This is a genomic window from Curtobacterium sp. PhB78 (genome assembly GCF_003751685.1).
In the GTDB taxonomy this organism is placed as follows: domain Bacteria; phylum Actinomycetota; class Actinomycetes; order Actinomycetales; family Microbacteriaceae; genus Curtobacterium.
Genome location: NZ_RKIA01000004.1, coordinates 455147 through 511765, shown reverse-complemented (window position 1 = coordinate 511765; position 56619 = coordinate 455147). Strand labels below are relative to the sequence as shown.

The window sequence follows — 56619 nt, the reverse complement described above, 5'->3', positions numbered from 1 at the left end:
AGCGGGTCGGATTCACCGGCGGGCGTCGTGACGGTGACGTCGACCGTGCCGACGACGTGCGCCGGCGTGGTGAACGTGAGCTCGGTGCCGTCGTCCGAGACGGAGTCCGCCTCGATCGGGTCGGACCCGTCGACCGACACCGTGGCGTCGTCCGTGAAGCCTGACCCGGTGACGGTGACGACCGTGCCACCGGCGACCGGTCCGTTGTCCGGGTCGAGCGCGGTGATCGTCGGGACCGCGAGCGGACCGGCGTTCGGGCCGACCGCAGCCGAGGCGAGGTTGACGACGGCGGTGCCGGCGGCCGGCACCAGTGCGACGCGCAGGGCACGCTGGGTGAAGACGCCGTCGGCGCTGGTCTCCTGCACGTTGGCCTGCAGCGACACGACGGTCGTCAGGGCGTTGGCGAGGGGCGTGATGACCGTCTCACCGAGGCCGGCGACGACCTGGTTGATCGGGGCGACGACCTGCGCGATGACGGGGTTCACGACGTCGAGGAGCTGACCGATCGGCAGCGGGATCCCGGCCACCGTGACGGTGAGCCCGCGGAGCGACTGGGTGAGCTGGGTCACGACGCCCTGCAGCGCGGTGGTGACCGCCGGCAGGAGCTGGGTCGTGAGTGCCTCCGTGATGTACGGCAGCAGCTCGGTGTTCGCCGGCAGGTTGTTGATGTCCAGGCCGGCGTTCGTCAGCACTGCGGCGACGTCGACCGTGATCGCACCGGTCTGCAGGTTCGCCGTGATCGAGCCGTCGGCGCTGGTGACGTCGCCGGTGGCCGAGTCGAGCACCGTGACGAGGTCGGGCAGGCCCTGGACCTGCACGAGCGGGCCGAGGGCGTTCAGGGTGTCCTCGACGCCGTCGACCGTCGGCTGGAGCGTGCCGAGGGTGGTGCGGAGACCGGAGACGGTGGTGCCGAGCGCGGGGCTCGTCAGCGACAGGTCGAGTCCGGCGATGCCGTAGTCGCCCGTCTGCGCACCGTCCGGGCCGGCTGCCTGCGCGGCGGTGGCCGAGACGGCGCCGACCTCGAGCTGGGCGTTCGCGAGGGCGCCCGCCAGGTCGGCCCCGATGAGACCCGACAGGTCGAGCGTGGCGTTGGACTGCGGGACGCCGTCCTGGCCGCCGACGCCGATCCCGCCGGTGTTCGTCACCGCGCCGGACGCGGCGACGGAGCTGCCGTCGGCGTTGGCGGCGGCGTACTGGTTGACGGCTCCGAGGGTGAGGATGCCGTTGTTCCCGAGCAGGTTGAGACCCCCGCCCAGGTTGACGTTGACCGCGTTGAGGGCGGTGACGTCGAGCGGGTGGACGTCGGTGTCCGTGGCCCCACCGGTGTTGACCGCGTCCGCCGGGGTCACGGTGAGGATGTCGTCGAGGTTCAAGCCGAGCGCGGAGCCGCTGAGGAAGCGCCCCTGCCCGGTCGACGCGACGGGCGCTGCCGTCGCGGGGGCGGCGGCGAGGATGCTGCCGCCGGCGCCGAGGAGGGCTGCGGTGACGATCGCGACGCCCTTGCTCCGGCCTGACCATCGGGTGGAAGTGGACGCCCGTGGGTCTTTCTGGGCGCGCTCGAGTACTCCAAGCCTCATGTGGCTTCGCTCCTGATCCTGGTGCTGGTCCGGCAGTTGGTGATGCTGCCTGCAGCTGTGGTGTGGTTCCGATGAGCGTAACCCTGAACGGGTGCACAAGACCATCACCCCCGAACGGGGGCCTGCGCTCTGCGGATGCGGATGCCGATGCGGGACGCCGGTGCACGACGCGGTCAGATCTCGACGTCGCGGTCAGATCTGGACGTCGCTGCCCATCGTCACGGTGCGCTGCGCGGGGAGCCCGAAGCGTGCCGCGGGGTCGGCGGCGTTGTGCGCGAGGCCGACGAAGAGCTTCTTCCGCCAGGCCACCATCCCCCGGTTGCCGGGCATCGGACGGAGGGCTCCGCGGGAGATGAAGTAGGACGCCCGGAGCACTTCCTCCGGGTCGATGTCCAGGACCTCGGCCAGGCAGGCGGCGTGCAGGGCCTTCGGCAGGTCCTGGTCGTCCGAGAACCCGAACTTCACCGTGATGTGGTCGATGCCGTCGTCCTCGTAGCCGAGGTCGTCGCGGAAGAACGCCTTCGCGTGCGGGACGTGCGGCACGTTGGCGGTGAGCACCGAGACGATCAGGACGGTCCGGTGCACCACGTGGTTGTGCTCGACGTTGGCCCGGAGCGCCAGCGGCGTCGTCTCCTTGTTCGGGTGCGGGAAGACCGCCACCCCGGGCACCCGCGGGATGTGCTCGTGGTTGATGCGGTCGATGAAGTCGGCGAGCGACCCTTCGCGCTCCTTGCGTTCCTCCTGCACGAGCGCCCGGCCACGGCGCCACGTCGTCATCACCGTGATCACCGCCAGGGCGATGAGGAGCGGCACCCAACCACCGTGGATGATCTTCGACAGGTTGCCGGCGAGGAAGGTCAGCTCGAGGCCGCCGAACGCCACCGCCGCGACCACGAGCTTCCAGGTCGCCCACTTCCACAGCGGGCGGACGACGAGCAGGAGCAGGAGCGTGTCGACGACCAGGGCTCCGGTGACGGACACCCCGTACGCGGTGGCCAGGTTCGCTGACGACCGGAACGCCAGCATGATCGCGAGCACGCCGATGAACAGCAGCAGGTTGACCGCGGGCAGGTAGATCTGCCCGCTCTCCCGCCGCGACGTCTGCCGGATCGTGAGCGGCGGCAGCAGCCCGAGCTGGACCGCCTGCCGGGTGAGCGAGAACGCCCCGGAGATGACGGCCTGGCTCGCGATCACCGTCGCGAGCGTCGCCAGCACCACCACGGGCAGTCGCAACGCGTCCGGGAACAGCAGGAAGAACGGGTCCTTCGCCGCCGACGGGTCACGCAGCACCAGCGACGCCTGCCCGAGGTAGTTGAGGACGAGCGCCGGGAACACCACGAAGAACCACGCCTTGAGGATCGGCGACCGTCCGAAGTGCCCCATGTCGGCGTAGAGCGCCTCGGCACCGGTGATGACGAGCACCACCGCCCCCATCGCCACGAACGTGATGTACGGGTGCGCGAAGGCGAACGAGATCGCCCACGTCGGCGAGAGCCCCTGCAGGACGCCGGGGTGCTCGAGGATGTGCGGGACGCCGGCGGCGGCGATCACGACGAACCAGAGCAGCATCACCGGGCCGAACAGGTTGCCGACCTTGCCGGTGCCGAAGCGCTGCACCGCGAACAGCACGACCAGGATGACCGCGGCGATCGGCACGATCAGGTGCTCGACGGACGGCGCCGCGGTGCCGAGCCCCTCGACCGCCGACAGCACCGACACGGCCGGGGTGATCACGGAGTCGCCGTAGAAGAGCGAGACCCCGACGATGCCGATCACCAGGAAGATCACCGCACCACCGCGACGCTTCGCGTAGAGCCGGCGGGCCAGGGCGGCGAGCGCCATCACCCCGCCCTCGCCGTCGTTGTCGGCGCGCATCAGGATCAGCACGTACTTGATCGAGACGATGATCGTGATGCTCCAGAACATCATCGAGATGACGCCGTAGACGTCTTCCTGGTTCGCCTTCACCAGGCCGTCGTCGATCGTGAACACGGTGCGCAGAGCGTAGAGCGGACTCGTCCCGATGTCGCCGAACACGACACCGAGTGCGGCGAGCGCCAGGACGGCGACGCCCTTGCGCGGGCCGTGGCCACCGTCGTCGGTGGCCTCGGTCGTGGGGGTGGTGTGGTCCGTCGGCTTCGACGGTTCCGTCGGGGTCTCGGAGCGGGTCTCGGTCACGCTCGGCACTTCCGTCTCCGGCCGTCCGGGCGACGGCCGCCGCTCATCATCGCACCGTGCGCGGGATGCGCTCGCAGGTGGCGCACATGCGTGCGCACCGTGGCTCTCGACGTGCGCCGGGGGCGGACGGGAGGCCCGTGGCGGGCCCGCACCGCGCCTCCCGTCCGGCGGTGGGCCGGGCCCACATCCGCGAAAGCGACAGCGTGCCGCGAACTGTTCGCGGAGATCTGTCGCGATGCCGGACCGAACGGTGCCCCGTGCCGCAGGATTGTCGCTTTCGCGGGCCGGGCCTCAGGGACGCAGGCCGCGCACCAGGTCGTGGACCACGCGGGCGGCGCGCGCCGCGGCACCGTCCAGGTGCTCGCGGAACTCGGCACCGTCGGGCGCGCAGAGGTCGCTGATGCAGCGGACCGACACGAACGGCATGTCGTGCACGTGGGCGAACTGGGCGACGGCGGCCGACTCCATGTCGACCGCGGCCACGTCGGGGAAGGCGTCGCGGAGGGTCCGGGCGCGCCCCTCGGTGACGAAGACCTCGCTCGAGCCGATCGTCGCTGAGCGCAGCGGCCAGGCGATGTCGGCGGCCATCGCCAGCTCGACCAGTCGGGCGTCCGGGGCGTACCCGGTCGGCATGCCGGGCACCTGGCCGAGGGCGTAGCCGAACGCCGTGGCGTCCGCGTTGAGGTTGACGTACCGGTCGCCGACGACGACGTCACCGATCGCGATGCCGTGCATGAGGCCGCCGGCGGTCCCGACGCTGATCACGGGGATGCCGGGTCCGAAATCGTGGAAGCCGTGTGCCACGGCGGCTGTCGCGTTCGTGAAGCCGATGCCGCTGCGGCGGACGGCGACGGTGGCGCCGCCGATGTCGAGCAGCTGGTGCGGGTCGTGGCCTCCGACGGGGCCGTCGAGGATCGGGACCCCGCCGAACAGGTCGGCGAAGGCGGAGACCTCTTCGCTCATGGCCGCGATGATGATCGCGACGGGCGTCTGTTCCTGCACTGATCGATCCTCGCACGGCGAGGACGCGACGGCTGCCAGCGACGGCTGCCGGCTACCGCTGCCGGTTACCGCTGCCGGCTACCGCTGCCGGGCGAGCTCCTCGGCGACGAACGCGGCCATGGCGTCGGCGCCGAAGTGGTCGTCGGCGGTGATCGTGACCACGGTGTCGCCGTCGGGGTGGTCGTCGAACAGCAGCATCTGCCCGTACGCGCCGTGCAGCCGCCACAGCTGCCCCGGACCGCCCCATCCGGCCATCGCGTAGCGGTGGTACCCGGGCCCGGTCCCCTCGCGCTCGACCCAGTCGGAGTGCATCGCGTCGCACCAGCGGGCGCTGACAATGCGTTCCCCGTCGACCACGCCACCGTCGCGGATGAGCCGACCGAGGCGCGCGAGCTCCTCGGTCCGGAGCGCCAGTCCTTCACCGGCGGCGACGTACCCGTTCGGGCAGCGCAGCCACTCCACGTCCTCGATGCCGAGCGCGTCGAACAGGCGTCGGGACACGAACGCGCCGACGTCGCCGACGCGGGTCTCGAGCACGCGCATGGCGGTGTAGGTGCTGACGTTGGCGTACTGGAACACGCGACCCCGCGAGGGCCGCCGCAGGAACTCGGCCGCCAGGTCCGGCCAGTCGGTCAGCTCCGTCGCCGACCAAGGCATGTCGATCCCGCTCGTCATCGTGAGCAGGTGCCGGAGGGTGACCTGGTCCGCGCCGTCCCCGAACTCGAACCCGGGCAGCGAAGCGGCGATCGGTTCGTCGACGTCCACCAGGCCCTCGTCGGCGGCGATGCCGGTGGCGAGCACGCAGACGCCCTTGGCCGCGGAGTGGATCTCCTCGCGCACGTCGGGCTTCCAGCGGTGCTCGGCGACGTCGTCGTCGGCAGTCCGGACGTGCAGGCCGTGGGCGCCGAAGCCGGTGTCGTCGACGTGCCGGACGATCGCGTCGAGGATGCTGGTCGCGGTGGTCACACCGCCATCCTCTCGCGGGTCGCGGCACGACCGGCAGCCGGACGCGTGTCCCACGGGATCCCTAGGGTCGAGGGATGACCTCCGCGACCCCTGCCGTCATCGCGCTGCTCGTCGGGTCCGCGATCGCGATCGCCGGACTGGTGCCGTGGGCAGCGCTGCAGTACCGACGCCGGGGCACCCTCGGCGTCGGCAACGCGGTGCTGGCGTTCGCCACGGTCGTCTACGGGCTCGCCCTCGTCACGTACACGCTCCTGCCCCTGCCCGACACCAGCGAGGTCGCGGCGATCTGCCGCGCCGCCTCCGGACCGCAGCTGACGCCGTTCGCGTTCGTCGGGGACATCGCGAAGGAGGGCGGGCTCTCCGGCCCCCGGTCGCTGCTCGCGAACCCGGCCGCGGCACAGGTGGTCTTCAACGTCATCCTGTTCGTGCCCCTCGGAATGCTCGTCCGGCACGTGTTCCTGCACGGACGGTTCCTGGCCGGGGTGGTCGTCGGGACCGTCGCTGGGTTCCTGGTGTCGCTGCTCATCGAGTGCACGCAGCTGACGGGCGACTGGTTCCTGTACCCGTGCTCGTACCGACTGTTCGACGTCGACGACCTGCTGGCGAACACCACCGGCGCACTCGTCGGCACGCTGGTCTCCCCCGTGCTCTGGGTGCTCGTCCGGCACCGGGGCGAGCCGTCGTCGGACCTGCCCCGCCGCGTGACGATCTGGCGCCGCGGGTTCGGGATGTTCTGCGACCTGCTGGCGATGGTGCTGACCACCGGCGCGCTGGTGTCGATCACGAGCCTGTCGTTCGCCCTCGCCGGGCAGGACCTCAACTCCACGCTCGCACGGGTCCTGCTCGCCACGCTGCCCTTCGTCGCACCGGCGGTCCAGCTGGTGGTGGTGCTCGCGTCCGGGCGCACGCTCGGCGAGGCAGTCGTCCGGCTCCGACCGGAGCCGCGGCCGACGGCCTGGCAGCGCCTGGTGCGGTGGGCCGCGGGCTCCGGCGGGTGGGCGACGGCCACCGCCGCCGCGTTGCCGTTCACCGGCCTGCTGGCGTTCGCTCTCGCCGTCGCAGCCGTCATCGGGCTGTTCGCCACCCGAGGGCGGCGCGGGTTCGCGAACGTGCTGGCGCGGGTGGATGTGGTGGACGAGCGCATCGAGCCGCCAGGAGCAAGTGAGGAGCGGTAGAAGGTCCGTGGCCTTGGTTCTGTTTCGGTCGTAACTGTTATCAACGAGAGCAGGGCTGAACGCATGCGCCCCTTCTGGTGGCCCCGAGGGCCATTGATGGCGGCCACGATCCGTCGACCAGAGCGGACGGGAGGCACATGGCGGGCCCGCCACGTTCCTCCCGTCCGATGACCCGGCACTACTGCGATCGCAGTACGTGCGCAGGTCGCCGTCTTGGTCAGATGGTTCCGTCCCGAGCCGCCCGTGCTCGTGACGTGAGGAGCACCATGCGCACCGTCGTCGTCACCGGCCCCGGATCCGTCGAGATCCGCGACGAGCCCGTCCCCGAGGTCGGCCCCGCCGACGTCCTGATCGCCGTCAAGGCGTGCGGGGTCTGCGGCTCCGACGCCTTCTACGCCGCGCGCGGCGGCATCCCGCCGCGTGAGGGGCACACGCCCCTCGGGCACGAGGTCGCCGGAGAGGTGGCCGCCGTCGGCGACGCGGTCGAGGGCATCGCCGTCGGCGACCACGTGGTGGTGAACCCGATGGGCGACCCACGCGGGATCATCGGCAACGGCGGCCCCACCGGCGGGCTCTCCGAGTTCCTGCTCGTCGAGCAGGCCGTGCTCGGCACCAGCATCGCCCTGGTCCCGAAGGAACTGCCCTGGCAGGTGGCCGCGCTCAACGAGCCGATGGCGGTCGCCCTGCACGCCGTGAACCGGACCGCGCCGCAGCCGGGCGACACGGTCGTCGTGTTCGGTGCCGGCCCGATCGGGCTGGGCGCCGTGATCAGCTACAAGGCGCTCGGCGTCGGGCACGTGGTCGTCGTCGACGTGATCGCCTCGCGGCTCGAGAAGGCTCTGCTCGTCGGGGCCGATGCGGTCGTGAACTCGGCGGAGGAGCCACTCGACGAGCGCCTGATCGCCCTGCACGGCGAAGCACGAGACGGCGTCGGGCACGGTGGCAAGGCCGGCACCGACGTCTGGCTCGACGCCGCCGGGGTCCCCGCCACCGTGCAGACGGCGCTGCGACTGGCGAAGCACCGCGCGACGATCGGCGTCGTGGCCGTGCACAAGCGGCCCGTGGAGGTCGACTTCGGCGACCTGCTGGCCGTCGAGCCGACGATCGTGACCGCGATGGGGTACCCGACCGAGATCTTCGACGTCACCGAGCACATCATCGCGAACCCTGAGGCGTACGCGCAGATCGTCAGCGACGTCTTCCCGGCGAGCGAGGTGCTCGAGGCCCTCCGAATGGCTGCGACCCCCGGGGCGGCCGACAAGGTCGTCGTCACGTTCGACTGATGCCGGTGACCAGGAAGGTCGCCGTGCAGTACGCCGTCACGGTGTGGCGGGATCGGCCGCGCCGCGGGCTCGTGCTCGCCGTGCTGTCGGTGCCGAGCAGCCTCGTGATGGCGGGGTGGAAGGTCGTCCTGTTCTGCGCGGCCCCCTCGTTGTTCCTCGCCGCGACAGTGGTCTTCACGCTCGGGGTCGCGGCCGCGAAGGTCTGGGCCGTCCGTCGGCACCGGCTGTCGTTCGCGTTCGATGCGGCGAGCGGCGACCGGATGCGGTTCCGGCAGGCCGGACACCGGTGGATCGGGGGTGCGGTGACCGCGATGTCGGTCGTGTTCGTCGGGTGCAGCGTGCCGATGCTCGTCGGGCGGACGCACCCCGTGCACTACGACCAGTGGGTGGCGATCGTCATCGCGGCGGCGACGTTCGCGGAGCTGGGCATCGGGGTCTGGGGTGCGGTAACCGCGCGCAAGGACGGGGAACCACTCGTCGAGGCGACGAAGCTGGTGAACGTCGCCGCCGCGGTGGTCCTGCTCGTGCTGACCCAGTCGGCACTGCTCTCGTTCGCGGGAAGCGCCGAGGACGCTGCTGCGTCCACGGGTGCGAGCGGGGTGTTCCTCGGCGGTGTGGCTGCGGTGATCGGGCTCGCGATGGCGCTGCGACGGTTCCCGGAAGCGCCGGCGCCTGGGCCGGCACCGACCTCAGTCGACCAGGCCGGCCTGGAACGCGAACGCCACGAGTTGAGCCCGGTCGCGGGCGTCGACCTTCGCCATGGCCCGGTTCACGTGGGTCTTGACCGTGAGTGGTGAGAGGAAGAGCTCGGCGCTGATGGCGTCGATGCCCTGACCTCGGCTGACCATCACCACGACGTCGCGCTCGCGAGCGGTGAGGGCCTCGAAGCGCCGGGTCATCTCCGGGTCGACGGAGGACGCGGGGGTGCGGGCGACCTGTCCGATGAGCGCCGCTGCGGCCGCCGCGGACAGCGCCCCTCCGCCCGCTGCCACCTCCTCGATCGCGGCGACGAGTTCTGCGGGTCCCGCGGCCTTGCTGAGGAACCCGTTCGCCCCGGCACGCAGCGCCGCGAAGACGAGTTCGTCCTGGTCGAAGGTCGTCAGCATGACGATGCGCACCTGCTCGGCGGTGCGCTCGGCGCGGATCCGTCGGGTCGCCTCGACCCCGTCGATGCCCGGCATCCGGATGTCCATCATGATGACGTCCGCCGGGACCGACAGCGCCGTCTGCACCGCGACGAGCCCGTCCCCGGCCTCGCCGACGACCTCGATGCCGTCCTGGCGGTCGAGGATCGCACGGAGCCCCAGTCGGATCATGTCCTGGTCGTCGACCAGGATCACTCGTGTGGTCATCGTGCTCCGTTCGCGGTGGGCAGGCGGACGCGGACGACGAACAGGACGCCGTCCGCCGCGGCCTGGACGGACCCTCCGACGGCGGCGACGCGCTCGCGCATGCCGACCAGACCGAGCCCGCTGCTCCGGCCTGCGACGGGGTCGCTCGCCGGGGTCCGCCGGCGGGGGTTGCGGACCTCGAGGACCAGGTCGTCACCGGCGCGGGCGAGTGTGACGGTCGTCCGGCCCTCGCCGTGCCGGTGGGCGTTGGTGAGCGACTCCTGCACCACCCGGTAGACCGTCACACCGATCGGCACGGAGACCGGGCCGACGTCGTCCAGTCGGGCATCGACGTCGAGGCCGATCCGTTCGTACGACGCGATGAGTCCGGGGAGCTGCTCGATGCCGGGGGCCGGAGCCGTCGGGTCGTCGAGGTCGGCGCCGCTGCCTGACGCCGAACGGAGCACCGTCAGGACGTGCTGGGTCTCCGTCAGGACGTTCCGCACGCCGTCCCGGGCGGCATCCAGCGCACGCCGGGCCTCGTCGGCCCCGGCGGGCAGGGTGACCTCGGCGACCCCGAGCTGCATGCTGACCACCGCGATCTCGTGCCCGATGACGTCGTGCAGGTCCCGCGCGATCCGGACGCGTTCCTCGGCCACGCGGCGCTCGGCCTCGAGTTCCCGCGTGGCGACGGCATCGGCGGCGCGCTGTTCCAACGACGCCCGGTACTGGTGCTGTACCCGCAGCCCCGAGCCGATGGCCGCCGCGGCGACGACGGAGATGAGGGCGCCGAGGGCGGTCGGTACCGCACCGCCCTCCCCCGGCGCGAGGAGCGTGCCGATGACCACGCCGGGAGCGACGATCGCCGCGGCGCGGACCGGGTGCCCCTGCCGCGAGGACACCGCGAACAGCAGCAGCACCGCGCAGCTCCAGGTCACGATCGGCGACCACCCGGACAGGCCACCGAGCACCGGCGCGACCGTGGCGAGGCCGAGTGCCGTCCACGGTGTCCACGGCGCCGCGACGACGGCGAGCACGGTCGCGGCGACCGCGATGCCGGGCCCCGGGCCGGCATCGGCGGCGATCACCCGGCCCGACTCGATCGCGCACGCGAGCAGGACGACGGCGGCGGTGCCGCGGAACACCCAGCGGTCGTCCGGACGCCACGAACCCCAGATCGCTCGCAGTCGCCGCATGCACTCATCCTGTCGTGCGGGTCAGCGGTCCGGCTACTGCGAACGCAGTAGTCGGGGGTACCACCGATCGGGGACCTGCCCGCGGCCCGTCCCCGGGACGATCGACACCAGGCCGGAACGATCCGGCACCGACCGGAGGACCCACCATGACGCTGACGAACACCGCCGCTCCCGCTGCCACCACGTACGACTACTGCACGGTCGACGTCCCGCGCGGCAAGGACGCCCTGTACGCGGACACCTACCGCAACTTCGGCTGGACGTCCGACGGCTCGGACCGGACGGGCGCACTGAACCGCCGGCACACCCTCGGCCTCCGCCGCGACCGTGCCGTCCGCTCCGTCGAACTGACCGAGCTCCAGCAGAACGCCGAGACCGCCCTGGCCACGATCGACGCCCTCGAACGCTCCCGCACGACCGCGGCGTCGGTGGTCGCGTACGCGCTCGGCGCGATCGGCAGCGTCCTGCTGGCCGCCTCGGTGTTCGCCATGCAGGACACCGTGGCGGTCCCCGACCTGCTCGGCGGGCTCGACCCGGTCACGGTGTTCCTCGTCGGGGCCGGTGGGCTGGTCAACTGGGCGATCGCTCCCGTGGCCTTCCAGCTCGTCCGCGCGGCGCGCACCAAGCGGATCCGTCCGGCCGTCGACCGCCAGTTCGACGTCGTCTACGGCGCGTGCGAGGCGGCCAGTCGCCGCCGGACCGCCTGAGCGCGGGCCGAGCCCGATGACGAACACCATCGCCCGGGAAGACGCTGTCCTGCACGCGCCGGTCCCCCGCCACCTGGAGACCCGGGTGCTGTACGCACCGACCGCGTTCGTGCCGCTTCACCGGCACACCCTGGAGCAGTTCGGCTGGACGGTGACCGTGCAGGGCGGACGGCTCGGCACGACGTCCCTGCTGCTCCAGCGTCTGCGCACCCGGCCCGACCCGGCACGACCGCTCCTCGAGCGTCGTGCCGAGCGAGCGCTGGCCCGGATCGCCGCCCTCGAGCAGCAGCCCGCACGGCTCGCCGGTGTCGTCGCCATCGCCGGTTCCGCGGTCGCCGTGCTGGCGGTCGCGCTCGGCGGTCTGCTCGCCCTCGGCGGGGACCCGACGCTCGTGCCGGTCCTCGTCGGTGCCGGCGTGTGGATCGCCGCCGTGGCCGCTGCGCCCGGCATCCGGTCGTGGCGCACCGAGCGGAACCAGACCGCACTCAGCCGGGAGTACGCCGCGATCGACGCGTGCACGCACCCGGCCGACGGGTCGTGACGGCGGCGGAGCCCCGCGCACGACGCACACAGGAAAACGGCCCGGTGGGATCCCCACCGGGCCGTCGTGTGTACGGAACCGACGGGTCAGTCCGCCAGGCGGATCGCCAGGGCCGGGCAGACCGCTGCGGCGTGCCGCACCGCCTCGACCTGGTCGTCGGCGACCTCGTCGGTCAGCAGGACGGCGATGCCGTCCTCGTCCCGCTGGTCGAAGACGTCCATCGCGGCCATGACGCACTGGCCACTCGCGACGCACTTGTCCTGTTCGAGGATGACCTTCATGATTCGTTCCCTCCGGTGGTCGAGCTCGCGCTCGTGGTGGTGTGGTGGTCGACGGGGCACCACGTGACGGGGAGCTCGTACACCCCGTAGACGGCACCGTCGTGCTTGAACGGGACCTCGTCGAGCGGGACCGCGCGAGCGAGGGTGGGGATCCGACGGAACAGCGTCGGGTACACGACCTGCAGTTCGACCCGGGCGAGCGGCTGGCCGAGGCACTGGTGCACGCCGAACCCGAACGCCACGTGGTTCCGCGGGTTGCGGGTCAGGTCGAGCCGGTCCGGGTCCGGGTAGACGTCCGGGTCCCGGTTCGCCAGGTCCGTCGCGACGATCACTCCGTCACCGGCGCGGATCGTGGTATCGGCGACGTCGAGGTCCTCGGTCGCCACGCGCTTGCGTCCGTCGTGCGTGATGGTCAGGTAGCGCAGGAGCTCCTCCACCGCCGAGGCGACCAGCGCCGGTTCGGGGTCGTCGAGCAGGCGGTCGCGCTCGTCCGGGTGCTCGAGCAGGGCGAGCGTGCCGAGGGCGATCATGTTCGCGGTCGTCTCGTGCCCGGCGATGAGCAGCAGGATCCCCATCTGCACGGCCTCGCCCTCGGTCATGTCGCCGGCGGTGACCCGGGCGGCGATGTCCGTGAGCAGGTCGTCGCCGGGTTCCGCCGTCTTGCGGCGGAGCAGCGACGTCAGGTACGCACCGAGCTCGCGGAACGCCTGCTGCCGTTCGTCGTCGGTCGTGGTGCGGCGGATGATGGTCTTCGAGTGCGCCTGGAACCGGTCGTGGTCCTCGTACGGCACGCCGAGCAGGGCGCAGATCACCAGGGACGGCAGCGGGAGCGCGAACGCCTCGACCAGGTCGACCGGGTTCGGGCCGGCGAGCAGCTGGTCGATCAGGTCGTCCGTGATCCGCTGCACCACGGGGCGGAGCGCCTCGATGCGTTTGATCGCGAACGGCGCGGTCACCATCCGCCGCAGCCGGGCGTGGTCGGGGTCGTCCATCAGGATGAAGGACAGCCCGCCGCCACCGCCCGAGGCGCTGGCGGAGGGGTACCCCGGGTTGGCCGCGTCGGCGCTGACCGACAGGCTCGACAGCACCTGCTTGCCCTCGTCGTAGCGGGTGACGAGCCACGGCTCGCGGCCATCGGCCAGCGTCACGCGGTGGACGGGGCCGTCCTCCTGCAGCACGCGGGCCGCCGGCGGCGGGTCGAAGGGACACCCGGCGGTCCGGCGGTCCATCGGGAACGTGTCCGGTCGGTCGGCGGTGATCGGTGGGTCGGTCATGGTCTGCTCCTCTGTGTTCGGGTGACGGCCCCGGTCAGGCGACCGGAGCGGACGGCACCGATCAGCCGACCGGTGCCGGGCTCTCGGCGGCAGAAACCGCAGGCGCGGCAGGCGCGGCAGACAAGGCAGACAAGGCAGGCGCCGCAGACGCCGCCACCGGCACGTACCGGGGACGCAGGCGCATGCTGGTGATCCGCGCCTGCTTCGGCATCCCCCACCCGAGTGCCCCGACCGCCTCACCGGCGTGTTCGGCCACGGCGACGAACCGGCCGTCCTCGGGGTGCCCGTCGACGACGGTGACCCGGTCGGCCGAGGTCATCTGCCCGAAGACCTGCACGCGGGTGCCGTGCTGGTCCGTCCAGAAGTACGGCACCGGCGTGTACGGCACGCGGCGCCCGAGGACGTTTCCGGCGACGACCTGCGCCATCTCGGTCGCGTTCGTGCGGTTCTCGAGCCGCATCGAGCGCCCCATTCCGACGTGGTGGAAACGGGCGACGTCGCCCACGGCCCAGACGCCGGGTGCAGCGGCTCCGAACGCGTCGCAGTCGACGCCGTCCGTGACCTCCAGGCCGGACGCCTCGAGCCACCCGGTCGTCGGGCGGGACCCCACGGCGACGACGACGACGTCGGCCGCACGGCTCGGGCCGTCGACGAACTCCACCGTGTCCGCGCGACCGTTCCGGCCGCGCACCCGCGCGGCGCGGACCCCGCCGAGCAACCGGATGCCGGCCGCCTCGTGCTGTGCCGCGAGGAACTGCGAGCCGAACCCGCCGAGCTGCCCGGACATCGGCGCACGGATGCTGCCCGCGAGCGTGACGTCCACGCCGAGGGACGCAGCGGTCTGTGCCACCTCGCTGCCGAGCACGCCGTTCCCGAGGACCAGCAGCGGCCCCTGCAGCGTCTGCAGTCCCGCTCGGAGCCGGTCCGCGTCGGCCCGGGTGCGGAGGACGTGCACGCCGTCGAGCCCGACCCCCGGGATCGCACGCGGCGTGACACCGGTGGCGATGACGACGTGGTCGGCGGCACGGGTGGTGCCGCTCGTCGTGGTCACGGTTCGGGTCGCGACGTCGAGGGCGACCGCGCGGTCCCCGAGCACGAACTCGGCGTCGAGGCCCGCGAGCTGCTCGGTCGAGCGGAGCACCAGGGCGTCAGCGCCGATCTGCCCGGCCAGGTACTGCTTCGACAGCGGTGGCCGGTCGTACGGGTCCTCGGTCTCGCCGTCGAGCAGTGTCAGCCGGCCGACGTGCCCGTGGCGGCGGAGCGCCTCGGCCGTCGCGACACCGGCAGCCGAGGCGCCGACGACGAGGACGGATGCGTGGGGATCGGTCCGAGGGACTCCGGTACTGGCCATGCTCCGAGCCTCGCCGGGCCCAGCAGTGCCGGACTACTCCGGGCGGACCGACCGGGATACCGCAGACGCAGTACGCACCACGCCCGGCGATCGAGCACCCTGGACCGGTGACCCGCACCCGCACCGAACACACCGCCCTGATCGTCGTCGACCTGCAGGCCGGGACCGCGCCGTACCAGCGCACCCACCCCGTCGAGGCCGTCGTGGCCAACGTCGAGACCCTCGCCCGCGCCACCCGTGCCGCCGGCGGCACGGTGGTGTTCATCCGCCACGACCCCGCCACGACCCCGGCAGGCGCCACCCAGTACGGCGGCGGCCCCCGCCCGGCTCCGGTCGCCTACGGCTCCCTGCTGCTCGAACGGGCCGACGCCGACGGCAACCTGACCCGCGGCGGGTGGAGCGCCTTCGCCGGCACCGGCCTCGACGAGCGGCTGCGCGCCGACGGCGTCACCGAGGTGGTCGTGGTCGGCCAGGCGACGACCTTCGGCGTCGAGTCCACGGCTCGGGCCGCGTACGACCTGGGCTACGACGTCGTCCTCGTCGAGGACGCCACCAACGACCCGGACCCGGACGCCCACGCCGCCCGGTTCCGGTCGGTGTTCCCCGCCCTCGGCGTCGTCGTGCAGACAGTCGACCTGGCGGGGCCGGGCGCGGCCTGAGCGGCGACCGGGCGGCGGACGGGAGGCCCGTGGCGGGCCCGCCACGTGCCTCCCGTCCGTCACGTGGTCCGTTCAGGGCCGACCCTGTAGGACGGACGGAGCCGAGCGCACGCTCGCCCCGACCCGAGGAGCACCCATGGCCGCGAAGACCATCGTCATCACCGGCGCCAGCGACGGCATCGGCGTCGCCGCTGCGCGGGAGCTCGTCCGCCGCGGGAACGAGGTCGTCGTGGTCGGTCGCAACCCCTGCGAAGACCGAGCGGGTCGCCCGCGACCTCGGCGTCGACCACTTCGTGGCCGACTTCTCGGACCTGTCCGCCGTCCGGGGGCTCGCCGACGACCTGCTCGAACGCTGCCCGCGGATCGACGTGCTGGCCAACAACGCCGGCGGCATCTTCAGCGCGGGCCGCCAGGTCACCGTCGACGGTCACGAGCTGACGTTCCAGGTCAACTACCTGGCACCGTTCCTGCTCACGGAGCTGCTGATGAACCGGCTCGTCGCGTCCGGCGGAACGGTCATCAACACCTCGAGCGTCGCGAACAAGCTCTTCGGCCGCGTCGACATCGACGACCTCGACGCCGAGCGGCACTTCCGGGCCACCAAGGCCTACGGCGACTCGAAGCTCGAGCAGATCCTGTTCACCAAGGAACTCGACCGCCGGTACCGCGACCGCGGTGTGACGTCGACGGCGTTCCACCCAGGCACGATCAGCACCGGGTTCTCGAACGACAAGACCTCGCCGATGTACCTCGTGTACCACACACCCCTGCGCCACGTGTTCCTGACGACCCCGGAGAAGGGTGCCGACACACTCGTGTACCTGGCCGACAACACCCCCGGTCGCGACTACCCGACCGGCGAGTACTACGTGAAGCGCAAGGTCGCGGCGCCGAACGCGCAGGCCGAGGACGCCGACCTGGCCCGAGAGCTGTGGGACCGGAGCGTGGCGATGCTGCACGCGGACTGACCGGGCGCGCTCCGCGATGGGTCGTCGGCGCGCTACGCGTCGGTCTCCGGCGCAGGGGTGACCGGCGGCTGCGCCTGCCGCAGGCCGGTGACCAGCAGCGTCACGATCGTCCGCACGTCGTAGTCCGGGTCCTGGGGGCTCCACGCGACCAGGTCGCCGACGGCGCGGAGCAGCTGGTACGGCGACACCGACGCGACCACCTCGCCCGATGCGCGAGCGGCGTCGAGCATGCGGCCGAGCACGGGGACGAGCTCGTCGACGAACAGCGTGTGCAGCGCGGTGAAGCCGTCGGCGTCGCCCTCCCACACCCGCGCCAGGCCGTGCTTCGTGCCGAGGAAGTCGACGAACTGGTGCACCCAGCGCAGGATCGCGTCGAACGACGTCGGTGCCGAGTCGAGCAGCACGGGGCCGGCCTCGGCCAGCGCCTCGATCTGGTGCCGGTAGACGGCGACGACCAGGTCCGAGCGGGTCGGGAAGTGCCGGTAGAGCGTGCCCACTCCCACGCCGGCGGCGGCGGCGACCTCGCGCACCGGCGCACCGACGCCGGACGCAGCGAAGACACCGGCCGCGGCGTCGAGGATCGTCCGCTCGTTCCGTTCGACGTCGCGGCGACGCCGGGGCGGGGCGGTGTCGTTCGAGGGCGCAGTGTCGTTCGACGGCGTGCTCATCCCCCGATCATCGCACGGCCTGCACCCGGAACGGAACGCCGATCCGTTTCGCTTGCAATCCGGAGCGCTGTTCCGTATCGTTCCGGAACGTCGCTCCGTTTCGAGCGACGACCGCTTCCGGAAGGACTCCCGATGTCAGCAACAGCACCGCTCCCCCAGGTGATCAGCGTGCGCCCCGTCACCCTGCCCGCGCCATCACGCGGCCACGACCTCGAGGTCCGGATCACCGCCCCGATCACGGGCACCGAGCTTCCCGTGATCGTCTTCGCCCACGGCTTCGGGCAGTCGATGACCGGCGGCGATCCCCTCGTCGACCACTGGACCGCCAACGGGTTCGTCGTCGTCCAGCCCACGTTCCTCGACTCGACGAAGTACGGCCTGACGCTCGACGACCCGCGCTACCCGACGATCTGGCAGACCCGGGTCGACGACCTCGAGCGGGTCATCGACGACCTCGACGTCCTCGTCGCCGCCGTCCCCGGTCTCGCGGGACGTGTCGACCAGGCGAACCTCGCGGTCGCCGGGCACTCGTGGGGCGGCCAGTCCGTCGGCATGCTCCTCGGCGCCCGGGTGATCGGGTCGGACGGACAGCCGGGCGAGGACCGCACCGACCAGCGCGTGCGGGCCGGGGTCCTGCTCTCCACCACCGGGTTCGGTGGACCCGACCTGACGCCGTTCGCGCAGGAGCACTTCCCCTTCATGAGCCCGGACTTCAGCCAGCTGCGCACACCGTCGCTCGTCGTCGCCGGGGACCACGACCAGTCCCGGCTCTCCACGCGCGGGCCGGACTGGTTCACCGACGTCTACCACCACAGCCCCGGCGCCCGGCACCTGGTGACCGTGCACGGCGGGGAGCACCTGCTCGGCGGCATCCAGGACTACGCGTCCACCGCCACGACCGACGAGAGCCCGGAGCGCGTGGACCTGGTCCGCCGCACCACGACGGCGTTCCTCCGGACGGCGCTCGGGCTCGACGCCGACGCGTGGTCCGCGACGGCCGACGCCATCGCCGCTGCCGGAGCCGGCGACGCCGTCGGCCACACCGACGCCGTCGGCCACATCGACGCAGTCGGCCACATCGACGCCGTCGGCCACATCGACTCGAAGGAGGACCACTCGTGATCACCGACCAGCACCCGCTCCCCACCCCCTTCACCGCATCGTCCACCGCCACCGACGTCCTCGACGGCGTCGACCTGACCGGCCGGGACGTCGTCGTCACGGGCGGTCACGGCCGCCTCGGACGCGAGACCAGCCGCGCCCTCGCGGCCGCCGGCGCCACGGTCACCGTCGCGTCCCGCGACACCGACCGCGCGAGCGCCGCCGTCGCCGGCATCCCCGGGGTCCGGGTCGAGCAGCTCGACCTGACCGACCCGGCGTCGATCGACGCCTTCGCCGCACACTGGACGGCCTCCGGGCGCCCGCTCCACGCCCTGGTCAACAACGCCGCGATGCTCTTCACGCCGGACCGGCGGCTCGACGCCCGCGGCAACGAGCTGTCGTTCTCGACGTCCCACCTCGGGCACTTCCGGCTCACGCGGGCGCTCCTCCCTTCCCTGCTGGAGGCCCGTGGTGCGCGGGTCCTGAACGTCACGTCCGGCGCCGCCCGCTTCGGGCAGATCCGGTGGGACGACCCGGCGTTCGCCAGCGGCTACGACGCCGCTGCGGCCTACGGGCAGGCCAAGCGGGCGAACGTGCTGTTCGCAGTCGAGCTGGACCGCCGGTACGCCGACCGGGGCATCCGATCCTTCGCCGCGCACCCCGGGGTGGTCATCGGCCCGGGCCCGCACGACGACTCCCGGATCGCCTCGTACCGCGAGCAGGGGCTGGTCGACGACGACGGTTCGACGGTGGTCGACCCCGAACACGGCAAGAAGACGATCGAGCAGGGGGCGGCGACCCTCGTGTTCGGTGCCGCGAGCCCGCTGCTCGACGGCGTCGGCGGGGTCTACCTGAAGGACAGCGACGTCGCGGTGATCGACGACGAGGTCCGGCCGCTCACCGCGGACAGCATCCCGTCGGACGCGAACTCGGCGATGCTCGACGCCGACGACGCCCGGCGGCTGTGGGAGGTCAGTGTGCAGCTGACCGCCTGAGGGGGCGCCGTGCCCGCTGGTAGCTTCGGTCCCATGACGCGACCCCAAGGGACCGCACCACTCACCGTCGGCCTCGCGGGCGCTGCCGCCGGTGCTCTCCTCGGGTACTGGGGTGGCAGCCTGATGCTCTCCGGCGGCCGCGAGGCCACGGTCGGGGACGGCCTGCCGCCGTACTCGCTCGTGGTGGTGGTCATCGCCGCGATCATCGGCATCGGGGTCCCGCTCGTGGCCATCGGCTGGTACTTCCGGCAGAAGGTCTCCCTGGCCGGTCAGCCCCACCGTGTGCAGGCGCTGTGGCTCGGCCTCGTCTGGGGGACCATCGCGATGCTGCTCGCCGGGAGCCTGAACGGCATCGCCAGCCTGCTGCCCGGCGGCCTGATCTGGCCCGGTCTCGTCGAGGAGTTCCTGAAGCTCCTGGTGCCCGTCATCCTGCTGCTGTCCTCGCGCACCTACCGTTCGCCGCGCCTGGCGGTGTGGCTCGTGTTCGTCGCCGCCGCCTGGTTGGGGTTCCTCGAGGGCATCAGCTACATCATCACCTCGCTCGACCCGATCCTCGACGGCGCGAAGGCTCCGTCCGATGCGCCGTTCATCATGATGATGGACATCATCGTCCGCATCATCGCCGAGGTCTCGCACCCGCTGATCACCGTCGGGGCCGCGGTCCTCATCTGGCTCGCCGCGAAGACGCTGCCGACGAGCAGGGCGATCGGCGTCGGCGTGCTCGCGTACCTCGGCGCCGCTGCGATCCACGGCCTCAACGACGCCGTGATCGACGGGCCGGTCCGCGACTGGAACGTGCCGGTCAGCATCGTCCTCGAAGCCCTGTACGTCGTTGCGGTCTTCGTGTTCTGGTTCCGGCCGCAGGTACGACGTCTGCAGGCCGACGGACCAGCGCACCGATGACCGACTCCGCCGGTACCTTCTCTTCTGGTGCAGACGACATGCACCACAGGGCGATGCAACGCACGAGGGGACACACCATGGCCACAGGGGCTCGACGCTACGGCAGGACGATCGAACGGCAGGACGGTCGGGACTTCCCGTTCTACGACGGAGACCCGATCCGGATCCCCGCCTGGCAGTGGGTGACCATCATCGTCGCGTGCGTGGCTGCCATCACGGTGCTGAGCTTCTACCCGGCGGCGGACAACATCCAGTCGCTCGTGCCACGGTTCCTCTTCACCGCGATCATGCTCGCCGTCCTCATCGCCTTCACGAGACGACACTGGGCGAGGATCTTCCAGCGGACCACCGCCCGCGACTACGGCGCCATGGTGCTCTTCGCGATCGGGAACATCATCGTCACGTTCACGGTCGGGATCATCGTCAAGGCGATCTTCGGCACCAACGCCAACACCGCGACCGACGGCATCCACGGCGCGGGTGAGATCGTCGCGTTCTACGTCGGGACCGCGATCCAGCTGCTGGGCGAAGAGCTCTTCACGATCCTGCCGTTCCTGGCGGTCATGGCGCTGTGCCACCGCATCGGACTCACCCGCACCCAGGGCATCCTCATCGCCTGGCTCGCGACCGCGATCTGGTTCGGTGCAGCGCACCTGCCGACCTACGGGTGGAACTTCGCGCAGGCGTTCCTGATCATCGGCATCGCACGGCTGGTCCTCACGCTCGCCTACATCCGCACGAAGAACATCGCGGTCAGCACCGGCGCACACATCATCAACGACTGGGTGCTCTTCACCGCCGCGATCATCGGGGCGACAGCGAGCGCCTGAACGGCGTCACGCGCGGGGCGCGTTGGACGCACCACAGAGCGGACGGGAGGCGCGGTGCCAGCTGACACCGTGCCTCCCGTCCGGTGTCCTGGCAGTGCACCCCGCGCCCCGGCGCGGCCTCGTAGGGTCGCCTCATGAGCACGAACCGCGACGACGTCAAGGACTTCCTCGTCAGCCGCCGTGCCCGGGTACGCCCGGACCAGGTGGGCCTGCCCGGTGGGCCCAACCGGCGCGTGGCCGGCCTCCGCCGCAGCGAGGTCGCGATGCTCGCCGACGTCAGTGTGGAGTACTACTCGCGGCTCGAGCGCGGCAGCCTCGCCGGCGTCTCCGACGGCGTCCTGCACGCCATCGCCGGTGCGCTGCTCCTCGACGACGCGGAGCGCGACCACCTGTTCGACCTCGCACGGGCGGCGAACGCCTCCCCGGTCCGCGGACAGCGCCGTGCAGCGACGCCGAAGACCCTGCGCGTCGGGCTGCAGTACACGCTCGACGCGTTCACCGGCGGGCCGGCGTTCATCCGCAACGACCGACTCGACCTGCTCGGTGCGAACGCGCTCGGCCGGGCGCTCTACGCGGACCTGTTCCGGAAGGCGGAGCGGCCGAACCTCGCTCGCGCCGCCTTCCTGGACCGGGACTGGGCCGACGCGTTCCACCCGGACTGGGACGTCGCCGCCGACCAGAGCGTCGCGATCCTCCGCACTGCGGCCGGCCACGACCCCCACGACGAGGACCTGCAGGCGCTGATCGGTGAGCTCTCGACGCGCAGCCCGGAGTTCCGGGCGAAGTGGGGTGCGCACGACGTCCGTCGGCACGCCACCGGTGAGAAGCACTTCGTCCACCCCGTCGTCGGCGTCCTCGACCTGCACTTCGAGGGGTCACGACTCATGAGCGACCCGGGCCTGAGCCTCCTGCTCTACAGCGCGGAACCCGGTTCACCGACGGCCGACGCGCTCCGCCTGCTCGGGTCCGTGGCCGCGACGGAGCAGCGGGATTCCGCCGAGCACCGTGGGGCCGACGTCCGGAGCTGACGCTGCGTCGTCGCCCGCGGTCACTCGGTCCTGATGCGGGTCGCTGCCAGAGCAGCGACGAGGAGTACCACGGCGGCGACCACGAAGCTGGTCTGCGTCCCGACCACGAACTGCGACCGGTCGGCCAGGAACGCCCCGAAGACCGCGATCGCCACCGCCCCACCGACCTGCCGGAAGGTGTTGAACACCGCACTCGCTGTCCCCGACCGTTCAGCGGGGACGCTGGCGAGGACGACCGACGTCGCGGGCGGCATCGCGACCGATCCGCCCGCACCGGTCAGGATCGTGCACACCGCGACCGCGACGACCGAGTCGAGGGGCGCGAGCACGATCATCACGACGAGACCGAGCACCATCGTGCTGAGTCCGGCGACGACGGGGACCCGTGCGCCGAACCGGTTCACGAGGGTGCCGCTCACCACGTTGCCGACGATGCTGAACGCTGCGGACGGCAGGAACACCAGCCCCGCGGCCAGGGGGGACAGTCCGAGGTGCTGTTGCAGGTAGAGACTCAGGACGAAGACGCTGCCGAAGTTGCCGACCATGAACGCGAACCCGACGCCGAGCGCGATCCGCATCCCACCGGAACGGAACAGGTCGAGCGGCATCATCGGGTTCCGGCCGTGGGCCTGCACCAGCAGGAAACCGGCGACCGCGACGGCCGCGAGCACCAGCGCGACGACCACGTACCACCGGTCGAAACCCGTCGCACCGCCTTCGATGAGGCCGAAGACGAGCCCCGCGAGCGCGAGCAGCGCGAGGACCTGCCCGGCCGGGTCGAACCGAGCCGGTCGCCGAGGCGATGGCGCCACCCGGGCGAGCATCACGAGCATCGCCGCGCACACCGGCAGGTTGATGGCGAACACGAGGCGCCAGTCGAGCGTCGTCAGCGCGCCGCCGAGGATCGGCCCGACCGCCCCGGCGACCGCACCGCCGACCGCCCAGATGCCGAGCGCGTGCGCCCGTTCACGCGCATCCGGGAAGGCTTCGCGGATGAGTGCCATCGAGGCCGGCAGCATCACCGCTGCGGCTGCCCCTTGGAACGCCCGCGCTGCGATCAACGCGCCGAGCGTCGGTGCGAGGGAACACGCCACGGACGCCACGAGGAACCCGGCGATGCCCCAGCCGATCGCCCGTTTCGCCCCGATGCGCTCGGACAGGTTGCCCGCGAACAGCAGCAGCGAGGCGAACAGCAACGTGTAGGCGTCGATCACCCACTGCAGCCCCGACGTGCTGCCGCCGAGCTCCCGCCCGATCGTCGTCAGCGCCACGTTCACGATGAGGATGTCGAGCGTGATGAGGAAGAAGCCGAGCGAGGCGAGCACGAGCGTCAGCCGCGCGGCGCGGGCCCTGCTCGGTCGGGACGTCGGCTGCGGTCGGAGCGGTCACGGTTCGATGCTCTCCTGGCTGCGCTCGTCGGGGGATGCCCTGACCGGGAACCCCTCGCGACAGATCGAACAGACATAGGATGTCTCACGCTCCCGACATCGCCGTCGTGAGCTGCCGCAACCGATCGGAGCACGTCGTGCACGAACCGCTCACCCCGCTGGACCCGACCACCCTGCCCGAGCCCGTGGACGTTTCGGACAACACCGCGGCCCTGGCCGCGGTCGATGCCGTCGTGCGCTCGGGTCCGTACGACGCGACCTGGACATCGCTGCAGCAGTACCGCGCACCGCTCTGGTACCAGGACGCCAAGTTCGGGATCTTCGTCCACTGGGGCGTCTTCTCGGTCCCCGCGTTCCGGAACGAGTGGTACTCCCGCGACATGTACCGCGCCGGCACGCCGGAGTTCGCCCACCACGTCGAGACCTACGGCCCGCACGACGCGTTCGGGTACAAGGACTTCATCCCCTCGTTCACGATGGAGCACTTCGACGCCGCCGACTGGGTGCGGGTGTTCCGCGAGGCCGGCGCGCAGTTCGTCGTCCCGGTCGCCGAGCACCACGACGGCTTCGCGATGTACGACACCGACCGCTCCCGCTGGAGTGCCGCGCAGCTCGGGCCCGGGCGTGACGTGTTCGGCGAGCTCCTCGTCGCCGCGGACGAGGCATGGATGGTCCGTGGCGCGTCGTCCCACCGTGCCGAGCACTGGTTCTTCATGAACGGCGGGACGAAGACCCCGTCGGACGTGCTCGATCCGCGGTTCAGCGATTTCTACGGGCCGGCGCAGCGCGAGGAGACCGCCCCGAACGAGCGCTTCCTGGAGGACTGGCTGCTCCGCACCGTCGAGCTCATCGACAAGTACCGCCCGCAGGTGCTCTGGTTCGACTGGTGGATCGAGCAGCCCGCGTTCCAGCCGTACGTCCGGACCCTCGCGGCCTACTACTACAACCGCGCCGCCGAGTGGGGCCGCGAGGTCGTCATCAACTACAAGTGGGAGACCTTCGCCCCGGGCAGCGCCGTGTACGACATCGAGCGCGGAGCGATGGCTGGCACACCCGAGACCGTCTGGCAGAACGACACCGCGATCGCCAAGACCGCGTGGAGCTGGATCGAGGGCCACGACTACAAGACCGTGCGCGACCTGGTCGCCGAACTCGTCGACGTGGTCGCGAAGAACGGTGTGCTGCTGCTCAACACCGGGCCGAAGGCCGACGGCACCCTGCCCGAGGCCGAGGTCCGCATCCTGCGCGGCATCGGCTCGTGGCTCGCGGTGAACGGTGAGGCGATCTACGGCACCCGGCCGTGGACGATCTCGGGCGAGGGGCCGACCACTCGTCCCGCCGGCTCGTTCGTGGACGCCGACACGGTCGAGTACACCGCCGAGGACGTCCGGTTCACCACGCGCCACGACGTCACCGGCGACGCCGTCTACGCGACCCTGCTGGCCGATCCCGACGAGGGGTCGGCCCGCATCCGGGCGTTCGGGTCGGCCTCGGGCCTGCTCGGCCGCACCATCCGGTCCGTCGCCGTGCTCGGCCACTCCGGCGAGGTCGACTGGGAGCAGCGCCCCGAAGCGCTCGTGGTCGCGCTCGACGGCATCACCAGCGTCGACTCCGGTCCGGTGGTCCGAGTGCGACTCGCGCCGGTGGTCGAGCAGGAGCGGCAGGACTTCCTGCACCAGTGACCGGGGAAGCCGGCCCGGGGACGCCGGCGCGACGATCCGTCGCGGTCAGAACGGTGCGGCGCGACTACTCTGAGGCGGACGGTCGTCCGACGAGGATTGGGATGCTGACCTGAACTGGATCATCGCGAACTTCGGTCTCGTCTGGGGCCTCACCGTCACCCACGCGGGTCTCGCGGCCGTGCCCATCGTCCTCGGGTTCGTCGTGGCGGTGCCGTTGGGGTGGGTGGCGAACCGGTGGCAGGCAGTCCGATCGGTCATCGTCGGCGGCGGCAGTCTGCTCTACACGATCCCGTCCCTGCCGCTCTTCGTGATCCTGCCCTACCTGCTCGGCACCCGCATCACGGATCCGGTGAACATCGTGGTGGGGCTGTCCGTGTACGCGGTCGCCATCATGGTGCGGTTGGCAGCTGACGCGTTCGCCGCCGTTCCGGCGGACGTCGTCGACTCGGCCACCTCGGTGGGGTACTCCGCCTGGGGACGTTTCTGGACGGTCGAGCTCCCGTTGGCGGGTCCCGTCCTCCTCGCGGGGATGCGGGTGGTCTCGGCGAGCACCGTCGCCCTGGTCTCGGTCGGCGCCCTGGTCGGTTCCGCGAACATCGGGTTCCTGTTCACGGACGGGCGACAGCGTCAGTTCCTCGAGGAGATCCTGGTCGGCGTGGCAGCGAGTCTCTTCGTCGCACTGGTCTTCGACACCGTCCTGGTGGCGCTCGGGCGCGTCCTGATGCCGTGGTCGCGACGGATCCAGGTGCGGTCGCGTCGGTCGCGCCGTCGGGCCGCGCTGGCGACGATCGAACGGGGGGCCTGACCGTGCAGTTCTTCCTCCATGCCGTCGCCTGGCTCCTCGACCCGGCGAACTACCGCCCCGGGCTCCAGACCCCGCTCCCGATCCAGGACCGGATCGGCGAACACCTGCTGTACACGTTCATCTCGGTCGCCATCGCCGCGCTGATCGCGCTGCCACTGGGCCTGTACATCGGTCACACCGGGCGCGGGCGCAGCTTCGTCATCGCCTTCAGCGGGTCCATGCGCGCGCTGCCGACGCTGGGCCTGCTCGGCACCCTCTTCGTCATCATCGGGATGACCGTGCCGTTCACGCAGACCGCCTTCATCGCGTCCATCATCGCGTTCGTCGTCCTGGCGATCCCCTCGATCCTCGCCGGGGCGTACTCCGGTGTGGAGTCCGTGGATCCGCAGACCGTGGACGCCGCGCGCTCGGTGGGCATGACCGAGTTGCAGATCCTGCTCAAGGTCGAGGTCCCCCTGTCACTGCCGCTGATCATCGGTGGGATCCGTGCCTCGGTCCTCCAGGTCATCGCGACCGTCGTGATCGCGTCGTACATCTCGCTGGGCGGACTCGGCGCGATCATCTCGACGGGCATCAGCCTGAACGACAACGACCTCATCCTCGGTGGCGCGTTGCTCGTGACGGTCCTCGCCCTCGTGATCGACGGCTTGTTCGCCCTCGCCCAACACCTCACCCGCCGCGGCCCCGAGGGGCAGACCCGCCGCCGCCGCCGCACACACTTCCGCGCGCTGCCACTCCGGCGCCGCGCGGTGACGGCACTCTCCGTCGACGAAAGGGACCACTGATGTTCACAGCAGGCACCAGGACACGTATCCTCGCGGGTGTGGTCGCGATCGGGGCGATCGTGGCGCTCTCCGGTTGTTCCACCTCGGACCCCACGAAGCCGGCATCGGGCGGGGGCGACGGATCCGGCAGCACGCCGATTGTCGTCGGCTCGTTCAACTTCCCGGAGAGCGAGATCCTGGGCAACATGTACGCCCTCGTCCTGAAGGACGCCGGGTTCGACGTGACGACCAAGTTCAACCTCGGCCCGCGGCAGACCACGATCCCCGCGCTCAAGGACGGTTCGATCAACCTCATGCCGGAGTACAACGGCAACCTGCTGTTCTTCTACGACACCAAGGCCACCGCGAAGACGACAGCGGAGGTCGACGCCGCGCTGAAGACCGAGATCCCGAAGGACTTCCAGGTGCTCGAGCCGTCTCCGGCCGAGGACAAGGACGCCTACGTCGTGACCCAGGCCGAGGCCGAGAAGAACGGCCTCACGTCGATCGGTGACCTCTCCAAGATCGAGCCGTTCTCGCTCGGTGCCAATCCGCAGTTCGGCACCCTTCCGTACGGCATCCCCGGGCTGAAGTCGACGTACGGCGTGGAGAAGGTCACGTTCAAGTCGATCGAGGACTACGGCGGGCCCGACACGGTCAAGGCACTCGTCGACGACACCGTGCAGGTGGCCGACATCTACACGACGTCACCCGACCTCGTGACGAAGAAGCTGCTCGTGCTGAAGGACCCCGAGAACCTGATCGCGTCGCAGAACATCCTGCCGTTCCTGAACAAGGACATCTACAGCGCGAAGCTCGCGTCGACGTTGAACAAGCTGTCCGAGAAGCTGACGACCGATGACCTCATCGAGCTGCGCAACCGTGTCGAGGGCAGCGAGAAGGCCCAGGCCCAGGCCGCCGCGAAGGACTGGCTGACCAAGGAGGGGCTGCTCAAGTAGCCCGGGAACGACGTCGGGTGCCGCGAGGCGGGTAGAAGCGCGTCAAGTCGGTCGGCGCGACCCCGACGCGCGCCGTGAAGGCTGTCTCGCAGCCAACGCAGCGGAGCGGGAATCGCAGGACCATTCGGTGTCTGCCTTCCGACGGCTTGGTGTGAAGCGCTCGGATGCCATGGATGTGGGGAATGCAGACGTACAGCGCGATCTTCCCCACTGGCGGTTCGCTGTTCACTCGGTAGGCGGTTGCATTCACTCGGTCGAGTTCCGGCGCAAGCAGCCTTGCCTTCGCAGCCGAGATGTGGCCATCCGTGCGCGTGGCGTCCCACACCGCAACGGCGTGAGGCGAAGGCACCTTTCGCACGGTATCGGGCAGCGGGCAGATGTCGAAGGTCATGCGCGTCAGCGAAGTCGGTCGCCGGCCCCCTTGGAGGCGAATGCGCGACGGCCGTGCAATGACCATCAGGTCCCCGATGAGGCGTCGCGCGTTCCACCGGCTTGCTGCTAGCTCCGTTGACCAGGCTGTGCGGCTGGCGCTCGGCCGGCAGCGGGGTCGGGTCGTGATCGTCGGGGCTCATGTGTCTCCACAGGGCTACGCGCGACAGGACCTCCTGCGCGAGCACATTGGTGGATGTGCACTCGGGCCGCCTCGGCGAGGCTGGGTCGTGTCGATCGGAGAAGCGGATCAGGTCGCGTCGATGGCGCGGACGACGATGCGGGCTCGAGCGATGTTGTCGACTCGCGCAAACCGGTCGTCTGCGTTGCCTCCGACCTGAGCGGTCGCGCGAACGGCGATCAGGTAGGTCCCGGGGAACTCGAAACTGCACGCCTCGGAGATCTCGACGGACCCTGCAGGGGTGACCTGCTGGGTCGTGTCGAAGTGTCCGGTGCCGTGAAGATCGGTGACGACGTCGGTGATGATGCCGGCGCGGGTGGTTGCGTGGGCGGTGATCCGCACAGTCACGATCTCTCCGACGCTGACCTCGGCGCGGTCGCTGCCGTCGACGGTGAGGGCGACGATGGGCTGCACGCCACCCCGAGCGGCGTCGTTGGCATCGACGAGCACCTGCCCCTCGTGTACGGCGTACGTCGTGGAGGGGGCCGGGGCGGTGCCCTGCTCCACCCAAGCGCTGAGCTGGCGCAACGCTGCCTGGAGAGCGCCGACGTAGCTGACGGTACGCGTCTCGTGTTCCTGGATGCCGCTCTCGTCGCCGTGCAGCGCGTTGTCGGTGTACCAAAGCCGGAACCGGTCATCGACGTTGTCGCCGATGAACTCGCCGACGCGGGAGCGGTACCAGTCCGCTTGCCAGGGGAAGGCCTCGCGGTCCAGGAGGGAGGCGACGACGATCATGTGGCCGCTGATGCGACCGGTGGGAACGGTTCCGGACGCGGCCGCGGCGAAGAGCGGCCCAAGGAGGACGGGGCGCTGGGGTGGTGCGGGGCTGCCGGCGGCGGTGCGGAACTGGTCCCAGACGATGTAGTCGCTCGAGGGGACCTGGTGGCGGTGGTAGGTCTGCGCGGCGAGGAAGTTGGAGTTGTCGACGAGTACCTCATCGCCCGGGGTCAGCTCGAACGAGCCCTCGCCGGGCTCGAACAGGACGGTGGTTCCGTCCACGCCCGTCAGGCGGAGGAGTTTGCCTGCCGACGGACCGGTGAGGATCGCCAGCTCGGCGCCGAGAGTGAACCCCTCCGGTCGATCGGCAATTCGCGCGCCGATGACCGTTCGCGGCAGCGCTGTCGCCTTGTACGACTCGTCGACTCCGCCGGTGATCGCGGCGGTCTCGGAGTCGGCGGTGAGGAGCTCGACCAGGGTCGTCTTCAGCTGGACGCGGTCGCGGTGTACGGACGAATCCAGGTCGCTTCCGAGGTATCCCTCAGCGCTCCAGAAGTCCTCGGCGTAAGCGGGGTCAGCGTGCATGATGCCGGGGTACAGCACGCTGAACGCGTGCATACCCATGGTTTGCCAGCCGAACCACGACCGAACCGGGAAGCCCATTCGGGTGACTTCGTCGAGAGCAGCCTGCTCCTCCGTGCTGAGCTTGAGGGTGGTCGGATCGCCGCCAGCGTCGAAGGCGTCGACGATTCGCGGGAACGCGTGGCGGAGGAGGCGCTGCGCGTGCATACGCACCGCGAAGACGTTCGGGATGGCCATGGGGCTGCCGATGACGTACGGCACGTAGCCGTCCCAGACGCCGTCGGTGTTCTCGGATGCGCCGATGGTGCGATATCCGCCGCCGCTGCCTCCGTAGAGGTAGCCGTAGACACGCTGCGGTCCGTAGATCCACTCCGCTATCTGACGAGACAGTCGGGCGACCGCCGCATTGGCACGGTAGGCGCCGATGGTCGGGTCGATCCCGGACATGGGGTTCGCGGCTCCGGGGCCGCCGCCGTTGGTCTCGATGTAGTAACCGCCGCTGGCGAGAGTGAACGGAACCGGATTCTCGTCAGTGAGCTGCTGCTGCGCGAGGTTCTCGCTCTGAGGCACCGGGGTCACGTGCTGGAAGAACCGGCCTTCGAACTGGTCCTGCGTGGGCAGGTACAGCGAAAAGCGGGTGTCGCTGTCGGCGAATCCGCCGTGGATGTAGCGGTGGTGAGCGGGGGTCTCTCGCCATTCGTCGACGTCGACATAGGGCTGAGCGAAGGCCTCATCCACTGGGTCGGGCGTGAGCGCGAGGTCCTCGAGGGACTCGTCGGTGGAGGAGGAGAGCGTCATCAGTGTTCCTTCGAAGGTGGTGAGCTGGGGGCGGGAGTGACGAGGTGTGCGGGGCCGGCCGCTCCGCACACGTCCTGGTTCACTTGTCGGCCGAGTGTTCATCGGTCGAGGTGCGCACGGTCCCGGGAACAGATTCGGGCTTGACCGTGTCGACCTTCGGGTCGTCAGCGGTGATGACGGCCAGGCTCTGAGTGATGGTTGGGAGCATTTGCTCGAACTTGCGGTACGGCCGCATCACGAGCACCACGCCGATCCAGAGGACGGCGGGGAACGCGCCGGCAAGGAGGACAATGCCGGTGACGGCCGAGGGAGACTGAGTCTCGGCGGTCCCGTCGTAGCCGACGACGCCGAGCACCCAACCGGTCGCGGCGCCACCGGCCCCAGCACCCAACCGCACGAAGAACGTCGTGATGGCGCCCATCGTGCTCTCGAGTCGACGGCGCCCGCTCCACTGGTTGTAGCTCGCGTTGTCGATGACGAGGAGCTGCGTGAGGAAGGTGATGGGGAGGATGCCCAGACCGCTGAGAGCGCTGGAGATGAGGATCAGGATCAGGTTGCCGTTCGCGACGATCATGAGTGCGCCGGCGAGGACGCCGGCGATCGCACCGGTTGTGATGATGGTGCTGACCTTGAACTTCTTCATCAGGCGGGGGAAGAACAGCATCGAGGGCAGGATGAGGACAGGGATCAGCCCGGTGAAGCTCATCAGCGAGATATCGCCGACGACGTACTTGAAGTAGTAGACCGCGATCCCGGTGCCGCCGGCGAGAGAGCTGACGAAGCTGATTCCGGCGATGATCCAGATGTAGTGGTTCGTGGTGAGAACCTCGCGGATGTCGCGGAAGGTGACCTTCGGGGCGTCCTCGGCTTCGGTCTGGTACCTCTCCTTGAAGAAGAGGAAGCGGCCGAGACCGATCAGCGCGAGGGGGATCGCGAGGTAGAGCGCGAGCATCGACCAGGCCGGTGCGCTCGTGCCCGCCTGGGCGAGGAAGACGGGGAGGGCGACGTTGAAGACGACGACTCCGACGGTGGTGAAGAAGCCGGTGCGGGTCGACACCTTCGCGACGAGGACGCGCGAGTTGAAGGCGCGCGCGAGGTAGAGGTAGTCGTTCGCGCCGAGGAGCGATGTGAAGACGACGTTCGCCATCACCAGCCACACGAAGAGCCAGACCGTTTTGCCGACGTCGTTGAAGTCGGGGGTCGAGAACAGCGCGTACGTCGCGACCCAGACGCCGACGATCGCCAGCTCGTAGGGGCGGGCCTTCCCCCACCGAGTCTCGGGGGTGCGGTCCACGAGCCAGCCGGAAATGACCACGACCACGGCCTCGAGCAGCTTGCTGACCAGAGCGAGGGTACCGAGAACGGCGGGGTTGAGTCCGAGGACGTCGGTGCCGTAGAAGACCCACATCCCCAAGAAGAGGTAGTTGACGGCGCCGGAGAGCCCGGTGGTCGTCCACGCGAGTCCCGCGCCGGTGGAAAGGCGGTCGGGATCGCTGCGGCGGCTGACCTTCCGAGCAGCGCGAGCGGTAGGGCGTGACGTCGTTGTCATCGGGTTCCTTCGGTGGAAGTGGGTGTCTGGGTAGACGGCCGGAGCCGGCAGCACCGGGATCCGAAACCAGAGTGAACCACACCATTCGACTCCAGGGCAACACTTTTTGATCGACGGCGAGTGTCAAACATTCGTGAACACTCTGGATTCGCTGACCTATGCTGATCGGATGACGACGACGACGCCCGGGAAACGCGGCCCCTACGCCTCCACCACAAAGCGGCGGCAGACGATCGTGCAGGCCGTGGTGGAACTCGTCGACGAGCTTGGACACGAGAACGTCACGACGGCGCTCGTGTCGCAACGATCCGGGACCAGCGAGACGACAGTGCTCTACCACTTTCCCTCGAAGGACCACCTTCTGGTTGCCGCCCTGGGGGCGATCGAGGACGACGAGGCGGACCGCGCCCATGTCACGCTCGAAGACACGCTCTTGGACGCTCGCGCGTTTCGTAGGCTTGCGGACCCCGATCCCCACGATCCCCGGTTTCGCCTACTGAACTCGATGAAGGGATCTGCGTCGTTGGCGGGCCATCCGGCAGCGGAGTACTTCGCGCAACGCAACGCGCGGATCGTCGACCTCTTCGCTCGACTGCTCGAGCACAGCCAGAAAGCCGGCCTGGCACACCCCAACGCCGACCCGTGGCTAACGGCGCGACAGGTCATCTCCGTCTGGGATGGACTGTCGCAACTCTGGGTGTCCGACCCTTCGTTCGATCTCGGAGCCGCTGTCGAGGACGCTGTTTCCAAGCTGATCGGTCAGAACCTCATGGCGATCCAGAAGCTTCTCGGCACCTCCTTCAACTCGAGCTAGGGCGTGTCTCCGAAACCTCGTGTGGATTCTTGACCCGCCCCGCCTCAGCCGTGACGGAGTTGCGCCGCGCGGTCTCCGACTGGACCCCGGTTGACGTGAACCTTCGAACGGGCTCGGAATGGCCTTGAGGGCCAGTCCAGAGGAACCCACGATCCCACCAACGGTAGTCGCGGGCGAGTGGCTTCGTCGCTGAGGGAAAGCGCCGGTAGAGGGAGCCGCTGCGACCCCCTCGCACGGGCAAGCCTGCGTGTTCGTCCGCAAGGCACCTCCGCTCATGACCCTGAACCGGGGTTCCGTCGCAACGTGTTGCTGATCACGATGAGGTCGCCCCGGTAGTACCCGACCGCGAACTCGATCGGTCGGCCGGTGGCGTCCGTGAGGAGCCGATGCTGCACCAGGAGCGGCGCGGACGGCTCGGTGGCGAGCATCTCGGCGACCGCCGGGTCGGCCGGCACGGCCCCGGTGCGCACCGCGGCTTCACCGAGTTCGATGCCCGCCGCCTCGAGGAACCCCCACGTACCCGCATCCACGCCGGGTGTCTCCGCCCCGGGCTCCCGCAAGCCGAGGTCACTCCTGAAGTAGCTGGTCCACAAGACAAGGGGATCACGCGACGCCGTGATGCGTTCCCACCGGATGACCGGAGTCCCGCCTGGAACGACCAAGTTGTCCGCGACCACTTGCGGCGCGGGGACGAGCTCCCAGGAGAGCTTCCGGTAGTGGATCGCATTGCCCTCGACGGTGCTGTGTCCTGGCTCGCCGATCGCGCGTAGCTGGTTGAGGTGGTGGACGATCACGTGCGCCGTAGGTTCCGTTCCCTGGCCGCGGACTCGTCGGATGAGTCGCTCCGACACAAGGAGATCGAGCGCCTCGCGGACCACGTTCCGGCCGACCTGGTGTCGCCGGATCAGTTCGTCCTCGGACGGCAGCGCGGCAATCCCGCCGTCTCCGCGGAGCAGTTCGTCGCGGAGCATGTCGCGCAGCAGCCGTGCGCGGTGATGGCGACGTTCGAGGTACTTCGGCATGGGACCTCAGGGTCGCACAGGCCGGGCGCCGGAGCACGAGGGGGCGGGAGTTTCGTGGCGTTGCGTCTTGGGTGGAACGCGGAAGCCCCGGTCAGGAGGCATTCGTGGACGAGTGAGTGGTGGCTTAGCAGGGGCGTAACGAGAGCGTGACGGGGTGGAAACCCCTGTGGATCACGCTCCTCTCATGCCCCTCACCACCATCGCCACCGTGTCGATGCCGGTCGTGTACGACCCTGACACGAACCTCACCGTGATGCTCGGCCGCATCCGGGATGCTGCCGAACTCGGTGCCGACCTGGTGGTGTTCCCGGAACAGGCCTTGCAGGGCTACCTCACGGACACGCTCAGTCTGGACTTCGAGAACGTCCGCTACCAGCAGCAGAACGCCGAGACAGTGCCGAACGGCCCGCGGGTGAGTGCGGTGATCGAGGCCGCGGTCGAGCAGAGCCTGCACGTCGTGTTCGGGCTGACCGAGCGCGACGACCGGTACGCGGATGTCCTCTACAACACCGTCGTCCTTGCCGGTCCGGACGGCTACATCGGCCGGTACCGCAAGGTGCACCAGCCCGGGGACGAGAAACACGTCTACCACCCGGGCGTCGGGTTCCCCGTGTTCGAGACGGGCATCGGCCGGATCGGGATGCTCATCTGCTACGACAAGTGCTTCCCCGAGACGACTCGGGCGCTCGCGCTGCAGGGCGCGGAGATCCTCGTCATGCCGACCGCGTGGGCGTACGACGACGCCGACGAAGCGGCTGAGGACGACATCCGTGTCGACCAGTACACGCTCTTCGGCCGCGTCCGGGCGCTGGAGAACCAGGCGTGGATGGTCGAGTCGAACGTCGTCGCGCAGCAGGGGAACCTCAACTACCACGGGCACTCACGGATCATCGACCCGAACGGCGTCATCCGCGCCGACACCGGGCCGACCGAGGGCATCGCGTGCGTCACCGTCGACGTCGAGGACACCATCCTCCGAGCCCGCGGCATCGACTACATCGGCTACCACTTCCTCAAGGACTACGTCCCCGTGCCCGCAACAGTCGGGCGCTACGGGGCAGGAACGGAATGACCATGTCCCATGCGATCGAGGTCCAGGGCATCGGGAAGCGCTACGGCGACGGCCCGCTCGTCCTGGACGGCATCGACTTCCACGCGAAGGCCGGCGAGTTCGTCTCCTTCGTCGGACCCTCCGGCTGTGGCAAGTCCACCCTCTTCAACATCATCACCGGGCTGCTCGCCCCCACCGAGGGTCGCGTCCTGGTCAACGGGAACGACACCACGGGCAACCCGAACCGGTCGATCGGCTACGTCCTGCAGAAGGACCTGTTGATGCCGTGGCGGACGATCATGCAGAACGTGGTCCTCGGCCTCGAGGTGCACGGGGTCCCACGGCGCGAGGCGCGCGAGCGGGCGTCGGCCCTGTTCGACACGTACCACCTGTCCGGCCGCGAGGACAGCTACCCGGGCCAGCTCTCGGGTGGCATGCGGCAGCGTGCAGCGCTCATGCGGACGATGGTCACCGACCCAGACATCATCCTGATGGACGAGGCGTACAAGGCCCTCGACTACCCGCTGAAGATCCAGCTCGAGAGCGAGCTGATGGACACCGTGAAGGCGGCGGGCAAGACGGTCGTGTTCGTCACGCACGACATCGAGGAAGCCGTCACCCTGAGTGACCGCGTCTACGTCCTCAAGGCCCATCCCGGACAGGTCGTGCAGGAGATCGAGATCGACCTCGGCACCGACAGCCACGCCATCAACGAGCGCCGCCTCGCGCCGGCGTTCAACGACTACTACGAGGCGATCTGGCGCTCCATCGGCACCGGCGCCCGGACGGAGCGCGCAGCATGACCGCCATCCAGATCGAAGAAGCAGCCACCGGGGCAGTCCGGACCGCACCCGAACGCCGCACCCGACCGCGGTCGTCGAGGCGACGCAGCGTCCTCGTGTCGATCCAGATCGCGATCGTCGTCGCCTTCCTGGCGGCCTGGCAACTCGGGGCGTCCGCGGGGTGGATCAGCACGTTCCTGTTCTCGAGCCCCGGGCAGATCGTCACGGTGCTCGCGCAGAACGTCGGGACCGGCGAGCTGTGGACCGACCTCGGCGTGACCGCGCAGGAGGTGCTCATCGGATTCGTGATCGGAGCCCTCGGCGGGTCGCTCCTCGGCCTCCTGCTCTGGTACTCGCGGTTCGTCGCCGACCTCTCCGCGCCCTTCATCACCGCGATCGGGTCGATCCCTGTCCTCGCCGTCGCGCCGATGATGATCATCTGGTTCGGCACCGGTCTGGTGTCGAAGGTCGTCATCGTCGCGTTCTCGTGCGTCATCGTCTCGCTGACGAACGCCTACCGCGGTGCGCAGAAGGTCGACACCGATCTCCTCGACCTGATGCGCTCGTTCGGCAGCTCCAAGACCCAGGCGTTCACCAAGGCCATCGTCCCCGGGGCGATGGCCTGGGTCATCGCCGGCCTCAAGCTCAACGTCGGGTTCGCGATCATCGGCGCCGTCGTGGGGGAGTTCATCTCGTCCTCTGCGGGTGTCGGTCACATGATCGTCACCGGATCGTCGAGCTTCGCCATGAACCAGGTGCTCGCCGGCGTCGTCGTCGTGATGGCGATGGTCCTGGTCTTCGGCCTCCTGATCGATCTGCTGGAGCGCGTCCTGCTCCGGTGGGATCGCCGCTGACCCACAGCGGAAACCCCTCCCACCTCACCCTCCTTCCCTGCGCTCCTCCCACCGAAAGGGCTGTGCCCCATGCGATCTCCCCTTCCTCGACGCGCCCGCGTCCTCACCCTCGTCGCGGCGACCGCCGCCACACTGGTCGCACTCACCGGGTGCGCGTCCGGCTCCAGCGCGGCCGACTCGGCCGACGGCGAGACCCAGGACGTCACCATCAACCAGGCAGTTCAGACCCTCCTCTACCTGCCGCTCTACGTCGCCCAGGAGAAGGGCTACTTCGAGGACGAGGGCGTGAACGTCAAGATCGACACCGGCGGATCCGGCAACGCCTCATTCGCCGCGGTGCTCGGCGGCTCAGCCGGGTTCTCCATCCAGGACCCGGTGTTCTCCGCCAAGTCCCACGAACAGGGCGGTGAGGGTGTCATCGTCGCCGGCGTACAGAACGCCCCCGCCGAGTTCCTCGTCGGCAAGGACGACGCGAGCGCGCAGGACGACCCCACGATCCTGAACGGCAAGAAGGTCGTCGTCTCCCCGTCACCGGACTCCACCTGGGCACTCATGACGAAGATGATCGACACGTACGACCTCAAGGACGTCGACCTCATCAACGTCTCCCTCGGCAACGAACTCGCCGCCGTCGCATCCGGCCAGGCCGACTACGCGGTCGTCCCGGAGCCCTCGGTCAGCCAGGCCGTCGACCAGCAGGACATGCACGTCGTGTACTCATGGCCGGCCGCCGGCGACGAGTGGAACCCCTTCGCGTTCTCGTCACTCACCTCCACCCAGAAGTACGTGAAGGCGAACCCCGAGGCGACGCAAGGCGTCGTCAACGCATTCCAGCGGGCCTACAACTACATCTACTCAGACGAGGCCGGCACCATCGAGGTCGCCGAGAAGTACTTCCCGAAACTCGACAAGTCCACGGTCGCCTCCGCCGTCAAGCGGGAGATCGAGGCGGACGGCTACCCGCACGGTGCGACCGTCACCGAGGAAGCCTGGGACCACAACCTCCAGCTCGCTGCCGACATCGACAACGTCAAGAAGCACCCGGCCGACGCCACCTCGTACGACACGAACGTCGACACCACCTTCTCGGGCAAGGCCGAGAAGTCCTACCCCGCGAAGAACTGATCGACCCCACCACCCAAGGCGGGGCCGCCACCCGGCGGCCCCGCCTTCCCCGCCTTCCCCGCCTTCCCCGCACCAGAGGAGCTCCCATGGACGCGACCGCCCGCCAGACTCTGACCGAGGAGTGGACCGCTCGCGGACGCTCCATCGCCGCCTTCGTCACCGCGAACATCCCACCCGAGGTCGTCCCCGTCTCGGTCTTCGACCACGCGCAGGCGGGGCCGGCCGCTGCGGACACCACCGACGCCCGCGACGGAGCCCGCCCGTGACCGACCTCCACCGACCGATCGCGGAACTCGCCGGCATGCTCCGCTCCGGAACGACCACCGCCGTCGCACTCGTCGAGCAGAGCATCGCCCGCATCGACGAGCAGGCGGACCTCGCCGCCTTCGTCCACGTCGACCGTGACGGCGCCCGGGCCGCCGCAGCACGAGCTGACGCCGAACTCGCCGCCGCCGTCGACCGCGGTCCACTGCACGGCCTGCCCGTCGCGGTGAAGGACAACATCGACGTCACCGGACAGCACACCCGCGCCGGCAGCCTGCTCCTCGGCGACGAGCCCGCCACGCACGACGCCACCGTCGTCACCAGCCTGCGCGACGCCGGTGCGGTGCTCGTCGGCCGCACGAACATGCACGAGCTCGCGTGGGGCGGCACCACGGACAACCCCCACACCGGACGCGCGCGGAACCCGTGGAACCGAGATCGGGTCCCCGCCGGGTCCTCCGGCGGGTCCGGCATCGCGGTCGCGGCCGGCATGGTCGTCGCGGCACTCGGGACGGACACGGGAGGCTCGGTGCGGCTCCCCGCGTCGGTCAACGGCGTCAGCGGGTTGCGTCCCACCATCGGTCGAGTCAGCAACGCCGGTGTCGTCCCACTCGCGTGGACCATGGACACCGTCGGGCCGCTGGCCCGGACTGCGGCGGACACCGCCGTCGTGCACGACGCGATCGCGGGGTGGGACCAGCGCGACCGGACCACGCGACGCGAGCCGGTCCACCCGACCGCGCCGAGCCTCCAGGCCGTCGACCCCGCCACCCACCTGCGCGGCCTCCGGGTCGGTGTGATCGCCGACTACGCGCTCGTCGGCAACCAACCCGATGTCACCGCCGGCGTGCGCGCCGCGCTCGACGCGCTCGTCGCCGCTGGCGCGGTGGTCACCGAGATCCACGTGCCCGGTGTGGACGAGCTCGTGGATGCGCAACTCGTGGTCGACGCTGTGGAGCCGAGCGCGATGCACCTCGACCTCCTGCGCACCAGGCCGGACGACTACGGCGACGACGTCCGGACGCATCTGGAGATCGGGCTCCGCTACTCAGGCGTCGAGTACGTGCAGGCGCAGCGTTTCCGAGCGTGGTTCCGCGACGGGCTGCTCGAGGCGATGCGCGACGTTGACGTCCTCGTGACACCGACCCTGCCGTTCACGGCGCTGCCGCACGGCGCGGAGAGCGTCGAACTCGACGGGGGGCCGGCGTCGCTCACGGCCGGGAACATGCGGTACACAGCGATCGGCAGCATGGCGGGCCTCCCCGGACTCAGCGTTCCGATCGGGCTCGACCGGGACGGACTCCCGATCGGGATGCTCCTCACCTCCCGAGCGTTCGACGAGACGCGAGCACTCGCAGCCGGGAACGGGTATCAGGCAATCACGTCGCATCACCTGCTGCGACCGCAGCTTCCTTGACCGCCCGCATGCCAGCCTGTGCTCGCGAGCAACTGCGCACCGCACGTCAGAGGTCGAGTCGCAGCCTCCGCACGCTCAGGCGGGAGCCCATCGACCGCGACGAAACAGTGTCGTGGCTGACCACTCGTCACCGTGCCGACGACCGCCGAACTCGGCCGGTTCACCGTTGGACGTCAAGTGTCTGTGCTCGGACGGCCGAGGCCACCCGATCGCGTCAGCGCAGCGAACGCAGCGTCTGTCAGCTCATCCAGCGGCGAGATGCCGTTGTCCTCGACCCAACCGTCGTAGGCCACCATCAGGCAGCCGACAGCAGCCATCACTCGCGTGCGCACCGCGATGATCGGCGTCCCGACCCGGGGCTCGCGTTTGAGCAGGAGGTCAACGAGTTCTGGGCGCCAAGTCGCCTGCTTCTCGTGAAGGCGTGCCCAGAGCGCGGGGGTGGACCAGACGAGCCGGATCCTGTCGAGGCCGTCCGCCGCATCTTGCAGCAGATCCACTGCCGGAGCAACCGCGGCGCGGAGCGCCGACCAGGCGTCCTCGGTCAACGGCTGGGTAGCGAGAACCGCGGCCATCTGGTCGCCAACGGTGTCGAAGACGTGCAAGACCACGTCCTCTTTGCTGCCGAAGTAGCGCAAGAAGGTGCTGCGTGAGACACCTGCTTCTCTCGCGAGGTCGTCGAAGGTGATGGCGTCGAAACCCGACTCGAGGAATTTCCGCAGACCGACGGCACCGAGTTCGTTGCGAACGGCGGCACGCCCGATCGCTCGCGTACTGGTCCCGTGCATCCGACCATCCTACGAGCCTTGACTTCAGTTGCAGGTACGAATTCTTGTGTCTACAGTGACACTCAGTGTCAAACAAGGCGCTGATGTTCACGCGATACGGAGAGAACACCCATGACCTACGACCTGCCCGCCCTGCACATCTCGGTAGCTGATGGGGTCGCCCATGTCACCATCGACAATCCCCCCTTGAACCTCTCTGACGGGACTCTCCTACCATCGCTGCGCCGGTTCGTCTCGCAGGTGCGTGGCGACGAAGCCGTCCGCGTGATCGTCTTCGACAGCGCTGATCCCGACATCTTCGTGGCGCACGGCGACACTCGGTTCATCACAGAACCCGAGGTGATGGCAGCCGCCGGCGCGGCAACGATGGCGGCGAATCCGGATGCGGAGTTTCCTGCGGACATGAACCTCATGCAAGTTGTCCACGAGGAAGTGCGCTCTCTCCCTCAGATCACGATCGGGAAGCTGACCGGCCTCGCCCGCGGCGGTGGCAACGAATTCCTCATGGCGTTGGACATGCGCTTTGCCGCCATCGGTAAAGCCGGTCAAGCCCAGCCCGAGGTGCTCATGGGCATCATGGCCGGTGGCGGAGGGACGCAGTACTTGACCTCGCTCGTCGGCAGGGCTCGTTCCCTCGAGATCCTCCTCGGCGCCCAGCTCGTCGATGCCGAACTCGCCGAGCGCTACGGGCTGGTGAACCGGGCTCTGCCGGCGGACGAGATCGATGAGTACGTCGGTTCACTGGCACGTCGGATCGGTGAGCTGAGGCCCGAAGTCGTCTTCGCCGTCAAGGAGGCGGTGAACACGGTTCCGAGCGGAGTGACGCGAGGAGGCCTCGCAACGGAGAATGCGCTTCTCGGTCCGTTGTTCACCGCCGACGCGGCAGAGCTTGCTCACCGGCTCCTCGACGCCGGCATGCAGACCCGTGCCGGCGAACTCCGCCTCGAGGCACTGATCAGCGAGATCTGACGGCTTGGGCGCCGGCTTCTCCATGCGAGACCGGCGCCCAGCAGTCACCGTTCACAGCTCAATGGCCGGGGATGTCGACCGAGCTGACGTTCACCTCGAGCGGGACGACGTCGGTTCGCACCCATGTCTCGTACACGTCGAAGCGTTCTTCGTTCTTCGTCCAGGACGTGGATTGCACGCAGATGACCGGCTCGCCGCGCACGACTTCCAGAGCTTCAGCGACTTCAGCAGTCGCGGCCCGCGCACGGATCGTGCGGTGCGCGCCGCGGAGTGGGTAGCCGGCACGCGTCAGCAGCTCGGAGAGGGACCCAGTTCCGTTGAGCACGGCTTCCGAATCGCCGACGAACGGGGCGACGCTTGGCGGACTGTAGTTGACGCTGTACACGGCAGGGACACCGTCCAGGTGGCGAAGGCGGACGAGTTCGAATCCCTCGACTCCGACCGCGACTTCGAGCAAGGCGGCGACGAAGTCCGGCAGCTTCGCTCTCCCCGATCGCAGGACGGTGGTGGTCACGGCGCGGTTCTGTCGTCCGACCGCGTTCTCAAGGAACCCTTCGGTGTTCTGGATCATCCATCCACGGTCGGACGACGGCCGCGACGCGAAGACACCTCGATTCGGGACACGCTGGGCTAGTCCTCGACTCTCAAGGAGCTGCAGGGCCTGCCGGACGGTCGCGCGGGCGATTCCGTACTCAGCGGAGAGGTCCAGTTCGCTCGGCAAACGGTCCCCCACAGCGATCGCCCCGGTCTCCACGCGGACCTGGAGCACATCAGCGAGCTGTTCGTAGTACGGCACAGGCGACTGCCGGTCAATGGCCTGTTGCTCGCTCATCCTGGCTCTCCTCGCATCGCACCCGGGGCGGCATGACACCACCACGTAGACGGTATGACCATCTCATACGGACAACCCGTACAGCCACCGCACGGTGCTCCGCTCCCGACCGATCTCAGCTATTGGACTGCAGGTTGCGAGGATCGCGCCGCCGTCTTCTCGAAGTACCCCATCGCCACCTTCGCAGCGTCATGCTGCTGCGAGATCTGCGTTTCGGTTCGCAGCGGGGCGAGTTCGTCGCCGTTCGTCGACCAGACCGGGAACGCCCCTTGCAGCGCAGCAAGCGCCTGCATCGCCGCCCCCTTGGCGACGTACTCCTCGGGATCGGGGACGACAACAGGTACGTCGACCATCTGCGTCAGGATGTGCTGAACCGCCTCACTTTGCGCAGCACCACCGATGAGGACGACGCGTTCCGTGACGATGCCGCACCGCTCCAACGCTTCAAGCATCTCGACCTGGCTCGCAAGGGTTCCTTCGATGATGGCCCGCGCGAAGTTCGGACGGTTGAAGTTGGTCAGGGACGCTTGATGCAGTGAGGCTCTCGCGTGGGGCAGATCCGGAGTCCGCTCTCCTTCGAAGTACGGCAACAGGGTCAGACCGTTCGCACCTGCCGGGGCAGAGAGCGCAAGGTCCGAGAGTTCGTCGAACGAGCAGCCGAGCAGTGCGGCGCCGAGTTCGAAGTTCCGGCCGGCGTTCAGGGTCGCAACGAGCGGTTGGAACTTGCCAGTGGCGTCCGCGTAGTTGCAGACGTATCCGGCGTAGTCGTGGATCGGCGTTTCGGACTGCGTGTAGACGACCCCGGAGGTTCCGAGAGAGAGCACGGTGTCGCCGGCGCTGACGTCGAGCGCGAGGGCTGCGGCTCCGTTGTCACCGCTGCCAGCGCCCACGACGATTCCTGCGGGGATGCCGGGGATACCTCCACCGGTCACACCGGCGCGGTCGAGCGGTCCGAGGATCTTCGGAAGGGTCACGGTCTTGCCGAACGCATGCTCGACGAGGTCCATGCAGTACTCACCGGTCTCCGGCGACCAGTACGCGGTTGCCGCGGCGTCCGATCGGTCGGTGACGAGAGCATCCAGGCCGCCGTGCCCGCTTCCGTACCCCAGGAGGCGCCAGGTGAGCCAGTCGGGGACGATCGCCACCGCGGCAGTTCGCTCGGCTGCCGCCGGGTCCGTGTCTCGCAGCCAGCGGAGCTTCACGACGGTGTCCGAGAGCGTGAGCGGCAGGCCCGTTCGGCGGATCCACGTGTCTCGACCGAGTTCCTCGTTCAGGCTGACCATCTGGCCGTGGGAACCGGTGTCGTTCCAGAGCGGTGAATCGCAGACGACCTCGCCGTCCTCGTCGAGGAAGACCGGAGTGTGCTGTTGACCGCTCACCGCGATCGCTTGCACGTCTTCGAGTCCGCCTGCACGCTCAACCGCTGTGAGCAGCGCCTGCCACCACCGATCCGGGTGGACGATCGTGCCGGACGGGTGTGACGCCTTCCCTTCCCGCACACGGTTGCCGGTCGCGGCGTCTCGAACAGTGACCTTGCACATCTGCGTGGATGAGTCGATTCCTGCGATCAGCATCGTCGACCTCCTTTGGGTTACGGAAGTTGTCTCAGACGGTTCGAACAGCCTCATGCGGGGAGACCCTTGAGGTAGTCCCACTGGGGCTGGATCGTTGCTCGCCATTGAGCGAGTGCCTCGCGTCGAGCCGTGTCGACGTCCACATCTTCCGGATCGCTGTCCTGCCAACTGAGCCGCTGGTCGGAGGCGAGGGCTTGCGCGCCGCGGGAGACGACCTCCGGGAATCGGGAGGCTGTGAGCGGTGTGCCGAGGAGGTCCGCCTTCAGCTGCTGCCAGAGCGGGTTCCCGCCTGCGGGCCCGATCACCTTCACGCGGCTCGCCGTGACTGGGAAGAGGTCGAGCACGTCGGAGAACTGCAGTGCCATCCCGAGGAAGCAGCCCAGGATGAGTTCGTTGGCGGTCGTGTCGGTCTGCAGCCCGGCTATCGCGCCGCGTGTTCGAGCGTTCTTCGTCGGCGGGGGGCTCCCGCGGAACTGCGGGAGGATCACGGGCAAGCGGTCGAGCGCCACGTCGCCGGCGACGTACTCCTGGTGGATGCCGGAGATGCTGTCAGCGAGTTCCGATGCGGAACGACCGAGCAGTCCCTGCAACGTCGCGAACGCCGAGCCACCAGTCGGGATCGAGGCGAACAGCGTGTAGTCGGACCCGGTGCAAGAGATTCCGTTCGCGAGCATCGCGCGTCCTGCTGCCGGACCGAGAGTCGGTGCGTCGGTCAGGAACAGCAAGCCCTCGGTCGTCCCGGTCGAATTCAGCAGCTCGTTGTGTTCAAGGTCGGCGCCGACGGCACCGACCATGTGATCGTGGCCAGCGACGTGGACCATGACAGAGGTGTCCAGTCTGAGCTCCGCGGCCCGAACGGGCGAGAGCGTCGTGCCTTCGGAAGCGGTGCGGAGGTCGGGGAACCGGCTGACGTCCAGATCGAAGAAGTCGCACATCTCGGCCGACCACGTCCTGGCCGCGAGATCGAGCGCCATCGTCCTGCTGGCGAGGGAGAACTCCGACCATCGTTCGCCGGTCAGTTCGGCCGCTACGAACTCCGCCACGTTCAACCACTGCGCATCAGCAGCCCCCGAGCCAGCGTTGTCCACGGCCCACGCCACTTTCGAGATGCCGTAGTTCGGGTTCACCGGGAGTCCAGTGATCGCGTACACGCGATCGCGGCTGAAGACATCGAAGTCCTCGAGCCAGTCCGCTCCACGGTGGTCGTGCCAGAGGATCATCGGCGATGCCAACGACCCATCGGGGCGGACCAGCCCGCCGGACTCTCCCACACCGGCGATCGCGATGCGACGCACCGAACGTCGTGCCGCATCGTCGAGGCCGCGGACGAAGTCGGCGATCTGCTGCAGCAGCGCCTCCACCTGGTAGACCTCTCCCCAAGCGTCCCGGGTCGTCGGCGTCGGGTGCTTCGTCGAGACGACGACGCCGCCCAGGTCGTCGAACAGGCACAGCTTGATGCTGGTCGTGCCGATGTCGACCGTGATGGTAGGGAGCACGGGGTGAGGTCCTTCGGTTCGGCGCTGAACGCGGTGACAGGTCAGGCGACGGATGGGTTCAGCGTGCGGATACGCTTCTCGACTACGTGGGTGATGGCGGCGACCGCGTCCGTGGAGACTCGGATGAGCGACGCCTCCTTCGGGTTGGCGTTGTAGGCCTCGCCGAACGAGCGGATCATCGCGTTCCGGAGATCGCTGGCAACGTTGACCTTCACGACGTTGTACTCGTGTAGCTGCGCGAGCTGCTCATCGGGCAGTCCGGAACCGCCGTGGATGACGAGCGGGACCGGGCTGGCGTCGCGGACGGCGGCGAGCAGCTCGAAGTCGATCGCGGCGTTCGGGACGTACCCGTGCTGGTTCCCGACCGATACCGCGAGCATGTCGCACCCGGTCGCGGCGACGAACTCGGCGGCCTGCTGGGGGTCGGTGTGTGCCGCGAACTCGGGAGCGACGTCGTCCTCCTTGCCGCCGATGCTGCCGAGCTCTGCTTCGAGAGCGAGCGACGACGGCGTCAGCTCTCGTGCGATCTTCGAGACGCGCACGTTCTCGTCGTAGTCGTACTCGGAGTAGTCGATCATGATCGAGGTGAAGTCCGCCGCAAGCGCATCCCTCACAGCATCGAGCGACTTCCCGTGGTCGAGGTGCAGCGCCACCGGGACGTCGCACTCTGCCAACCGGCGGCTGACCATGTCGTAGATGTACTCGAACCCTGACAGCGCCGCGTTGGTCGGAGCGACCTGGATGAACGTCGGAACGCCGACCTTCTCGATCGCTGCGACGATCCCCATCGTCGTTTCGATGTTCGTGGTGTTGAACGCGCCGGCGACGAGCCCGCGTGAAGTGCACTCGTTGATGACGTCGATACCGCTGACAAGAGGCAAGAGGGTTCCTTTCGGCCTGCACCGACGGCGTCGCGACGTGCAAGTCGCCGTGTTTTCGGAGCGCTTCGGTGGTCTCGGCGGCTTCCAAGGGGCGCACGCGGCGGCGCGGATGATTGCGTCATCGCGTCGCTGCGACGGAGATCCGTCTCGGCCGAACCGCCTGGGTTCCCGTCCATGGTAGGTAGGTTGGTACAGATTGTCTAGTCCATATGTACAGTCCAGCGAATTGTCCACATCGGGCTGTTGCGGTCCCGCTCATGGGACAGAATGACGCTCGTGAAGCGCGCACACCGGGGTCCGATCGTCTGCGGGGTCGACATCGGCAGTACCAACACGAAGGTCGTCGGTCTGGGTGCTGACAGTCGAGTCGTCAGCCGAGCCCAGCGACAGACCCCGCGCGACGACACCGATCTGTCCATCGACGCGCAGCAATTGCTTCGGCTCATCGAGGACATGCTCCTCGAGGTCTGCGGGACAGAGTTCGCCGTTCATGCGGTCTGCGCCGTCGGTGTCGGCGAGGACGGCATCCCCGTCGACGCACAACTGCGCCCAACGGCGTCGGCGCTCGCCTGGTTCGATCCACGACGAGCCAGGCTGTTCACCGCCGTCGCCCCGCAGCTCGCTGCAGCTGACGGAGTCGGCGTCGGCGACGATGCCGCAAGAACGCTCGTCGGTTGGCTCTGGGCCCGTGAGCAAGGACAGCTCGAATCCGCAGCAGGCTGGGTATCACTCACTGACTACGCAGCCAGCGCTTGGTCCGGCACCGCCTTCATGAGCGACTCGATCGCGGCGCGGACCGCAGCCTGGGACGGAAGAACTCGCTCATGGGTGCTGGCGCGAGTGGAGAGCACGCTGCGGGATCCGACGCTCCTGCCGAAGGTCCTCACCGCAGGTGAGGCCGTCGGACCGATCCTGTCGAGGCGCTTGGACGAGGCCGGAGTGCTTGCCCCAGGCGCACTCGCGATCGCTGGCGGCCACGACCATCCGATCGGCGGGTGGGCAGTGGACCGGCTAGACCAAGGAGCAGTACTCGACTCCATGGGAACCGCGGAAGTCGTCGTGGCGCAGGCGCCGGAGCAGGTGAACCGAACCACAGGAGTCGACGTCGCGCCCGGGATCCGGAACACCGGCACCTCACTCCTGTCGGTCGAGGAGTTCACCCGGAACGTCGAATGGGCGTCGCTCGACCCAGAGGTTGCGTCGGAACTGCGACTCATTGCGAGCGGTCGAAGGAAGCCGGACGGGTATGTGGACTCGGACGTGTTCGTCGCGGGCGATCGCGGCGGAGGCCGACCGAAGTACTCCGTCGGAGCTCCCGCGAAGGCGACATCGAGGGCGGCGGCAGTACTCGGCGCCCTCGCGCGGGTCGGCGCCGATGCGATCGACGAAGTCACCGCGCTGATGCCCGCACCAGGGCACGTGTACGTGGCCGGTGGATGGTCACGGGCGCCCGGCTGGCTCGCGATCAAGGAACAGGTCAGCGGACGGCGGATGCAGATCGTGCACGAGCCGGAAGTCGCAGCCGTCGGCGCAGCGATGCTCGCGGCGGCCGCGCTGGACTGGGTAGTCGACGCCGATACCGTGATGCGCGCCGACACCAGCCACGAGAGCGCCCGGTGATGCCCCGTCCCTAGGGCAGGTCACCGTGCCTGTCCGCAGCCGCGATCCGGAGGTTGCGGGGATCTTCCTCGCTTCGGAGCGCGAGACACAGCAGCGCCCCGACGACGTACATAGCCACGAAGGTGCCGATGAGGATGGGAACGTTTGCTGCTCCGCCGAGGACACCGACAAGGACCGGGCCGATGAACGCCGAGAGGCCTGCCGCGAGCGTGTACACAGCGAGCGCGCTCCCGCGATCTTCCGCCGGGACGAACGAGGGGACCAAGGCCGTGAGAGGTACGAAGCCGGCCAGACCGATTCCGAGAATCGCCCAGCACAGGACGGTGAGCCAGAAGTTCGGGCCAACCAGCACCGGCACGATGTACAGCGAGGCGGCCCCGACCGCGCTCATGACACACCCGAACCAAAGCACTGTGCGTTGCCACCCAAACCGGTCGCCGAGGACTCCGAAGAAGAGGTTGGCGAAGATGTTCGCCGTGTAGACGATCGTCACGATCTGCAGGTACTGAGACTGCGTGAAACCGATCTGTTCAGTGAAGAAGAACGGCGCGACGACGAAGAGCGCGAAGTTCGGCGCCGTGTTGATGAGCCGTACGAGTGCTCCGACACTGACCCGTGGCTGACGCCAGATGATCGTGAGTCCCTTGGCAAGCTCAGCGATCGCGCTGTCGCCGTTGCGCGCGGGTCCGGCGTGCTGTCGGTCTCGGACGCCGAGGATGGCGGTGAGTGCCCCGAGGACCACGAGGCCCGTCGCAAGCCAGAAGGTGCCGACTTCACCGATGACCGGAATCGTCCAACTGGCCAGCAGCGATCCGAGCGTTGGCAGTCCAGCTCCGAATACGAACCAGAACCAGCCCACGGAGCTTCCGCGCTGCTCCGGTCGGGTCGCGGTGTTGATCCACACCAGGAACGCGTAGGCAAAGAACGGGTACCCGATGCCGCGAATCGAGTACGCGACGACGGCTACCCAGCGCACGTCAGCACCGACGCCGACGGTCAGGAACAGCGCCTCGAAGACGACCCAAGTCGCGGCGCCGATGATCATCACCTTGCGGGGGCCCAGGACAGAGGAGAGGGTGCCAGAAAGCCACGATCCGACGGTGACGAAGATGCCGTAGGCGCTGATCGTCACCGCGGCAGCGGACTCGCTGAAGCCTTCTGTGTCCACGAGAAACGGCGACAGGTAGTTCGACTCGACTCCGTCCCCGATCATGAACAGCAGGACGCCGAGGAACCCGAGCGCGAGTGGGGCGGGCAGGCCGAGCCGGTCGAGCAGCCCTCGACCCGTCGGCACTGCGGCGCTGGCGGTCATGGACTCGTTGGTCATCGCGCGTTCTCCTTCGAACGGATGTGGGGTGGGGGCCGCGCCGGACACCACGGAGGCGCGCCCCCCGACGAGTCACGGTTGATCGGACTCGCCAGTATTGAGAGCTAGAACCACTTCTCCGCACGGTGGTCCGCCTGGATGCGGCGGATGGTGTTCGAGCGCGACCGCAGCACGAGCGAGTCGGTGTGGATGACGCCGCGCGAGCGACGGACACCGTCGACCAGGACGCCGTCGGTGACGCCGGTGGCGACGAAGAACGTGTTGTCACCCGTGACCAGGTCGTCCTGGTCGAGGACCTTGTCCAGGTCGTGGCCGGCGGCGATGGCGCGCTCGCGCTCCTCGTCGTCCTTCGGCTGCAGCTTGCCGAGGATCACGCCGCCGAGCGCCTTGATCGCGCACGCCGTGATGATGCCCTCGGGGGTGCCGCCGACGCCGACGCACATGTCGATCGTCGAGCCGGGCAGGGCGGCGGCGATGCCACCGGCGACGTCACCGTCGAGCAGCAGTCGCGTGCCGGCACCGGTCGCACGGATCGCGCGGATCAGCTCGTCGTGACGGGGACGGTCGAGCACGGCCACGACCATGTCCTCGAGGTCCTTGCCCTTGGCCTTCGCCAGCGCGCGGATGTTCTCACCGATCGGCTTCTCGAGGTCCAGGACCCCGCGGCCCTCGGGGCCGGCGGCGATCTTGTCCATGTAGAACACGGCGGAGGGGTCGTACATCGAACCGCGGTCCGAGACGGCCATGACGGAGATGGCGTTCTGGCGGCCGGCGGCGGTGAGCGAGGTGCCGTCGATCGGGTCGACCGCGATGTCGCAGGCCGGGCCGTGTCCGTTGCCGACGTGCTCGCCGTTGTAGAGCATCGGGGCGTTGTCCTTCTCGCCCTCACCGATGACGACGACGCCGTCGAAGTTCACGGTGCCGAGGAACTTGCGCATCGCGTCGACCGCGGCGCCGTCGGCGAGGTTCTTCTCACCGCGCCCGACCCACGGCTGCGCACGGATCGCGGCGGCCTCCGTCGCACGCACGAGCTCGAGGGCCAGGTTGCGGTCGGGCTGGAGGAACAGGGAACCGGTCTCCGTAGAGGGCTCGTCAGCGAGTGAAGGCATGGCTCCCATCATGTGACCTGCGACGATTTTTGTCTAGACAGTCCAACGCGTATAGACACAAGCAGCAATCTCGTCGTACTGTGTGTCAGCGGCTCGCCCAACGACGTAGCAGTCTCCGGGAGAACGCCCTGAAACGGCGGGTGCAACGCATCCGCGACGCGACTCCCGAGAGGATCAACGAAGATGCGCGCAGTAGTGCTCGACGGCACAGGCTCGATAGAAATCGCGGACATCCCCGCGCCGACGCCCGGCCCGAACGATGTCGTCATCGCCCCCGAGGCAGTCGGCATCTGCGGTACCGACATCCACCTTGCCTCCGGCGACTACCCCACCGGCACGTTCCCCGTCGTCCCCGGGCACGAGTTCGCCGGTACCGTCACAGCCACTGGTGCTGAGGTCACGAAGTTCGCCATCGGCGACCGCGTGTCGGTCGACCCGAACGTGAACTGTGGCCACTGCGAAGAGTGCCTCGCCGGCGCGACGAACCTGTGCGAGAACTTGGACCCGATCGGCGTGACCGTCAACGGCGCGTGCGCCGAGTTCGTCGCCGTGCCCGAAAAGGTCGTCTTCAAGCTGCCCGAAGGGGTCGATTGGGCAACTGGCGCCCTCATCGAACCACTCGCATGCGTGCTGCACGCGTTCGGGCGCATCAAGCCGATCGAAGGCCAGCGAGTCCTCATCTACGGAGCCGGCTCCATCGGACTGCTCGCTCTCGCGGTTGCGAAGGCGCGTGGCGCGAAGAGCATCGAGATCATCGAACCGAGCCCCGTCCGTCGCGACGCCGCGATCGATTTCGGTGCGGACTCCGCTGGGGCGCCTGGTACGAACTCCGGCGTGCAGGACATCGACCTCGTGATCGAAGCCTCCGGACACCCGGCGGCGGTCTCCGACGCTCTGACCCGACTGGCGAAGCGCGGCACGCTCCTGCAGATGGGCGTGGTCAGCCCCACCGCCACCATCGATCTCCGCCCGTACGACCTGTTCGACCGCGAACTCTCCATCGTTGGCTCGCAGTCCCTCGCTACCTCCTACCCCGACGCGGTCACCGAGATCGTCACCCTCGACGACCTCGCCCCCCGCACCGTCACCCACACCTTCGGGCTCGACGACTACGCCGCCGCGCTCGAGGCAGCGAAGTCCGAATCTGCCCGCAAGGTGCATCTCCTCCCGCAGCAGTGACGCTGCCCTCACGGAAGAAACCCGCCATGTCCACCACGCACATCCGTACCAGCGGCCCGGCCTCGACCGGCTTCATCGACCGACTCGGACTTCCCCGCCCGCTCGTCTGGGGCTTCGTCGGCCTGCTCCTCTTCATGATCGGCGACGGCGTCGAATCGGGCTACATCGCGCCGTTCCTCGCGAACAACGGCGCGGGCACCGAGACGAACGCCGCCATCATCATCTCCGTGTACGGCGCCGTCGTCACCATCGGCTCTTGGTTGTCCGGAGCCTTGTCCGACGTCTGGGGCCCCCGACGCGTGATGATCATCGGCGCCGTCACGTGGGCCGCACTCGAGGTGCTCTTCCTCGCCGTGGCACTCCCCACCCAGAACTACTGGCTGATGCTGGTCATCTACGGCCTCCGCGGTATCGGCTACCCGTTCTTCGCCTACGGATTCCTCGTCTGGGTCCTCGCGGGCAGTCCCGCACACCGGCTCGGATCGGCAGTGGGCTGGTTCTACTTCGCCTTCACCGGCGGCCTTCCCACGCTCGGATCCCTGCTCGCGAGCGGTACCGAGCCGCTCATCGGCGAGTACCTGACCCTCTGGATCTCGTTGGTCCTGGTGGCGCTCGGGGCCGTCGTCTCGCTCGTCGGACTGCGGGGCGCCAAGGGAGGGAACCGACTCGCCCGACCAGAGGTCACCACGGGACGCAGCATCGTGAACTCCGTCGCCATCGCCTTCACCAGCCCGCGTGTCGGCCTCGGCTGCCTCGTGCGGATCGTGAACACCGCGCCGCAGTTCGGTCTGTTCGTCTTCTTCCCGACGATCTTCGCGAAGGACCTCGGCTTCGGAACCGCCGGCTGGCTGCAGCTGGTCTTCGTCCTCGGGGCGGCGAACATCTTTGCGAACCTGTTCTTCGGAGTGCTCTCCGACCGGCTTGGGTGGCACCGCACGCTGCGGTGGTTCGGCTGCATCGGGTCGGCGGTCGCGGTCCTCGCGTTCTACTTCATCCCACAGGCCACCGACGAGTACTGGGTGTCCGTGCTGTGCGCTGCGTTCTTCGGTGTGACGTTGGCCGGCTTCACACCGATCTCCGTGCTCATGTCCCTCATGGCACCGGGGCAGAAGGGCAACTCCATTGCAGTGCTCAACCTGGGTGCCGGCGCTGCGACGTTCGTCGGACCGCTGATCGTTGCGATCTTCCTCGCACCGCTCGGAGCTGGCGGTGTGACGATCATCTTCGCCGCGCTCTACGTCCTCGCTGGCATCTCCGTTCGTTGGCTGCGCGTCCCGGAGGAGTCCGCGAAGGTCGTTGCCACCGGCGGCACGCTGCAGGACCTCGCCGAAGATCCTGAGATGGTCGCTGGCACGCCGGCTCCGGGAACGCCGGAGCAGCTGAAGTAACGACTTCTCGGCCGCACCGTTCGGCGGCCGGGAGCTACGAGGGTGGACGCGATCGCGTCCACCCTCGTTTCATGTGCGACCGCGCGCGATGCGACAGGCCACGCAACCGGCTCAGAGGTTGATCATGTGGCCGGTCAGTCCGTGGAACGCTTCTTGGAGCGCTTCTCCGAGTGTCGGGTGGGTGTGCACGTTGCGGGCAAGCTCCGCGGCCGTGAGGTCCCACTTCTGCGCGAGCGTGAGTTCGGGCAGCAACTCTGCGACGTCGGCACCGATCATGTGTGCGCCGAGGAGTTCGCCGTGGGCGGCGTCGGCGATGAGTTTCACGAACCCGCTCGGCTCGCCGAGGCCCTGCGCTTTCCCGTTCGCGGTGAAGGGGAACTTTGCGACGATGATCTCGTGGCCGTCGTCGCGAGCTTGCTGTTCAGTGAGGCCGAAGGATGCGACCTGCGGCTGCGTGAAGGTGGCGCGCGGCATCATCCGGTAATCGCCGAGCGGCAGGGTCTCCGCGCCAGCGATCGTCTCTGCTGCGACGATGCCTTGCGCCTCCGCGACATGGGCGAGTTGCAGTTTTGCGGTCACATCGCCGATCGCGTAGATGTGAGGGACGTTCGTTCGCATGAAGTCGTCGATCGCGATCGCGCCGCGTGTGGTGAGCTGTACGCCGGTGGCCTCGAGGCCGAATCCGAGAACGTTCGGGGCGAAGCCGACGGACATCAGCACACGGTCTGCTGTGATCACGTCAGTCGCCCCGGCCGCGTCGACGTAGGAGACGTCGACGCTCCTGCCGGAATCGGTGACGGTGTCGACGCGGGAGGAGGTCAGGATGTCGATGCCGAGCTTCTTGTACTGCCGGGTGATCTCCTTCGACACCTCCGGGTCCTCGTTGGGGAGGGCCCGGTCCAGGAACTCGATGATCGTGACGTCGACGCCGTAGTTGCGGAGCACGTACGCGAACTCCATGCCGATGGCACCGGCGCCGATGACGATCAAAGAAGCGGGCAGCTCGCGCTCGAGGATCTGGGTTTCGTAGGTGACGACGTTGCTGCTCAGTTCGACGCCTGGGAGGCTGCGGACGGTGGATCCCGTGGCGATGATCGCATCGTCGAACGTCACCGTTTCCGCGCCGCCGCCGGTGAGTTGGACGTCGATGGTCTGGGCATCGCGGAACACACCGTATCCGTCGATCTCGGCGATGCCGTTCTTCTTCATCAGGTAGTGCACGCCCTTCACGCGGCCGTTGGCTACGCGCCGGCTGCGATCGAACGCGACGCCGTAGTCGAACTGGACGGTGCCGGAGATGCCGAAGACGTCTGCTTGGCGTGTGACGGTGTGCGCCAGCTCGGCGTTGCGCAGCAGCGCCTTCGAGGGGATGCAGCCCACGTTCAGGCACACCCCTCCCCAGTAACGGCTCTCGATGACGCCGACCTGCATACCGAGTTGCGCGGCGCGGATCGCGGCCACGTAGCCCCCTGGTCCAGCTCCGAGGATGACGAGGTCGTAGTGAGTGCTCATGGTGCCCTTCCTTCCGGGTTCGCTTACGCGGCGGTTTTCGCTGCGGTGGTACAAGGCAGGCAGGCGTCGACCTGACTGCGGATGTCGGCAAGGACCTCGTCGAGGGAACGCTGCGCGAAGACCGTGGCGGTGGTGCTGACGTGCACGATCGCGGTGACGACGCGAGCAAGCACTTCCGCGTCCTCAGCGGGTACACCACTGCCTTCGAGACGGCGCGCGACGCCCGCCTCCAAACGGCCGGAGAGCATCAGGCCGGTGCGCCGGTGGGGCTCGTCGGGATCTCCGAAGACAAGCTCGTGGAGGTACGTACGGCCGTTCTCAACCTGCTCGCGGACGCACTGCACAACGGGCATCAGCACCGCCATCACACGACACGTCTGCCCCACAGGCTCGGGCGCAGCGAGGCCCTGCTCTACGGCGTCTGCAAACTTGTCGTTCTGCACCATGATCAACAGTTCCGCCTTCGTCGCCGCGTAGAGGTACAAGGTGCCGATCGCTACGTCGGCGCGATCCGCGACCTGCTGCGTCGTCACACCGCTCACGCCACGCTCCGCGAACATCTCACGCGCCGCCCGCATGATGCGGTCGCGCTTGTCGGTCTTGGCCCGTTCGCGCCGCCCTACTGATTTCTCTTGTAGTGCCACAACATCTCCTTGACAAGATAACTGAGTTGACTCAAACTTGAGTCTACTCGGGGTTTCCGACGTTTCGAAAGGTCGAGAGGACTCATCCATGAGGCTCAGTAAGGGGCCCTGGCGCGATGTACCGACGAGAACCATGGCAGCAGCCGGGACACAGTTCGCGGTTCGTGAGTACGGAGCGCACTCGGAAGTCCCGCTCGTACTCCTGACGCATCTCGGTGCGAATCTGGACAGCTGGGATCCTGCCGTCGTGGATGCTCTGGCGCTGGACCGTCGTCTCATCGCCATCGACTACCGCGGCGTCGGCGCATCCGCCGGAGTGGTAGCGGACACCTTCGACGCTATGGCTGCCGATGTGATCGCTGTGCTCGGGGCACTCGAGTACGAACGGATCGATCTGTTTGGGTTGTCGATGGGCGGCATGGTCGCTCAGGCCCTGCTCGGCCAAGCACCCGAGCTGGTCGAGCGGGTGGTCCTTGCTGGCACGGGACCGCAGCACGGCCCGGGGCTGAAGGCGATGACCGGGGTCGCGATCCGTAGCACCGTACGGGCCGCGTTGACGCGCCGGGACCCGAAGCAGCTGCTGTTCTTCACCCGCAGTGCCGCTGGCCGCGCCGCTGCTTCCGCGTATCTCCGGCGGCTGACCGAGCGGAACAGGAACAGGGACAGTTCCGTCACGCCAGCGGTATTCCGGGCGCAACTTCGCGCCGTGAACCGTTGGGGGGACGCGGCAGCGCCGTCGGCGCCGTTGTGGTCCTCCCCAACACTGCTGATCCACGGCGAAGAAGACCGGATGGTCCCCGTCGTCAACGCACACGCCTTGCACGCACTCCTGCCGGACAGCTCCTTGGCCACCTTTCCGGACTCTGGACACGGTGTGGTGTTTCAACACTCCACGGCCGTCACCGACACCATCCGTCAGTTCCTTACCCGCTGACCGCCCGTTCGTATTCATCGCCCCTACCGACAGAGATGGAAGACATCATGCAGGCGTTCGTCCTGACCAAGTACAAGCAGCCCCTTGAACTCCGAGACATCCCCGAGCCCACCGTCGGCGAACGCGACGTCCTCGTCACGGTCGAAGCCGCAGGGCTCAATCAGCTCGACGAGAAGATCCGGGAGGGCGAGTTCAAGCCGATCCTGCCCTACAAGCTACCGACCACTCTCGGCCACGACGTCGCAGGGACTGTGATCCGGGTAGGAGGCAAGGTCAGCCATTTCAAGCCGGGCGATCAGGTGTACTCACGCCCGAGGGACCACCGCATCGGCGCGTTCGCCGAACGTATCGCCATCGACGAAGCCGACCTCGCACTCACGCCGACGACGATCACCACGATCGAGGCCGGATCGTTGCCGCTCGTCGCGCTGACCGCATGGCAGGCACTCGTGGAGCGCGGCAACGTCCAGCCCGGGCAGAAAGTCCTCATCCACGCCGGTTCTGGCGGTGTGGGCACAATTGCCATCCAGCTCGCGAAGCACCTCGGTGCCCACGTCGCCACGACGGCCTCTGCAGCCAACGCCGATTTCGTCCGCCAACTCGGCGCCGATGTGGTCATCGACTACCGCAGCCACGACTTCGAACAGGAACTCTCCGGCTACGACTTCGTCCTCGACAGTCTCGGCGGCGAAAATCTCGCCAAGTCGCTTCGCGTTCTCAAGCCCGGTGGGAAGGCCGTCAGTATCAACGGTGCGCCCGATCCTGCGTTCGCGAAGGAAGCCCACCTGAATCCGGTCGTGAAGCTCGTCGTCGCTGGGCTGAGCCGCAAGGTGCGCGCCCAGGCAGTGAAGCTCGGCGTGACGTACGAGTTCCTGTTCATGCGAGCCGACGGTGCGCAGCTGCAGAAGATGACCGACCTCTTCGAGCGCGGGATCATCCGCCCTGTCGTCGGCGCGACATTCCCGTTCGAACAGATTCCGGCTGCACTGTCGTCGCTCGGGAAGACGAGTATCCGCGGCAAGGCCGTCGTCACACTCTCTTAGCCAGCATCCGACATCGAGACCGCACTCTCTCTTGATCCCAACGAAGAAAGCCCCGTCGTCATGAGCACTCCGACCGAACCCGTGATCACCTCGTACGCGAACGCGCCCGCGAAGACCATCACCACCGGC

54 protein-coding genes and 2 pseudogenes (2 of these 56 only partly in view) are annotated in these 56619 nt (G+C 68.9%); 32 read left to right on the top strand and 24 right to left on the bottom strand.

Annotation, left to right across the window (positions count from 1 at the left end):
* The 4 genes from EDF53_RS12235 to EDF53_RS12220 form a co-directional block, all read right to left on the bottom strand.
* Positions 1 to 1577 carry the 5' portion of a choice-of-anchor G family protein gene (locus EDF53_RS12235; RefSeq protein WP_185021023.1) on the bottom strand. 1525 nt of this gene lie to the left of the window's left edge, so only the first 1577 of its 3102 coding nucleotides appear in the window; the start codon lies at positions 1575 to 1577; the stop codon falls past the left edge of the window.
* A 192-nt stretch (positions 1578 to 1769) separates the two neighbouring features.
* On the bottom strand, positions 1770 to 3755 hold the full coding sequence (locus tag EDF53_RS12230) for a potassium transporter Kup (protein ID WP_185021022.1): 1986 nt from the start codon (positions 3753 to 3755) through the stop codon (positions 1770 to 1772).
* 291 nt (positions 3756 to 4046) lie between these two features.
* Positions 4047 to 4757: a 5'-methylthioadenosine/S-adenosylhomocysteine nucleosidase gene (gene mtnN, locus EDF53_RS12225; protein WP_123293824.1), complete on the bottom strand. Its 711-nt coding sequence runs from the start codon at positions 4755 to 4757 to the stop codon at positions 4047 to 4049.
* A 78-nt stretch (positions 4758 to 4835) separates the two neighbouring features.
* Positions 4836 to 5723, bottom strand: a complete 888-nt coding sequence (locus EDF53_RS12220) for a serine hydrolase (protein WP_123293823.1) — start codon at positions 5721 to 5723, stop codon at positions 4836 to 4838.
* 74 nt (positions 5724 to 5797) lie between these two features.
* On the opposite strand from EDF53_RS12220, the gene EDF53_RS12215 reads away from it, so the two are divergent.
* The 3 genes from EDF53_RS12215 to EDF53_RS12205 all read left to right on the top strand — a co-directional run bounded on the left by EDF53_RS12215 (position 5798) and on the right by EDF53_RS12205 (position 8978).
* Entirely contained in the window at positions 5798 to 6898 is a 1101-nt protein-coding gene (locus EDF53_RS12215; RefSeq protein ID WP_123293822.1) for a VanZ family protein, read from the top strand.
* 266 nt (positions 6899 to 7164) lie between these two features.
* Positions 7165 to 8181: a zinc-binding dehydrogenase gene (locus EDF53_RS12210; RefSeq protein WP_123293821.1), complete on the top strand. Its 1017-nt coding sequence runs from the start codon at positions 7165 to 7167 to the stop codon at positions 8179 to 8181.
* A complete protein-coding gene (locus EDF53_RS12205) occupies positions 8181 to 8978 on the top strand; it encodes a hypothetical protein (protein ID WP_123293820.1) in 798 nt (265 codons plus the stop codon). The genes EDF53_RS12210 and EDF53_RS12205 overlap by 1 nt, the downstream gene beginning before the upstream one ends.
* Here the strand turns inward: EDF53_RS12205 and EDF53_RS12200 are convergent.
* Complete coding sequence (locus tag EDF53_RS12200; protein WP_123293819.1) at positions 8871 to 9533, bottom strand: response regulator transcription factor; 663 nt, start codon at positions 9531 to 9533, stop codon at positions 8871 to 8873. The genes EDF53_RS12205 and EDF53_RS12200 overlap by 108 nt on opposite strands.
* Positions 9530 to 10708 carry a sensor histidine kinase gene (locus tag EDF53_RS12195; protein ID WP_123293818.1) on the bottom strand — a complete coding sequence of 393 codons (1179 nt, stop codon included), beginning with the start codon at positions 10706 to 10708 and terminating at the stop codon, positions 9530 to 9532. Before EDF53_RS12195 ends, EDF53_RS12200 begins: the two co-directional genes overlap by 4 nt.
* 146 nt (positions 10709 to 10854) lie before the next feature.
* Here EDF53_RS12195 and EDF53_RS12190 point away from each other — a divergent pair, with 146 nt between their 5' ends.
* Both EDF53_RS12190 and EDF53_RS12185 read left to right on the top strand, forming a co-directional pair.
* The gene (locus tag EDF53_RS12190) at positions 10855 to 11415 is read left to right on the top strand and encodes a hypothetical protein (RefSeq protein WP_123293817.1); all 561 of its coding nucleotides are present in this window, start codon (positions 10855 to 10857) and stop codon (positions 11413 to 11415) included.
* Between the two features lie 16 nt (positions 11416 to 11431).
* On the top strand, positions 11432 to 11956 hold the full coding sequence (locus EDF53_RS12185) for a hypothetical protein (protein WP_123293816.1): 525 nt from the start codon (positions 11432 to 11434) through the stop codon (positions 11954 to 11956).
* Positions 11957 to 12042: 86 nt separating this feature from the next.
* Here EDF53_RS12185 and EDF53_RS12180 read toward each other — a convergent pair whose 3' ends face one another.
* From EDF53_RS12180 to EDF53_RS12170, 3 genes are all read right to left on the bottom strand, one after another.
* Positions 12043 to 12237, bottom strand: coding sequence for a ferredoxin (locus EDF53_RS12180; RefSeq protein ID WP_123293815.1), 195 nt, complete (start codon positions 12235 to 12237; stop codon positions 12043 to 12045).
* Positions 12234 to 13511, bottom strand: coding sequence for a cytochrome P450 (locus EDF53_RS12175; RefSeq protein ID WP_123293814.1), 1278 nt, complete (start codon positions 13509 to 13511; stop codon positions 12234 to 12236). The genes EDF53_RS12180 and EDF53_RS12175 overlap by 4 nt, the downstream gene beginning before the upstream one ends.
* A 61-nt stretch (positions 13512 to 13572) precedes the next feature.
* On the bottom strand, positions 13573 to 14862 hold the full coding sequence (locus EDF53_RS12170; RefSeq protein WP_123293813.1) for an NAD(P)/FAD-dependent oxidoreductase: 1290 nt from the start codon (positions 14860 to 14862) through the stop codon (positions 13573 to 13575).
* Positions 14863 to 14969: 107 nt separating this feature from the next.
* Here EDF53_RS12170 and EDF53_RS12165 point away from each other — a divergent pair, with 107 nt between their 5' ends.
* From EDF53_RS12165 to EDF53_RS12160, 3 genes and pseudogenes are all read left to right on the top strand, one after another.
* Positions 14970 to 15521 carry a cysteine hydrolase gene (locus tag EDF53_RS12165; RefSeq protein WP_185021021.1) on the top strand — a complete coding sequence of 184 codons (552 nt, stop codon included), beginning with the start codon at positions 14970 to 14972 and terminating at the stop codon, positions 15519 to 15521.
* A 136-nt stretch (positions 15522 to 15657) separates the two neighbouring features.
* Positions 15658 to 15720, top strand: a pseudogene (locus EDF53_RS19775) (hypothetical protein); the annotation flags it as partial.
* Between the two features lie 94 nt (positions 15721 to 15814).
* Positions 15815 to 16489 carry an SDR family NAD(P)-dependent oxidoreductase gene (locus tag EDF53_RS12160; protein ID WP_311316838.1) on the top strand — a complete coding sequence of 225 codons (675 nt, stop codon included), beginning with the start codon at positions 15815 to 15817 and terminating at the stop codon, positions 16487 to 16489.
* 32 nt (positions 16490 to 16521) lie between these two features.
* Here EDF53_RS12160 and EDF53_RS12155 read toward each other — a convergent pair whose 3' ends face one another.
* Positions 16522 to 17157 carry a TetR/AcrR family transcriptional regulator gene (locus EDF53_RS12155; protein ID WP_123293812.1) on the bottom strand — a complete coding sequence of 212 codons (636 nt, stop codon included), beginning with the start codon at positions 17155 to 17157 and terminating at the stop codon, positions 16522 to 16524.
* A 132-nt stretch (positions 17158 to 17289) separates the two neighbouring features.
* Here EDF53_RS12155 and EDF53_RS12150 point away from each other — a divergent pair, with 132 nt between their 5' ends.
* From EDF53_RS12150 to EDF53_RS12130, 5 genes are all read left to right on the top strand, one after another.
* A complete protein-coding gene (locus EDF53_RS12150) occupies positions 17290 to 18279 on the top strand; it encodes a chlorophyllase/cutinase-like alpha/beta fold protein (RefSeq protein WP_123293811.1) in 990 nt (329 codons plus the stop codon).
* The gene (locus EDF53_RS12145; RefSeq protein ID WP_123293810.1) at positions 18276 to 19253 is read left to right on the top strand and encodes an SDR family NAD(P)-dependent oxidoreductase; all 978 of its coding nucleotides are present in this window, start codon (positions 18276 to 18278) and stop codon (positions 19251 to 19253) included. The genes EDF53_RS12150 and EDF53_RS12145 overlap by 4 nt, the downstream gene beginning before the upstream one ends.
* Before the next feature lie 33 nt (positions 19254 to 19286).
* On the top strand, positions 19287 to 20156 hold the full coding sequence (locus EDF53_RS12140; protein ID WP_123293809.1) for a PrsW family glutamic-type intramembrane protease: 870 nt from the start codon (positions 19287 to 19289) through the stop codon (positions 20154 to 20156).
* Positions 20157 to 20233: 77 nt separating this feature from the next.
* The gene (locus EDF53_RS12135; protein WP_221181212.1) at positions 20234 to 20986 is read left to right on the top strand and encodes a CPBP family intramembrane glutamic endopeptidase; all 753 of its coding nucleotides are present in this window, start codon (positions 20234 to 20236) and stop codon (positions 20984 to 20986) included.
* 134 nt (positions 20987 to 21120) lie between these two features.
* Complete coding sequence (locus EDF53_RS12130) at positions 21121 to 22014, top strand: helix-turn-helix transcriptional regulator (RefSeq protein WP_123293807.1); 894 nt, start codon at positions 21121 to 21123, stop codon at positions 22012 to 22014.
* A gap of 20 nt (positions 22015 to 22034) precedes the next feature.
* Here EDF53_RS12130 and EDF53_RS12125 read toward each other — a convergent pair whose 3' ends face one another.
* Entirely contained in the window at positions 22035 to 23339 is a 1305-nt protein-coding gene (locus tag EDF53_RS12125; protein WP_221181211.1) for an MFS transporter, read from the bottom strand.
* 143 nt (positions 23340 to 23482) lie between these two features.
* On the opposite strand from EDF53_RS12125, the gene EDF53_RS12120 reads away from it, so the two are divergent.
* The 4 genes from EDF53_RS12120 to EDF53_RS12105 all read left to right on the top strand — a co-directional run bounded on the left by EDF53_RS12120 (position 23483) and on the right by EDF53_RS12105 (position 27612).
* Complete coding sequence (locus EDF53_RS12120) at positions 23483 to 25084, top strand: alpha-L-fucosidase (RefSeq protein WP_123293805.1); 1602 nt, start codon at positions 23483 to 23485, stop codon at positions 25082 to 25084.
* 178 nt (positions 25085 to 25262) lie between these two features.
* A complete protein-coding gene (locus EDF53_RS12115; protein WP_307860918.1) occupies positions 25263 to 25889 on the top strand; it encodes an ABC transporter permease in 627 nt (208 codons plus the stop codon).
* 2 nt (positions 25890 to 25891) lie between these two features.
* A complete protein-coding gene (locus EDF53_RS12110; RefSeq protein WP_123293803.1) occupies positions 25892 to 26674 on the top strand; it encodes an ABC transporter permease in 783 nt (260 codons plus the stop codon).
* Complete coding sequence (locus tag EDF53_RS12105; RefSeq protein ID WP_123293802.1) at positions 26674 to 27612, top strand: ABC transporter substrate-binding protein; 939 nt, start codon at positions 26674 to 26676, stop codon at positions 27610 to 27612. The genes EDF53_RS12110 and EDF53_RS12105 overlap by 1 nt, the downstream gene beginning before the upstream one ends.
* Here the strand turns inward: EDF53_RS12105 and EDF53_RS18995 are convergent.
* From EDF53_RS18995 to EDF53_RS12095, 3 genes are all read right to left on the bottom strand, one after another.
* Positions 27605 to 28003: a hypothetical protein gene (locus tag EDF53_RS18995; protein WP_148058342.1), complete on the bottom strand. Its 399-nt coding sequence runs from the start codon at positions 28001 to 28003 to the stop codon at positions 27605 to 27607. The genes EDF53_RS12105 and EDF53_RS18995 overlap by 8 nt on opposite strands.
* Positions 28004 to 28291: 288 nt before the next feature.
* Positions 28292 to 30319 (bottom strand): alpha/beta hydrolase domain-containing protein, encoded by a 2028-nt coding sequence (locus EDF53_RS12100; RefSeq protein WP_123293801.1) that lies wholly within the window; start codon positions 30317 to 30319, stop codon positions 28292 to 28294.
* A gap of 79 nt (positions 30320 to 30398) precedes the next feature.
* Entirely contained in the window at positions 30399 to 31868 is a 1470-nt protein-coding gene (locus EDF53_RS12095; protein ID WP_123293800.1) for an MFS transporter, read from the bottom strand.
* Between the two features lie 169 nt (positions 31869 to 32037).
* Between EDF53_RS12095 and EDF53_RS12090 the strand changes: the two genes are divergently transcribed.
* The gene (locus tag EDF53_RS12090) at positions 32038 to 32682 is read left to right on the top strand and encodes a TetR/AcrR family transcriptional regulator (protein ID WP_148058341.1); all 645 of its coding nucleotides are present in this window, start codon (positions 32038 to 32040) and stop codon (positions 32680 to 32682) included.
* 272 nt (positions 32683 to 32954) lie between these two features.
* Here EDF53_RS12090 and EDF53_RS12085 read toward each other — a convergent pair whose 3' ends face one another.
* Positions 32955 to 33704: a GntR family transcriptional regulator gene (locus tag EDF53_RS12085; RefSeq protein ID WP_123293798.1), complete on the bottom strand. Its 750-nt coding sequence runs from the start codon at positions 33702 to 33704 to the stop codon at positions 32955 to 32957.
* A 184-nt stretch (positions 33705 to 33888) separates the two neighbouring features.
* Here EDF53_RS12085 and EDF53_RS12080 point away from each other — a divergent pair, with 184 nt between their 5' ends.
* The 6 genes from EDF53_RS12080 to EDF53_RS12055 all read left to right on the top strand — a co-directional run bounded on the left by EDF53_RS12080 (position 33889) and on the right by EDF53_RS12055 (position 39197).
* Positions 33889 to 34776 carry a carbon-nitrogen hydrolase family protein gene (locus EDF53_RS12080; RefSeq protein ID WP_123293797.1) on the top strand — a complete coding sequence of 296 codons (888 nt, stop codon included), beginning with the start codon at positions 33889 to 33891 and terminating at the stop codon, positions 34774 to 34776.
* Between the two features lie 2 nt (positions 34777 to 34778).
* On the top strand, positions 34779 to 35558 hold the full coding sequence (locus EDF53_RS12075; protein WP_123293796.1) for an ABC transporter ATP-binding protein: 780 nt from the start codon (positions 34779 to 34781) through the stop codon (positions 35556 to 35558).
* A complete protein-coding gene (locus EDF53_RS12070; protein WP_123293795.1) occupies positions 35555 to 36391 on the top strand; it encodes an ABC transporter permease in 837 nt (278 codons plus the stop codon). Before EDF53_RS12075 ends, EDF53_RS12070 begins: the two co-directional genes overlap by 4 nt.
* Before the next feature lie 69 nt (positions 36392 to 36460).
* Positions 36461 to 37516 (top strand): ABC transporter substrate-binding protein, encoded by a 1056-nt coding sequence (locus EDF53_RS12065; protein ID WP_123293794.1) that lies wholly within the window; start codon positions 36461 to 36463, stop codon positions 37514 to 37516.
* Positions 37517 to 37602: 86 nt separating this feature from the next.
* Positions 37603 to 37782 (top strand): hypothetical protein, encoded by a 180-nt coding sequence (locus tag EDF53_RS12060; protein ID WP_123293793.1) that lies wholly within the window; start codon positions 37603 to 37605, stop codon positions 37780 to 37782.
* Positions 37779 to 39197 carry an amidase gene (locus EDF53_RS12055; RefSeq protein WP_221181210.1) on the top strand — a complete coding sequence of 473 codons (1419 nt, stop codon included), beginning with the start codon at positions 37779 to 37781 and terminating at the stop codon, positions 39195 to 39197. The genes EDF53_RS12060 and EDF53_RS12055 overlap by 4 nt, the downstream gene beginning before the upstream one ends.
* 173 nt (positions 39198 to 39370) lie before the next feature.
* Here EDF53_RS12055 and EDF53_RS12050 read toward each other — a convergent pair whose 3' ends face one another.
* Entirely contained in the window at positions 39371 to 39982 is a 612-nt protein-coding gene (locus EDF53_RS12050) for a TetR family transcriptional regulator (RefSeq protein ID WP_123293792.1), read from the bottom strand.
* 111 nt (positions 39983 to 40093) lie between these two features.
* On the opposite strand from EDF53_RS12050, the gene EDF53_RS12045 reads away from it, so the two are divergent.
* Positions 40094 to 40951, top strand: a complete 858-nt coding sequence (locus EDF53_RS12045; RefSeq protein ID WP_123293791.1) for an enoyl-CoA hydratase/isomerase family protein — start codon at positions 40094 to 40096, stop codon at positions 40949 to 40951.
* A 58-nt stretch (positions 40952 to 41009) separates the two neighbouring features.
* Here EDF53_RS12045 and EDF53_RS12040 read toward each other — a convergent pair whose 3' ends face one another.
* The 4 genes from EDF53_RS12040 to EDF53_RS12025 form a co-directional block, all read right to left on the bottom strand.
* Positions 41010 to 41783: a GntR family transcriptional regulator gene (locus EDF53_RS12040; protein ID WP_123293790.1), complete on the bottom strand. Its 774-nt coding sequence runs from the start codon at positions 41781 to 41783 to the stop codon at positions 41010 to 41012.
* Between the two features lie 119 nt (positions 41784 to 41902).
* On the bottom strand, positions 41903 to 43411 hold the full coding sequence (locus EDF53_RS12035; RefSeq protein ID WP_243648831.1) for an FGGY family carbohydrate kinase: 1509 nt from the start codon (positions 43409 to 43411) through the stop codon (positions 41903 to 41905).
* Positions 43408 to 44853 (bottom strand): L-fuculokinase, encoded by a 1446-nt coding sequence (locus tag EDF53_RS12030; RefSeq protein WP_123293788.1) that lies wholly within the window; start codon positions 44851 to 44853, stop codon positions 43408 to 43410. The genes EDF53_RS12035 and EDF53_RS12030 overlap by 4 nt, the downstream gene beginning before the upstream one ends.
* Positions 44854 to 44894: 41 nt before the next feature.
* Entirely contained in the window at positions 44895 to 45968 is a 1074-nt protein-coding gene (locus EDF53_RS12025) for a class II fructose-bisphosphate aldolase (RefSeq protein WP_260215523.1), read from the bottom strand.
* A gap of 33 nt (positions 45969 to 46001) precedes the next feature.
* On the opposite strand from EDF53_RS12025, the pseudogene EDF53_RS19835 reads away from it, so the two are divergent.
* A pseudogene (locus tag EDF53_RS19835) lies at positions 46002 to 46658 on the top strand (FGGY family carbohydrate kinase); the annotation flags it as partial.
* Positions 46659 to 47354, top strand: a complete 696-nt coding sequence (locus EDF53_RS19665; RefSeq protein WP_260215521.1) for a hypothetical protein — start codon at positions 46659 to 46661, stop codon at positions 47352 to 47354. It begins immediately after the preceding pseudogene.
* 10 nt (positions 47355 to 47364) lie between these two features.
* On the opposite strand, the gene EDF53_RS12015 is transcribed toward EDF53_RS19665, so the two are convergent.
* Entirely contained in the window at positions 47365 to 48681 is a 1317-nt protein-coding gene (locus tag EDF53_RS12015) for an MFS transporter (protein WP_123293785.1), read from the bottom strand.
* 104 nt (positions 48682 to 48785) lie between these two features.
* Complete coding sequence (gene glpX, locus EDF53_RS12010) at positions 48786 to 49799, bottom strand: class II fructose-bisphosphatase (protein ID WP_395861609.1); 1014 nt, start codon at positions 49797 to 49799, stop codon at positions 48786 to 48788.
* A gap of 174 nt (positions 49800 to 49973) precedes the next feature.
* Between glpX and EDF53_RS12005 the strand changes: the two genes are divergently transcribed.
* Both EDF53_RS12005 and EDF53_RS12000 read left to right on the top strand, forming a co-directional pair.
* Positions 49974 to 50969: an alcohol dehydrogenase catalytic domain-containing protein gene (locus tag EDF53_RS12005; RefSeq protein ID WP_123293784.1), complete on the top strand. Its 996-nt coding sequence runs from the start codon at positions 49974 to 49976 to the stop codon at positions 50967 to 50969.
* Between the two features lie 26 nt (positions 50970 to 50995).
* Positions 50996 to 52357 carry an MFS transporter gene (locus tag EDF53_RS12000; protein WP_123293783.1) on the top strand — a complete coding sequence of 454 codons (1362 nt, stop codon included), beginning with the start codon at positions 50996 to 50998 and terminating at the stop codon, positions 52355 to 52357.
* 111 nt (positions 52358 to 52468) lie between these two features.
* On the opposite strand, the gene lpdA is transcribed toward EDF53_RS12000, so the two are convergent.
* Together lpdA and EDF53_RS11990 are read right to left on the bottom strand one after the other, a co-directional pair.
* Positions 52469 to 53869: a dihydrolipoyl dehydrogenase gene (gene lpdA, locus EDF53_RS11995; RefSeq protein WP_123293782.1), complete on the bottom strand. Its 1401-nt coding sequence runs from the start codon at positions 53867 to 53869 to the stop codon at positions 52469 to 52471.
* Positions 53870 to 53892: 23 nt separating this feature from the next.
* Positions 53893 to 54513, bottom strand: a complete 621-nt coding sequence (locus EDF53_RS11990) for a TetR/AcrR family transcriptional regulator (protein WP_173169689.1) — start codon at positions 54511 to 54513, stop codon at positions 53893 to 53895.
* 133 nt (positions 54514 to 54646) lie between these two features.
* On the opposite strand from EDF53_RS11990, the gene EDF53_RS11985 reads away from it, so the two are divergent.
* The 3 genes in view from EDF53_RS11985 to EDF53_RS11975 are tightly spaced (at most 60 nt apart) and all read left to right on the top strand, a layout consistent with a single transcriptional unit that may run on beyond the window.
* On the top strand, positions 54647 to 55447 hold the full coding sequence (locus EDF53_RS11985; RefSeq protein ID WP_185021020.1) for an alpha/beta fold hydrolase: 801 nt from the start codon (positions 54647 to 54649) through the stop codon (positions 55445 to 55447).
* Between the two features lie 47 nt (positions 55448 to 55494).
* Positions 55495 to 56490 (top strand): NADP-dependent oxidoreductase, encoded by a 996-nt coding sequence (locus tag EDF53_RS11980; protein ID WP_123293858.1) that lies wholly within the window; start codon positions 55495 to 55497, stop codon positions 56488 to 56490.
* 60 nt (positions 56491 to 56550) lie between these two features.
* Positions 56551 to 56619, top strand: partial view of an alpha/beta fold hydrolase gene (locus tag EDF53_RS11975; RefSeq protein WP_123293779.1) — the 5' portion only. It continues 789 nt past the right edge of the window; the window shows 69 of its 858 coding nt (coding positions 1-69); it begins with the start codon at positions 56551 to 56553; the stop codon falls past the right edge of the window.

Coding starts and splice junctions, on each gene's coding strand:
- EDF53_RS12065 (WP_123293794.1), top strand. CDS start 36,461: ATGCGATCTCCCCTTCCTCGACGCGCCCGCGTCCTCACCCTCGTCGCG.
- EDF53_RS12155 (WP_123293812.1), bottom strand. CDS start 17,157: ATGAGCACGCCGTCGAACGACACTGCGCCCTCGAACGACACCGCCCCG.
- EDF53_RS12015 (WP_123293785.1), bottom strand. CDS start 48,681: ATGACCAACGAGTCCATGACCGCCAGCGCCGCAGTGCCGACGGGTCGA.
- lpdA (WP_123293782.1), bottom strand. CDS start 53,869: ATGAGCACTCACTACGACCTCGTCATCCTCGGAGCTGGACCAGGGGGC.
- EDF53_RS12195 (WP_123293818.1), bottom strand. CDS start 10,708: ATGCGGCGACTGCGAGCGATCTGGGGTTCGTGGCGTCCGGACGACCGC.
- EDF53_RS12005 (WP_123293784.1), top strand. CDS start 49,974: ATGCGCGCAGTAGTGCTCGACGGCACAGGCTCGATAGAAATCGCGGAC.
- EDF53_RS12035 (WP_243648831.1), bottom strand. CDS start 43,411: ATGAGGCTGTTCGAACCGTCTGAGACAACTTCCGTAACCCAAAGGAGG.
- EDF53_RS12070 (WP_123293795.1), top strand. CDS start 35,555: ATGACCGCCATCCAGATCGAAGAAGCAGCCACCGGGGCAGTCCGGACC.
- EDF53_RS12095 (WP_123293800.1), bottom strand. CDS start 31,868: ATGACAACGACGTCACGCCCTACCGCTCGCGCTGCTCGGAAGGTCAGC.
- glpX (WP_395861609.1), bottom strand. CDS start 49,799: ATGGGAGCCATGCCTTCACTCGCTGACGAGCCCTCTACGGAGACCGGT.
- EDF53_RS12050 (WP_123293792.1), bottom strand. CDS start 39,982: ATGCACGGGACCAGTACGCGAGCGATCGGGCGTGCCGCCGTTCGCAAC.
- EDF53_RS12075 (WP_123293796.1), top strand. CDS start 34,779: ATGTCCCATGCGATCGAGGTCCAGGGCATCGGGAAGCGCTACGGCGAC.
- EDF53_RS12000 (WP_123293783.1), top strand. CDS start 50,996: ATGTCCACCACGCACATCCGTACCAGCGGCCCGGCCTCGACCGGCTTC.
- EDF53_RS12215 (WP_123293822.1), top strand. CDS start 5,798: ATGACCTCCGCGACCCCTGCCGTCATCGCGCTGCTCGTCGGGTCCGCG.
- EDF53_RS12060 (WP_123293793.1), top strand. CDS start 37,603: ATGGACGCGACCGCCCGCCAGACTCTGACCGAGGAGTGGACCGCTCGC.
- EDF53_RS12175 (WP_123293814.1), bottom strand. CDS start 13,511: ATGACCGACCCACCGATCACCGCCGACCGACCGGACACGTTCCCGATG.
- EDF53_RS12150 (WP_123293811.1), top strand. CDS start 17,290: ATGTCAGCAACAGCACCGCTCCCCCAGGTGATCAGCGTGCGCCCCGTC.
- EDF53_RS12080 (WP_123293797.1), top strand. CDS start 33,889: ATGCCCCTCACCACCATCGCCACCGTGTCGATGCCGGTCGTGTACGAC.
- EDF53_RS12185 (WP_123293816.1), top strand. CDS start 11,432: ATGACGAACACCATCGCCCGGGAAGACGCTGTCCTGCACGCGCCGGTC.
- EDF53_RS12135 (WP_221181212.1), top strand. CDS start 20,234: ATGGCCACAGGGGCTCGACGCTACGGCAGGACGATCGAACGGCAGGAC.
- EDF53_RS12090 (WP_148058341.1), top strand. CDS start 32,038: ATGACGACGACGACGCCCGGGAAACGCGGCCCCTACGCCTCCACCACA.
- EDF53_RS11980 (WP_123293858.1), top strand. CDS start 55,495: ATGCAGGCGTTCGTCCTGACCAAGTACAAGCAGCCCCTTGAACTCCGA.
- EDF53_RS12140 (WP_123293809.1), top strand. CDS start 19,287: ATGACGCGACCCCAAGGGACCGCACCACTCACCGTCGGCCTCGCGGGC.
- EDF53_RS12100 (WP_123293801.1), bottom strand. CDS start 30,319: ATGACGCTCTCCTCCTCCACCGACGAGTCCCTCGAGGACCTCGCGCTC.
- EDF53_RS12190 (WP_123293817.1), top strand. CDS start 10,855: ATGACGCTGACGAACACCGCCGCTCCCGCTGCCACCACGTACGACTAC.
- EDF53_RS12085 (WP_123293798.1), bottom strand. CDS start 33,704: ATGCCGAAGTACCTCGAACGTCGCCATCACCGCGCACGGCTGCTGCGC.
- EDF53_RS12105 (WP_123293802.1), top strand. CDS start 26,674: ATGTTCACAGCAGGCACCAGGACACGTATCCTCGCGGGTGTGGTCGCG.
- EDF53_RS12200 (WP_123293819.1), bottom strand. CDS start 9,533: ATGACCACACGAGTGATCCTGGTCGACGACCAGGACATGATCCGACTG.
- EDF53_RS12180 (WP_123293815.1), bottom strand. CDS start 12,237: ATGAAGGTCATCCTCGAACAGGACAAGTGCGTCGCGAGTGGCCAGTGC.
- EDF53_RS12170 (WP_123293813.1), bottom strand. CDS start 14,862: ATGGCCAGTACCGGAGTCCCTCGGACCGATCCCCACGCATCCGTCCTC.
- EDF53_RS12205 (WP_123293820.1), top strand. CDS start 8,181: ATGCCGGTGACCAGGAAGGTCGCCGTGCAGTACGCCGTCACGGTGTGG.
- EDF53_RS12130 (WP_123293807.1), top strand. CDS start 21,121: ATGAGCACGAACCGCGACGACGTCAAGGACTTCCTCGTCAGCCGCCGT.
- EDF53_RS18995 (WP_148058342.1), bottom strand. CDS start 28,003: ATGACCTTCGACATCTGCCCGCTGCCCGATACCGTGCGAAAGGTGCCT.
- EDF53_RS12210 (WP_123293821.1), top strand. CDS start 7,165: ATGCGCACCGTCGTCGTCACCGGCCCCGGATCCGTCGAGATCCGCGAC.
- EDF53_RS11985 (WP_185021020.1), top strand. CDS start 54,647: ATGGCAGCAGCCGGGACACAGTTCGCGGTTCGTGAGTACGGAGCGCAC.
- EDF53_RS12120 (WP_123293805.1), top strand. CDS start 23,483: ATGTCTCACGCTCCCGACATCGCCGTCGTGAGCTGCCGCAACCGATCG.
- EDF53_RS12045 (WP_123293791.1), top strand. CDS start 40,094: ATGACCTACGACCTGCCCGCCCTGCACATCTCGGTAGCTGATGGGGTC.
- EDF53_RS12040 (WP_123293790.1), bottom strand. CDS start 41,783: ATGAGCGAGCAACAGGCCATTGACCGGCAGTCGCCTGTGCCGTACTAC.